The organism is Afipia sp. GW822-FHT03D08 (genome assembly GCF_058801645.1).
Genome location: NZ_JBXANK010000003.1, coordinates 226528 through 283860, shown reverse-complemented (window position 1 = coordinate 283860; position 57333 = coordinate 226528). Strand labels below are relative to the sequence as shown.

53 protein-coding genes (2 of these 53 cut by a window edge) are annotated in these 57333 nt (G+C 62.5%); 25 read left to right on the top strand and 28 right to left on the bottom strand.

All coding sequences use genetic code 11. From position 1 onward, the window contains the following. The 7 genes from glpK to AC1RM7_RS20475 all read right to left on the bottom strand — a co-directional run. On the bottom strand, positions 1 to 918 hold the 5' portion of the coding sequence (gene glpK, locus AC1RM7_RS20505; RefSeq protein WP_024919622.1) for a glycerol kinase GlpK. Its footprint begins 591 nt before the window's first position; the window shows 918 of its 1509 coding nt (coding positions 1-918); it begins with the start codon at positions 916 to 918; the stop codon falls past the left edge of the window. 239 nt (positions 919 to 1157) lie between these two features. Beyond that, a complete protein-coding gene (locus AC1RM7_RS20500; protein ID WP_024919623.1) occupies positions 1158 to 1931 on the bottom strand; it encodes an SDR family NAD(P)-dependent oxidoreductase in 774 nt (257 codons plus the stop codon). 182 nt (positions 1932 to 2113) lie between these two features. Further along, positions 2114 to 3256, bottom strand: a complete 1143-nt coding sequence (gene pimD, locus AC1RM7_RS20495) for a pimeloyl-CoA dehydrogenase small subunit (protein ID WP_006022761.1) — start codon at positions 3254 to 3256, stop codon at positions 2114 to 2116. A 145-nt stretch (positions 3257 to 3401) separates the two neighbouring features. After that, positions 3402 to 4589 carry a pimeloyl-CoA dehydrogenase large subunit gene (gene pimC, locus AC1RM7_RS20490; RefSeq protein ID WP_006022762.1) on the bottom strand — a complete coding sequence of 396 codons (1188 nt, stop codon included), beginning with the start codon at positions 4587 to 4589 and terminating at the stop codon, positions 3402 to 3404. 67 nt (positions 4590 to 4656) lie between these two features. Next, entirely contained in the window at positions 4657 to 5841 is a 1185-nt protein-coding gene (locus AC1RM7_RS20485) for an acetyl-CoA C-acyltransferase (RefSeq protein ID WP_006022763.1), read from the bottom strand. Further along, the gene (pimA, locus tag AC1RM7_RS20480; protein WP_492837426.1) at positions 5838 to 7520 is read right to left on the bottom strand and encodes a dicarboxylate--CoA ligase PimA; all 1683 of its coding nucleotides are present in this window, start codon (positions 7518 to 7520) and stop codon (positions 5838 to 5840) included. Before pimA ends, AC1RM7_RS20485 begins: the two co-directional genes overlap by 4 nt. A 178-nt stretch (positions 7521 to 7698) precedes the next feature. Beyond that, the gene (locus tag AC1RM7_RS20475; RefSeq protein WP_024919625.1) at positions 7699 to 9789 is read right to left on the bottom strand and encodes a 3-hydroxyacyl-CoA dehydrogenase NAD-binding domain-containing protein; all 2091 of its coding nucleotides are present in this window, start codon (positions 9787 to 9789) and stop codon (positions 7699 to 7701) included. A 126-nt stretch (positions 9790 to 9915) separates the two neighbouring features. On the opposite strand from AC1RM7_RS20475, the gene AC1RM7_RS20470 reads away from it, so the two are divergent. The 9 genes from AC1RM7_RS20470 (at position 9916) to AC1RM7_RS20430 (ending at position 20271) form a co-directional block, all read left to right on the top strand. Beyond that, positions 9916 to 10797, top strand: coding sequence for an IclR family transcriptional regulator (locus AC1RM7_RS20470; RefSeq protein ID WP_041712982.1), 882 nt, complete (start codon positions 9916 to 9918; stop codon positions 10795 to 10797). Between the two features lie 308 nt (positions 10798 to 11105). Continuing rightward, positions 11106 to 11903 carry an ABC transporter ATP-binding protein gene (locus tag AC1RM7_RS20465; protein ID WP_006022767.1) on the top strand — a complete coding sequence of 266 codons (798 nt, stop codon included), beginning with the start codon at positions 11106 to 11108 and terminating at the stop codon, positions 11901 to 11903. Continuing rightward, a complete protein-coding gene (locus tag AC1RM7_RS20460) occupies positions 11900 to 12613 on the top strand; it encodes an ABC transporter ATP-binding protein (RefSeq protein ID WP_024919628.1) in 714 nt (237 codons plus the stop codon). The genes AC1RM7_RS20465 and AC1RM7_RS20460 overlap by 4 nt, the downstream gene beginning before the upstream one ends. Positions 12614 to 12623: 10 nt before the next feature. Next, positions 12624 to 13502 (top strand): branched-chain amino acid ABC transporter permease, encoded by an 879-nt coding sequence (locus AC1RM7_RS20455; RefSeq protein WP_006022769.1) that lies wholly within the window; start codon positions 12624 to 12626, stop codon positions 13500 to 13502. Between the two features lie 2 nt (positions 13503 to 13504). After that, a complete protein-coding gene (locus AC1RM7_RS20450) occupies positions 13505 to 14521 on the top strand; it encodes a branched-chain amino acid ABC transporter permease (protein WP_006022770.1) in 1017 nt (338 codons plus the stop codon). Positions 14522 to 14737: 216 nt separating this feature from the next. Beyond that, positions 14738 to 15967: an ABC transporter substrate-binding protein gene (locus tag AC1RM7_RS20445; protein ID WP_006022771.1), complete on the top strand. Its 1230-nt coding sequence runs from the start codon at positions 14738 to 14740 to the stop codon at positions 15965 to 15967. 171 nt (positions 15968 to 16138) lie between these two features. Then, entirely contained in the window at positions 16139 to 17368 is a 1230-nt protein-coding gene (locus AC1RM7_RS20440; protein ID WP_006022772.1) for an ABC transporter substrate-binding protein, read from the top strand. A gap of 219 nt (positions 17369 to 17587) precedes the next feature. After that, on the top strand, positions 17588 to 18817 hold the full coding sequence (locus AC1RM7_RS20435) for an ABC transporter substrate-binding protein (RefSeq protein ID WP_024919630.1): 1230 nt from the start codon (positions 17588 to 17590) through the stop codon (positions 18815 to 18817). A 170-nt stretch (positions 18818 to 18987) separates the two neighbouring features. Further along, positions 18988 to 20271 (top strand): glycerate kinase type-2 family protein, encoded by a 1284-nt coding sequence (locus AC1RM7_RS20430; RefSeq protein WP_024919631.1) that lies wholly within the window; start codon positions 18988 to 18990, stop codon positions 20269 to 20271. A 123-nt stretch (positions 20272 to 20394) separates the two neighbouring features. Here the strand turns inward: AC1RM7_RS20430 and AC1RM7_RS20425 are convergent, their stop codons facing one another. Beyond that, the gene (locus tag AC1RM7_RS20425) at positions 20395 to 20916 is read right to left on the bottom strand and encodes a MarR family winged helix-turn-helix transcriptional regulator (protein WP_006022775.1); all 522 of its coding nucleotides are present in this window, start codon (positions 20914 to 20916) and stop codon (positions 20395 to 20397) included. Positions 20917 to 21102: 186 nt separating this feature from the next. Between AC1RM7_RS20425 and AC1RM7_RS20420 the strand changes: the two genes are divergently transcribed. From AC1RM7_RS20420 to AC1RM7_RS20405, 4 genes are all read left to right on the top strand, one after another. Further along, positions 21103 to 22143, top strand: a complete 1041-nt coding sequence (locus AC1RM7_RS20420; protein WP_006022776.1) for a branched-chain amino acid ABC transporter permease — start codon at positions 21103 to 21105, stop codon at positions 22141 to 22143. 3 nt (positions 22144 to 22146) lie between these two features. Continuing rightward, entirely contained in the window at positions 22147 to 23919 is a 1773-nt protein-coding gene (locus AC1RM7_RS20415; RefSeq protein WP_024919632.1) for a branched-chain amino acid ABC transporter ATP-binding protein/permease, read from the top strand. After that, complete coding sequence (locus tag AC1RM7_RS20410) at positions 23916 to 24647, top strand: ABC transporter ATP-binding protein (protein ID WP_024919633.1); 732 nt, start codon at positions 23916 to 23918, stop codon at positions 24645 to 24647. Before AC1RM7_RS20415 ends, AC1RM7_RS20410 begins: the two co-directional genes overlap by 4 nt. Before the next feature lie 276 nt (positions 24648 to 24923). Continuing rightward, entirely contained in the window at positions 24924 to 25931 is a 1008-nt protein-coding gene (locus AC1RM7_RS20405) for an adenylate/guanylate cyclase domain-containing protein (protein ID WP_024919634.1), read from the top strand. A 190-nt stretch (positions 25932 to 26121) separates the two neighbouring features. On the opposite strand, the gene AC1RM7_RS20400 is transcribed toward AC1RM7_RS20405, so the two are convergent. After that, positions 26122 to 27267, bottom strand: coding sequence for an ABC transporter substrate-binding protein (locus tag AC1RM7_RS20400; protein ID WP_024919635.1), 1146 nt, complete (start codon positions 27265 to 27267; stop codon positions 26122 to 26124). 253 nt (positions 27268 to 27520) lie between these two features. Between AC1RM7_RS20400 and pobA the strand changes: the two genes are divergently transcribed. Next, on the top strand, positions 27521 to 28690 hold the full coding sequence (pobA, locus tag AC1RM7_RS20395; RefSeq protein ID WP_024919636.1) for a 4-hydroxybenzoate 3-monooxygenase: 1170 nt from the start codon (positions 27521 to 27523) through the stop codon (positions 28688 to 28690). A gap of 270 nt (positions 28691 to 28960) precedes the next feature. Then, positions 28961 to 29392, top strand: coding sequence for a PaaI family thioesterase (locus AC1RM7_RS20390; protein ID WP_024919637.1), 432 nt, complete (start codon positions 28961 to 28963; stop codon positions 29390 to 29392). Between the two features lie 37 nt (positions 29393 to 29429). On the opposite strand, the gene AC1RM7_RS20385 is transcribed toward AC1RM7_RS20390, so the two are convergent. Next, positions 29430 to 30329 carry a LysR family transcriptional regulator gene (locus AC1RM7_RS20385; protein ID WP_024919638.1) on the bottom strand — a complete coding sequence of 300 codons (900 nt, stop codon included), beginning with the start codon at positions 30327 to 30329 and terminating at the stop codon, positions 29430 to 29432. A 125-nt stretch (positions 30330 to 30454) separates the two neighbouring features. Here AC1RM7_RS20385 and AC1RM7_RS20380 point away from each other — a divergent pair, with 125 nt between their 5' ends. Then, the gene (locus tag AC1RM7_RS20380; protein WP_024919639.1) at positions 30455 to 31006 is read left to right on the top strand and encodes a carboxymuconolactone decarboxylase family protein; all 552 of its coding nucleotides are present in this window, start codon (positions 30455 to 30457) and stop codon (positions 31004 to 31006) included. 78 nt (positions 31007 to 31084) lie between these two features. Further along, entirely contained in the window at positions 31085 to 31708 is a 624-nt protein-coding gene (locus tag AC1RM7_RS20375; RefSeq protein WP_024919640.1) for a pyridoxamine 5'-phosphate oxidase family protein, read from the top strand. 90 nt (positions 31709 to 31798) lie between these two features. On the opposite strand, the gene AC1RM7_RS20370 is transcribed toward AC1RM7_RS20375, so the two are convergent. After that, positions 31799 to 32527: a glutathione S-transferase family protein gene (locus AC1RM7_RS20370; RefSeq protein WP_024919641.1), complete on the bottom strand. Its 729-nt coding sequence runs from the start codon at positions 32525 to 32527 to the stop codon at positions 31799 to 31801. 104 nt (positions 32528 to 32631) lie between these two features. Here AC1RM7_RS20370 and AC1RM7_RS20365 point away from each other — a divergent pair, with 104 nt between their 5' ends. The 3 genes from AC1RM7_RS20365 to AC1RM7_RS20355 all read left to right on the top strand — a co-directional run bounded on the left by AC1RM7_RS20365 (position 32632) and on the right by AC1RM7_RS20355 (position 33912). Then, the gene (locus AC1RM7_RS20365; protein WP_024919642.1) at positions 32632 to 33333 is read left to right on the top strand and encodes a helix-turn-helix transcriptional regulator; all 702 of its coding nucleotides are present in this window, start codon (positions 32632 to 32634) and stop codon (positions 33331 to 33333) included. A 4-nt stretch (positions 33334 to 33337) separates the two neighbouring features. Next, the gene (locus AC1RM7_RS20360; protein ID WP_006022788.1) at positions 33338 to 33661 is read left to right on the top strand and encodes a YkgJ family cysteine cluster protein; all 324 of its coding nucleotides are present in this window, start codon (positions 33338 to 33340) and stop codon (positions 33659 to 33661) included. Positions 33662 to 33729: 68 nt separating this feature from the next. After that, entirely contained in the window at positions 33730 to 33912 is a 183-nt protein-coding gene (locus AC1RM7_RS20355) for a hypothetical protein (RefSeq protein ID WP_006022789.1), read from the top strand. Between the two features lie 77 nt (positions 33913 to 33989). On the opposite strand, the gene AC1RM7_RS20350 is transcribed toward AC1RM7_RS20355, so the two are convergent. The 10 genes from AC1RM7_RS20350 to AC1RM7_RS20305 form a co-directional block, all read right to left on the bottom strand. Next, a complete protein-coding gene (locus AC1RM7_RS20350) occupies positions 33990 to 34394 on the bottom strand; it encodes a hypothetical protein (protein ID WP_006022790.1) in 405 nt (134 codons plus the stop codon). A gap of 377 nt (positions 34395 to 34771) precedes the next feature. Next, a complete protein-coding gene (locus AC1RM7_RS20345) occupies positions 34772 to 35653 on the bottom strand; it encodes a haloalkane dehalogenase (protein WP_492837435.1) in 882 nt (293 codons plus the stop codon). Between the two features lie 10 nt (positions 35654 to 35663). After that, a complete protein-coding gene (locus AC1RM7_RS20340; RefSeq protein ID WP_244434422.1) occupies positions 35664 to 35804 on the bottom strand; it encodes a hypothetical protein in 141 nt (46 codons plus the stop codon). A 178-nt stretch (positions 35805 to 35982) separates the two neighbouring features. Further along, entirely contained in the window at positions 35983 to 36675 is a 693-nt protein-coding gene (locus AC1RM7_RS20335; RefSeq protein WP_024919644.1) for a nitroreductase, read from the bottom strand. A gap of 5 nt (positions 36676 to 36680) precedes the next feature. Next, on the bottom strand, positions 36681 to 37925 hold the full coding sequence (locus AC1RM7_RS20330; RefSeq protein WP_024919645.1) for an acyl-CoA dehydrogenase: 1245 nt from the start codon (positions 37923 to 37925) through the stop codon (positions 36681 to 36683). Positions 37926 to 37939: 14 nt separating this feature from the next. Beyond that, on the bottom strand, positions 37940 to 39067 hold the full coding sequence (locus AC1RM7_RS20325; protein ID WP_024919646.1) for an acyl-CoA dehydrogenase family protein: 1128 nt from the start codon (positions 39065 to 39067) through the stop codon (positions 37940 to 37942). A 124-nt stretch (positions 39068 to 39191) separates the two neighbouring features. Then, complete coding sequence (locus AC1RM7_RS20320) at positions 39192 to 41096, bottom strand: AMP-binding protein (RefSeq protein ID WP_051472486.1); 1905 nt, start codon at positions 41094 to 41096, stop codon at positions 39192 to 39194. A gap of 180 nt (positions 41097 to 41276) precedes the next feature. Continuing rightward, positions 41277 to 42035: an SDR family NAD(P)-dependent oxidoreductase gene (locus tag AC1RM7_RS20315; RefSeq protein ID WP_006022797.1), complete on the bottom strand. Its 759-nt coding sequence runs from the start codon at positions 42033 to 42035 to the stop codon at positions 41277 to 41279. A 43-nt stretch (positions 42036 to 42078) separates the two neighbouring features. Next, the gene (locus tag AC1RM7_RS20310) at positions 42079 to 43203 is read right to left on the bottom strand and encodes a CaiB/BaiF CoA transferase family protein (RefSeq protein ID WP_024919648.1); all 1125 of its coding nucleotides are present in this window, start codon (positions 43201 to 43203) and stop codon (positions 42079 to 42081) included. Between the two features lie 98 nt (positions 43204 to 43301). Further along, positions 43302 to 44024, bottom strand: coding sequence for a TetR family transcriptional regulator (locus AC1RM7_RS20305; RefSeq protein ID WP_024919649.1), 723 nt, complete (start codon positions 44022 to 44024; stop codon positions 43302 to 43304). Positions 44025 to 44163: 139 nt separating this feature from the next. On the opposite strand from AC1RM7_RS20305, the gene AC1RM7_RS20300 reads away from it, so the two are divergent. Next, a complete protein-coding gene (locus AC1RM7_RS20300) occupies positions 44164 to 45336 on the top strand; it encodes an acetyl-CoA C-acetyltransferase (RefSeq protein WP_006022800.1) in 1173 nt (390 codons plus the stop codon). Between the two features lie 193 nt (positions 45337 to 45529). Beyond that, positions 45530 to 47083: an acyl-CoA synthetase gene (locus AC1RM7_RS20295; RefSeq protein ID WP_024919650.1), complete on the top strand. Its 1554-nt coding sequence runs from the start codon at positions 45530 to 45532 to the stop codon at positions 47081 to 47083. Between the two features lie 134 nt (positions 47084 to 47217). Here the strand turns inward: AC1RM7_RS20295 and AC1RM7_RS20290 are convergent, their stop codons facing one another. Together AC1RM7_RS20290 and AC1RM7_RS20285 are read right to left on the bottom strand one after the other, a co-directional pair. Then, complete coding sequence (locus AC1RM7_RS20290) at positions 47218 to 47847, bottom strand: hypothetical protein (RefSeq protein ID WP_024919651.1); 630 nt, start codon at positions 47845 to 47847, stop codon at positions 47218 to 47220. Positions 47848 to 47954: 107 nt separating this feature from the next. Next, positions 47955 to 48416, bottom strand: coding sequence for an Lrp/AsnC ligand binding domain-containing protein (locus AC1RM7_RS20285; RefSeq protein ID WP_024919652.1), 462 nt, complete (start codon positions 48414 to 48416; stop codon positions 47955 to 47957). A 110-nt stretch (positions 48417 to 48526) separates the two neighbouring features. Between AC1RM7_RS20285 and putA the strand changes: the two genes are divergently transcribed. Next, positions 48527 to 51538: a bifunctional proline dehydrogenase/L-glutamate gamma-semialdehyde dehydrogenase PutA gene (gene putA, locus AC1RM7_RS20280; protein ID WP_024919653.1), complete on the top strand. Its 3012-nt coding sequence runs from the start codon at positions 48527 to 48529 to the stop codon at positions 51536 to 51538. A 103-nt stretch (positions 51539 to 51641) separates the two neighbouring features. Here putA and AC1RM7_RS20275 read toward each other — a convergent pair whose 3' ends face one another. From AC1RM7_RS20275 to AC1RM7_RS20265, 3 genes are read right to left on the bottom strand one after another with little or no spacing between them, the layout of a single operon-like run. Then, on the bottom strand, positions 51642 to 52139 hold the full coding sequence (locus AC1RM7_RS20275) for a TPM domain-containing protein (protein WP_024919654.1): 498 nt from the start codon (positions 52137 to 52139) through the stop codon (positions 51642 to 51644). A gap of 14 nt (positions 52140 to 52153) precedes the next feature. Further along, complete coding sequence (locus AC1RM7_RS20270) at positions 52154 to 53032, bottom strand: TPM domain-containing protein (RefSeq protein WP_006022806.1); 879 nt, start codon at positions 53030 to 53032, stop codon at positions 52154 to 52156. Between the two features lie 28 nt (positions 53033 to 53060). Beyond that, a complete protein-coding gene (locus AC1RM7_RS20265; protein WP_024919655.1) occupies positions 53061 to 53693 on the bottom strand; it encodes a LemA family protein in 633 nt (210 codons plus the stop codon). A gap of 306 nt (positions 53694 to 53999) precedes the next feature. Between AC1RM7_RS20265 and AC1RM7_RS20260 the strand changes: the two genes are divergently transcribed. Further along, positions 54000 to 54851, top strand: a complete 852-nt coding sequence (locus AC1RM7_RS20260) for an enoyl-CoA hydratase (RefSeq protein ID WP_034459844.1) — start codon at positions 54000 to 54002, stop codon at positions 54849 to 54851. A 13-nt stretch (positions 54852 to 54864) separates the two neighbouring features. Here the strand turns inward: AC1RM7_RS20260 and AC1RM7_RS20255 are convergent, their stop codons facing one another. After that, positions 54865 to 56745: an ABC transporter ATP-binding protein/permease gene (locus AC1RM7_RS20255; RefSeq protein WP_024919657.1), complete on the bottom strand. Its 1881-nt coding sequence runs from the start codon at positions 56743 to 56745 to the stop codon at positions 54865 to 54867. Positions 56746 to 56906: 161 nt separating this feature from the next. On the opposite strand from AC1RM7_RS20255, the gene rpmE reads away from it, so the two are divergent. Continuing rightward, positions 56907 to 57134 carry a 50S ribosomal protein L31 gene (rpmE, locus tag AC1RM7_RS20250; protein WP_002717151.1) on the top strand — a complete coding sequence of 76 codons (228 nt, stop codon included), beginning with the start codon at positions 56907 to 56909 and terminating at the stop codon, positions 57132 to 57134. Positions 57135 to 57211: 77 nt separating this feature from the next. Here the strand turns inward: rpmE and rcdA are convergent, their stop codons facing one another. Then, positions 57212 to 57333 carry the final stretch of a protease adaptor protein RcdA gene (gene rcdA / locus AC1RM7_RS20245; protein WP_006022811.1) on the bottom strand. It continues 388 nt past the right edge of the window, so the window shows 122 of its 510 coding nt (coding positions 389-510); its start codon lies beyond the right edge, outside the window; it ends in the stop codon at positions 57212 to 57214.

Below are 57333 nucleotides of genomic sequence, written 5' to 3'. Positions count from 1 at the left end.
CACGAAGATCGAACCTTCCAGCGCGTAAGTGCGCTGGCCGTTCAACTGATAGGCGATGGTGGTCAGCAGCTTGTTCTTCGACGCGACCGCCGTGGTGCCGGTGTTGAGCAGCGCGAAGCAGCCGGTGCCGTAAGTCGATTTCATCATGCCCGGCGTGAAGCACGCCTGCCCGATGGTGGCCGCCTGCTGGTCGCCGGCGATGCCGCGAATGGCGATCGATCCGCCGAGCAATTCCGGAACGGTGGTGCCGAAGCTCGCGGAGGAATCGCGCACATCCGGCAGCATCGAACGCGGCACGCGCAGCAGCTTCAGCAGATCGTCGTCCCACTCACCCGTGTGGATGTTGAACAGCAGCGTGCGCGAGGCGTTGGTGGCGTCGGTGGCGTGAACCTTGCCGCCGGTCAGCCGCCAGAGCAGATACGAGTCCACCGTGCCGAACATCAGTTCGCCGCGCTCGGCCCGCTCGCGCGCGCCGGGGACATGATCGAGAATCCAGGCGACCTTGGTGCCCGAGAAATACGGATCGATAATGAGGCCGGTCCGCGCGCTGATCAGCGGCTCATGGCCGTCGGCTTTCAGTTTGGCGCAGATCTCCGCGGTGCGCCGGTCCTGCCAGACGATGGCGCGATGCACGGCATGGCCGGTGGCGCGGTCCCACACCACCGTCGTCTCGCGCTGGTTGGTGATGCCGATGGCGGCGATGTCGGATGCCGTGACATTGGCCCTGCTCATCGCCTCGCGGCAGGTCGCGAGCGTCGAGGTCCAGATATCCTCCGGCTCGTGCTCGACCCAGCCGGACGCCGGGAAATGCTGCTGGAATTCCTGCTGGGCCTGGGCGGCGATGGAGATGTCGGAGCGGAAGACGATGGCGCGCGACGATGTCGTGCCTTGATCGATCGCGAGAATATGGGACGCCATGCCGTTTCCTCGAATGCTTTTCGTTTTGGTTTCGAAACGCCAAGAAAGCGATTGCGCGGGCGGGCGTCAATATGGAGCACGCTTCTTCCCCTATCCCCTTGTGGGAGAGGGTGGCGAGAATGAGTGAAGCGAATTCGAGCCGGGTGAGGGGTGACATTCCATCCGTAAGAAACCCCTCACCCGCTTCGCGGCTTTGCCGCTCAGCACCCTCTCCCACAAGGGGAGAGGGTAGGAAGACGTTACACCGCCGCGGTCGTGACGCCGCCGTCGATCACGATGGTCTGGCCGGTCATGAAGGTCGAGGCGTCGGAGGCGAGATAGACCACCGCGCCCGCGATCTCGTGCGGCTCGCCGATCCGGCGCAGCGGCGTGGTCGCGGTGCGGCGCTTGAGATTCTCCTGATCCTCCCACAGCGCGCGGGCGAAATCGGTTTTGACGAGTCCGGGCGCGATGCAGTTGACCCGCACATTCTTCGGACCCCACTCGCCGGCAAGGCTCCGCGCCAGCGAGAAGTCCGCCGCTTTGGAAATGCCGTAGGCGCCGATCACGGTCGAACCGCGCAGGCCGCCAATGCTGGAAATGATGACCACCGAACCGCCGCCGCGCTCGGCCATGTGCGGCATTGCCTGTTTGCAGAGCCAGATGTTGCTCTTGATGTTGGCGCCCATGATCTTGTCAAAGGCGTCATCCGTGATGTCGAGCAACGGGCCGTAATACGGATTCACCGCCGCGTTGCACACCAGACTATCGATCTGGCCATAGTGCTTCACGGTGCCGGCAATCAGCGCGTCGACGTCCTCGCGCCTCGAGATATTGCAGGGAATGACGTGGGCGTCACCGCCCTCCTTGCGGATGGCTTCTGCAACGCTCTCGCAGGCGTCGGCCTTGCGGCTGGAGATGACAACCTTCGCTCCCATCCGCGCCAGCAATTCCGCCGAAGCGCGGCCGATGCCGCGGCTCGAACCGGTGACGACGGCGACTTTTCCGGTGAGATCGAACGGTGAGGTTGTCATGGCCGCGTCTTCCCCTCTTGCTTGCTGACTAAAATAGTAACACGACCGCGATCTGCTCCCTCTCCCCGCCTGCGGGGAGAGGGTTGGGGTGAGGGGGAATAATTTCGATGAAGGAAAGGCCCCTCACTCGGATCGCAAAAGCGATTCGACCTCTCCCCGTAAACGGGGAGAGGTAAGGGGCGTCAGACCAGATTGCCCGCTTCGCTGACGCGGCGCAGGTGATAGTCGGTGTCGCCGAAGGTGCTCTCGATCATGGTCAGCCGCTTGAAGTAGTGGCCGATCTTGAGCTCCATGGTCATGCCGACGCCGCCGTGAAGCTGGATCGCCTGCTGCCCGACGAACTTCGACGACTTGCCGATCTGCACCTTCGCCGCAGCGACCGCCTTCTCGCGCTCCTTGGCATCCTCGAAACTGGAGGCCATGGAGGCGAAGATCGACATGCTGCGCGCCTGCTCCAGCGCCACGAACATATCCGCCGCGCGGTGCTGCAAGGTCTGGAACTGGCCGATCGCCACGCCGAACTGCTTGCGGGTCTTGAGATACTCGACGGTCGATTTCAGCGACTCGTCCATCGCACCGATCGCCTCGGCGCACAGGGCGACGCGCGCCTCGTCGACCACGCGCTCGACCAGCGGCAGACCGTTCTCCGGATCGCCGATCGCGGCGTCCGCGCCGACCTCGACGCCCTCGAACCGGATATCCGCAGCGCGCAAGCCGTCCTGGGTCGGATAACCCTTGACGGTGACGCCCTTGGCGTTCGCCGGCACCAGGAATACGCCGATGCCGCTGCGATCGCGCTGGCCGCCCTTGGTGCGCGCGGTCACGATCAGCGTGTCCGCCGTTTCACCCTGCAGCACGACGAACTTCTCGCCGTCGATGACCCAGCCTGCGCCCTTCTTCTTCGCAGTCGTAGTGACGTCCGCCAGATTGTAGCGCGAGTTCTTCTCGAGCTGCGCGAAAGCGAGCGTCTTGCTGCCGTCGATGATCGAGGGAATGTGCGCGGCCTTCTGTTCGGCGGAACCGCCGTGACGAAGGAAGCCGCCGCCGAGCACCACGGTGGCGAGATACGGCTCGAGCAACAAGGCCCGGCCCAGCGCTTCCATCACGATGGACGTTTCCACCGCGCCCGCGCCGAAGCCGCCATCTTCTTCCGAGAACGGCAGGCCGAGCAGACCCTGCTCCGCCAGCTTGTTCCAGACCGCCTTGCTCCAGCCGCCCTTTTCCTTGGCGTACTTCTTGCGCTGATCGAAATCGTAGGAATCGGCCAGCAGGCCCTCGACGCTATCTTTCAGGAGCCGCTGCTCCTCGGACAAATCAAAATCCATTTTACAATCCCTGTGCTCGACGCATTCGCTTGATGACTTTGCCGGTCATTCCGGGATGCGCGCAGCGCGCAGGCCCGGAATCCACACAGCAAGCCTTGATAGAGATTCCGGGGTCGCGCTTCCGCGCGCCCCGGGATGACAACCGTTACAGACCCAGCACGGCCTTGGTGATGATGTTGCGCTGAATCTCGTTCGAGCCTCCGTAGATGGAGACCTTGCGGTAGTTGAAGTAGCCCGGCGCAACTGTCGTCGCCCAGCTCGCCTCTTCATTGCTCTTGTCGTGCTCGTCCGCGTAAGGCAGCGCGAACGGTCCGGTAATTTCCAGCAGGAGTTCGGTGATGGTCTGCTGAATTTCCGAACCCTTGATCTTGAGGGTCGACGATGCCGGATCGGGCTTGCCCTTGCCGTTCTTGCTTTCGTTGGCGACCACGCGCATCTGCGTCAGTTCGAGCGCCTTCAGCTCGATTTCCACGGCCGCGAGCTTATCGCGGAAACGGGAATCCTGAATCAGCGGCTTCCCGTCCGACTCGACCTTGGAGGCGAGATCGCGGATGCGGCGGACACGCTCTTTCGACATGCCGACGCGCGCAATGTTGGTGCGCTCGTTGCCGAGCAGGAACTTGGCGTAGTCCCAGCCCTTGTTTTCCTGGCCGACGAGATTTTCGACCGGCACCTCGACGTCATCGAAGAACACTTCGTTGACCTCAAAGCCGCCATCGATGGTCTGGATCGGCCGCACGGTGACGCCGCGCGACTTCATGTCGAACAGGATGAACGAGATGCCTTCCTGCTTCTTCGCATCCGGGTTGGTGCGGCAGAGGCAGAAAATCCAGTCGGCGTGCTGGGCCAGCGTGGTCCAGGTCTTCTGTCCATTGATGACGTAAACATCACCCTTGCGCTTGGCGGTGGTCTTCAGCGAGGCAAGGTCTGAACCCGCGCCCGGCTCGGAGAAGCCCTGACACCACCAGTCGTCGAGATTGGCGATGCGCGGCAGGTAGTGCTTCTTCTGCTCTTCGTTGCCGAAGGTGTAGATCACCGGTCCGACCATGTTGACGCCGAACGGCAGCGGCGACGGCGCGGGCGCCGACTGCAACTCTTCGAGGAAGATATACTGCTGCACCGGCGACCAGCCCGTGCCGCCGTATTCCTTCGGCCAATGCGGCACCGCCCATCCCTTCTTGTTCAGGATGCGCTGCCAGGTGACCATGTCTTCCTTGCTGGTATGGCGGCCTTCCACCAGTTTCTGGCGGATGTCGGCGGGGAGACTCTCCTTGAAGAAGGCCCGCACTTCATCGCGAAACGCCAGTTCTTCCTTGCTGAAGCTGAGATCCATCGGACCCTCCTGTTCGGAATTTATCTTGGCTCACCTCCCTTTTCAGGGGAGGTGAAAGCTGTCGGATTTACTGCAGGATTTCGAACAGGCCGGCAGCGCCCTGACCGCCACCGATGCACATGGTGACGACGCCGTACTTCGCCTTGCGGCGGCGGCCTTCGATCAGGACGTGGCCGGCAAGACGTGCGCCGGTCATGCCGTACGGATGGCCGACCGCAACCGAACCGCCGCTGACATTGAGCTTCTCGGGGTCGATGCCGAGCTTGTCGCGGCAATAGATCACCTGCACGGCAAAGGCCTCGTTCAGTTCCCAGATGTCGATGTCATCAATCTTGAGGCCATGACGCTGGAGCAGACGCGGAATCGCGAACACCGGACCGATGCCCATTTCATCGGGCTCGCAGCCGGCGGCGACGAAGCCGCGGAAGATGCCGAGCGGCTTGAGGCCACGCTTGGCGGCTTCCTTGTCGCTCATGATCACGGTGGCGCTGGCGCCGTCCGACAGCTGGCTGGCGTTGCCCGCGGTGATGGAGCCGCCTTCGCGCACCGGCTTCAGGCTTGCGAGGCCTTCCGCGGTGGTGTCGGGACGCGGACCTTCATCCTGCGACAGGGTGATGTCCTTGTAGGAGACTTCCTTGGTGTTCTTGTCGACGACAGCCATCTTGGTGGTGATCGGCGCGATTTCGTCCTTGAAACGGCCGCCCTGCTGCGCGGCGGCGGTGCGGCGCTGGCTCTCCAGCGAGTATTCGTCCTGCTTCTCGCGCGAAATGCCGTAGCGCTTGGAGACGACTTCGGCGGTGTCGAGCATCGCCATGTAGACGTCGCCCTTGATCGCCTTCAGCGCGGGATCGACCGCATGGAACATGTTCATATGCTCGTTCTGCACGAGGCTGATCGACTCGCCGCCGCCGCCGACCGCGACCTGAACGCCGTCAAAGATCACCGAGCGCGCGGCGAGCGCGATGGCCTGCAGGCCCGAGGCGCACTGGCGGTCGATGGTGGTGCCGCCGACCGTCACCGGGAGACCCGCGCGCAGCGCGGCCTTGCGGGCAATGTTGCCAGCGGTGGCGCCCTGCTGCATGGCGGCGCCCATCACCACGTCCTCGATCTCCGCAGGATCGACACCGGCGCGCTTGACCGCCTGTTCGATGGCGTGGCCGAGCAGCGTCGCGCCTTCGGTGTTATTGAGCGCGCCGCGATAGGCCTTGCCGATCGGCGTGCGGGCGGTAGAAACGATAACGGCTTCGGTCATGAACGACCTCCTGTTGCAAGTTTTGGTTGTTGAGATTGGTTGCGTTGCTGGTTGCGTAATTCGTGGCGAGAGAGTTTTCCGACGCTGGTGCGCGGCAGTTCCTTCATGAACTCGACCGCGACCGGCAATTCGTGCTTGCCGAGCTTGCCGGCGAGGAACGCGCGCAGTTCCTCGATGGTGAACGGCTCGGCGCCCGCGCGCAGCGTCACGAACGCCTTGGACGCTTCGCCGCGATAATCGTCGGGAATGCCGATCACGATGACTTCCTGAACCGACGGGTGGGTGTAGATCGCCTGCTCGATCATCTGCGGATAGACGTTGAAGCCGCCGGAGATGATCATGTCCTTCTTGCGGTCGACCAGATAGAAATAGCCGTCGCTATCCATATAGCCAATGTCGCCCGTCAGGAAGCGGTCGCCGACTAAGGCCTCGGCGGTTTCCGCCTCGCGATTCCAGTAGCCCCTGGTGACATTCGGGCCGCGGATGCGGATTTCACCGGTTTCGCCGACCGGCATCACTTTTTTCGGATCGTCGAGCGAGACCACATCCATCTCGATGCCGGGCAGCATGAGGCCGATCGAACCGGGCTTCTCCGGGCCGTCCGGCGGATGGCCGGTGCCGGGTGAACAGGTCTCGGTCATGCCCCACCCGCTTTTCAGCGCGAGCTTGGTCTTGCGTTCAAACACCTTCGCCACTTCCACCGGCAACGGGGCGCCGCCCGAGCCGGCAAACGCCAGCGACGACAGGTCGCGCTTGTCGAGATCGGGCAGGCTGGCGATGGCGATCCACATGGTCGGCACGCCGGGGAACGCAGTGGCGCGTTTCACTTCGATGTCGCGCATCACGGCCTCAAGATCGAACCGCTGGTGCAGCGAGATCAGGTCGCCGTTCTTCAGCGTGCGCAGCAGGACGACGGTCAGCGCATAGATATGAAACAGCGGCAGCACGAGGATGACGCGCTCGGTGGTGTTGCGCTCGGCCTTCTGCTTCGCGCCCCACACGTCATAGATCGAGACCGCCGAGGTCAGATTGCCGTGGGTGAGCATCGCGCCCTTGGGCAAGCCGGTGGTGCCGCCGGTATATTGCAGCAGCGCGATGTCGTCGGCGCTGACCTCAGGCCACTTTGCGGGCGGCTGCGCGCCTTTGACGAAATCCTTGAACGTAACGATCGCCGGATTCGCCGGGATCGCAGCCCGCGGATTGCCGACATCGCCCCAGGTCTCGTCCTCGCAGACGATCAGCCTGTCGAGCAGTCCCTTCTCGAAGAATTTCAGCGCGGTGGGCAGCAGCGTCGCCAGGTTGCTGGTGACGAGGATGCGCGCGCCGGAATCCTTCAGCTTGTGGGTGAGCGCGATCTCGCCGTCGAGCGGTGAGAGATGCACCACGCGCGCACCGGCTTTCAGCGCGCCGAAGAAATTCACCGGATGATCCGGCGAGTTTCCCAGAAACAGTGCAATCGACGATCCCCTGCCATAACCGGCGCGGAGAAAGGCCGATGCGGCGACCTCCACCATTCCTTGCAGCTCAGTGAAGGAAATGGGCCGGTCGCGGAATTCGATCGCCGTGCGCGAACCGAAATCCGCGGCCGCCTTCGACAACAAATCCGGCAGCGTGCCGCGTGGGATCGGTGAATCCCAGCGCACGCCCTCCGGATAGTACTGTTCGCCGGGATGGGTCATGGACAGCGCATCCTGATTAACGAGACACTCTCAGCGCATCTGTTCCCTCCCCCCTTGCGGGGGAGGGTCAGGGAGGGGGGTGAGCTGCAGACATTGAAATCGCGATACCCCCACCCCCGACCCCTCCCCGCAAGGGGGAGGGGTGCAGAGGGAGGTTGCAGCTCGCTCGGTGATAACATCACGCGCCTTTGGCGAGGGACGCGAATGTCTTGCCTTCGTCTGCCAGACGCTTGAGCAGAGGTGTCGGCTCGAGCGACGGATCGTTGGTCTGCTTGGCGTAGAACGACAGGCGCTCCGCGATCGTCTTCAGACCGACCTGGTCGGCGTAGAACATCGGGCCGCCGCGATAGATCGGCCAGCCGTAGCCGTAGAGCCAGACCACATCGATGTCGCTCGGACGCGCCGCGATCTTCTCTTCAAGGATGCGCGCACCCTCGTTGATCATCGGATACATCAGGCGCTCGAGGATTTCCTGATCGTCGATCTGGCGGCGCTTGAGGCCGAGCTTGGCGGTGGTTTCCTCGATCAGCTTTTCGATTTCCGGATCCGGCAGCGGCGAGCGCGAGCCGGCTTCGTACTTGTAGTAGCCCTTGCCGGTCTTCTGACCGAAGCGTCCGGCTTCGCAGATCGCGTCGGCGATTTCCGACTTGATGCCGCGGTCCTGGCGCGAGCGCCAGCCGATATCGAGACCGGCGAGATCGCCCATCGCGAACGGGCCCATCGGCATGCCGAACTTGGTGAGCACGGCGTCGACCTGCTGCGGCAGCGCGCCTTCAAACAGGAACTTCTCGGCCTGCTTGCCGCGGGCGGCGAGCATGCGGTTACCGACGAAGCCGTCGCAGACGCCAACCACCACCGGCACCTTGGCGATGCGCTTGGCGACAGCCACCGCGGTCATCAGCGCGTCAGGCGCGGTCTTTTCGCCGCGCACGATCTCGCACAGCTTCATCACGTTCGCCGGCGAGAAGAAGTGCATGCCCAGCACGTCCTGCGGACGCTTGGTCATGGCGGCGATCTGGTTGATGTCGAGATACGAGGTGTTGGTGGCAAGAACAGCGCCTGGCTTGGCGAACTGGTCGAGCTTGCCGAACACGTCCTTCTTGATCGCCATGGTCTCGAACACGGCCTCGATGATGAGGTCAGCATCCTTGACGTTTTCGATGCCGACCACGCCCTTGATCAGGCCCATGCGCTTGGCCGGTGCGTCGGCAGGAATGCCGCCGCGTGCAGCGGTGGCTTCATAGTTTTTTTGCATGACACCGAGGCCGCGCTTGAGCTGCTCGTCGCCGGTCTCGATCAGGGTGACCGGAATGCCGGCATTGGCGAACGACATCGCGATACCGCCGCCCATGGTGCCGGCGCCGATGATGGCGACCTGCTTCACGTCACGCGGCTTGGTGCCTTCTGGCACACCAGATACCTTGGCCGCTTCACGCTCCGCGAAGAATGCATAGCGCTGCGCCTTCGACTGATCGCCGTTCATCAGCTTCATGAACAGGTCGCGCTCAGACTTGAGCGCCTGATCGAACGGCTGGTCGAGCGAGTGGCTGACAGCCTCGGCGGCGGCGAGCGGAGCTTCCAGACCGCGGTTGCGCTTATTTGCCGCAGCAGCCGCGTTGGTGAAGATCGACTTGTCCGCCTTGGCGGCAGCGAGCTTGGAATCGTCATCGCGCAGCTTGCGCAGCGGACGCTTCTCGGCGAGCACCTTGCGCGCGAAAGCTTCACCGCCGACTGCGGGCTCGCCCTCGACGACCTCGTCGATCAGGCCGTTCTTGAGCGCATCGGCCGCACCGATCGGATCGCCGCCGACAATCATCTTCACGGCAAGCTCGGGACCGACTGCGCGCGGCAGGCGCTGGGTGCCGCCGGCGCCCGGCAGCAGGCCGAGCTTCACTTCGGGAAGGCCGAGCTTTGCGTCCTTGGTGGCGACGCGGAAATGCGCGCCGAGCGCGAGTTCGAGGCCGCCACCAAGCGCGGTGCCGTGAATCGCGGCAACCACCGGCTTGGAGGAATTCTCGATCACCTCGATCACTTCATGAAGGCTGGGCGACTGCGGCGGCTTGCCGAACTCGGTGATGTCGGCGCCTGCGATAAAGGTGCGGCCGGCGCATGCAATGACAATCGCTTTGACCGATGCATCGGCTTCGGCGCTCTTCACGCCGTCGGCGATGCCCTTGCGCACCGCGGCGCTGAGCGCATTCACGGGAGGGCTGTTGACGATGACAATTGCAACCGCGTCGCGACGCTCAACCTTGACCACTTCGCTCACACAACTCTCCTTGCAGCGCTGTTTTTTGAATATTTCGCAGTGCGGAATTAAATTCCACATCTTGACACGGAGGGATATTTTGAAGCACGTCCTTTGTCAACGAAGACCACATATGCGGTTTGACGAATGAAACGCCCGCCGAAGAAATCTGCGACGGATCGCAGTTTTGTTATCGCGTTGTCGCGAGGGCTCGATGTGTTGCGCGCATTCCGTCCAAGCGATGGTCTTCTGGGAAACCAGGAAATCGCAGCGCGCACGAATTTGCCGAAGCCGACGATTTCGCGGCTCACCTACACGCTGACGAAACTCGGTTATCTCACGCCCGTTCCACGTTTCGAAAAGTACCAGCTTGCACCTGCCGCGATGGCGCTCGGATATTCCGCGCTCGCCAACATGGGCGTACGCCATGTGTCCGATCCGTATCGCGATCAGTTGATGCGCGAGACCGGAGGCGCGGTCGCCATCGGCGCGCGCGATCGTCTCAGCATGATCTACTTCGGACAGAGCCGCAGTGAGTTGACTGTCGGCGTGCTGCTCGATGTCGGCTCCAAGGTCCCGATTGCAACGACGGCGATGGGCCGCGCCTATCTGTGGGCGCTGCCGGAGGATGAGCGCGCCAACCTGATGCGCGAGATCAAGGAACACGCCGGCGCCAACTGGCCGAAGGTCCGCGAAGGCATCGAGCGCGCCGGCGAATGCGTTGCGAAGCACGGCTTCGCCATGTCCGCCGGTGAATGGCACAGCGACATCCATGCGGTCGGCGTTGCGCTGAAGCTGAACGATGGAACCGGTCCCTACGCCTTCAACTGCGGCGCGCCGGCCTTCAAATTCAGCGAAGTTCTATTAAAGAACGATATTGGCCCTCGCCTGGTTGCGATGGTAAGAAATATCGAGATCGCGATGACCGGCAGTGTCGGACGCGGTCCGCAAACCAAAGAAAATACGAGCATCAAAAAAATCAAAACAGCAGGGGGAAAAGTAACACGTGTTGCTGAGGGAATCCGCTAGCCGCCACCGTCGCGGTGGTATGCCAGATAACCTGGGCCTGGCGACACCGTACCGGCCCTGAAACTGGAATCCTTTCAAGTTCGAAAAAAGAACTTTGTTGGATTCTGTCCGGCGACAGTGCTAAGGGAAAACTCGAAATCGCGCCCGCCCACGGCGTTGCGCGCGGATCGCAAAACAAAGAAACTGCCGACACCAAGAAAATGAAACCGCCAGGAGGAAAAGTTGCACGTATTGAGGGGATCGGATAACCGCGCGCGTTGCGGTTACATGCAGGCGGGAACTTCCCGGCCTTGCGTGGACATCAACACATGATGCAGGCACAGGTTGCGCAGGGGAATGCCCCCTTGCTCGCGGTTCGCGACGTCTCTGTCGTGTTCGGCGGCATCATCGCGTTGAACGGTGTTTCGTTCGACATGAAGAAGGGCCAGATTCTCGGCCTGATCGGTCCGAACGGCGCCGGTAAAACGACGCTCTTCAATTGTCTCAGCAGGCTTTATCAGCCGAGCAAGGGCGAGATCCTGATGGAAGGCCAGAGCATTCTGGTCCACCAGCCGCAGAAGATCGCCGAGGTCGGCATCGGCCGCACGTTCCAGAACGTCGCGCTGTTTCCGCGCCTGACCGTGCGCGACAACATCCGCATCGGCGGACATTGCCGCACCAAGAGCGATTTCATCAGCGATGCGGTGAAACTGCCGTGGGTTCGCGAGGAAGAGCGCAAGCTCAACGCGAAGGTCCATGAAATCCTCGATTATCTCGACCTGCACGACGTCGCCGACCGCGAAGTCTCGGGTCTTCCGTTCGGCACGCAAAAGCGGGTCGAGCTTGGCCGCGCACTCGCCGCCGAGCCGAAGATCCTGCTGCTCGACGAGCCCGCGGGCGGCCTCAATCACGAGGAAGTCTACGTTCTCGGCGACCTGATCTGCCGTATCCGCGACCAGCGCAACATCACGGTTCTGCTCGTCGAACATCACATGGGATTGGTGATGAAGATCGCCGATCACGTCGTCGCACTGAATTTCGGCAAGAAGCTCGCTGAAGGCACCCCGTCTCAGGTGCAGTCCGACCCCGACGTCATCAAGGCCTATCTGGGGAGCAAGGACCAATGAGCACGATGCTGACAATCAGGGACCTGCGCGCCTATTACGGCCAGGTTCAGGCGCTGCACGGACTGGAATTCTCCCTCAACGAGGGCAGTGTCACCACACTCCTCGGCGCCAACGGCGCCGGCAAGACCACGACACTGCGGGCGATCTGCAACATGATCCGCTCCACCGGCAACATCGAGTTCGACGGCAAGTCGCTCGCCGGCGTGTCCACCGAGAACGTGGTGCGGCTCGGCATCGCCCATGTGCCGCAGGGCCGCGGCACCTTCACCAACATGACGGTCGAGGAAAACCTTCAGCTCGGCGCCATCTCGCGCAGCGGCAAGAAGGAGATCGAGAACGACATCGAGCAGATGTACGGATTCTTCCCCGTGCTCAAGCAGCGCCACACCCAGCAGGCGGGAACGCTGTCGGGCGGCGAACAGCAGATGCTCGCGGTCGCCCGCGCGCTGATGCTGCGTCCCCGGCTGATGCTGCTCGACGAGCCCTCGTTCGGTCTGGCGCCGCTCATCGTCCGCGACCTGTTCGGAATCCTCGGCCGCATCAACCGCGAGCACAAGGTGACGATCCTGGTGGTCGAACAGAACGCCCAGCTCGCGCTCGAACTGGCGGAACAGGCCTATGTGATCGAAACCGGACGCATCGTGATGTCGGGAAGCGCGAAGGAAATCGCGAACAACGAAGACATCCGCAAATCCTATCTCGGATACTGAGGACCAAGCCATGGAACTGTTTACCAACCAAGTCCTGGCTGGCATTGCCACAGGCGCGATCTACGCCTGCATGGCGCTGGCCGTGGTCATGATCTATCAGGCCATCGACCACCTGAACTTCGCCCAGGGCGAAATGGCGATGTTTTCCACCTTCATCGCCTGGCAGTTGATGCAGTGGGGCCTGTCGTTCTGGCCGGCCTTCCTGCTGACGCTGGTGATCTCGTTCATCGGCGGCATCGTCATCGAACGCGCGCTGTTCAAGCCGCTGACCAATGCGCCGGTGCTGGTGCATGTCGCCGGCTTCATCGCACTGTTCGCGATCCTCAACAGCGTCGCGGGCCTGACCTGGGACTTCACGATCAAGCAGTTCCCCTCGCCGTTCGGTTCGTCCGGCTTCCTGGGCAGCCAGCTGATCTCGACCCACCAGGCCGGCATGATCGGCGTCACGCTGGTCCTGCTTCTGCTGCTGTTCTTCTTCTTCCGCTTCACGCGCATCGGCCTTGCCATGCGGGCAGCAGCGTCGCTGCCTGAATCGGCACGTCTTGTCGGCATCAACACGAGCTGGATGATCGCGCTCGGCTGGGGCATGGCCTCCGCCATCGGCGCCATCGCCGGTCTGCTGATCGCGCCGGTGGTGTTCCTCGAACCCAACATGATGGGCGGCATCCTGCTGTACGGCTTCGCAGCCGCGGTGCTCGGCGGCCTCACCTCGCCGTTCGGCGCGGTGGTCGGCGGCTTCCTGGTCGGTGTCTTCGAGAATCTCGTCGGCACCTACATTCCGGGTGTCGGCAACGAACTGAAACTTCCGATCGCGCTGGCACTGATCATCGTCGTGCTTGTCATCAAACCGTCCGGTCTGTTCGGCCGCGCCATCGTTCAGCGAGTTTAATCATGAGCACCGTTCAGGACTCCGTTTCGCAAGCTCCAGCGGTCGCCGCGCCATCGAAGAAGTCGATGACGGTCGGCACCACCACGACCCTCGTGATGCTCGCGCTGCTGATCATCACGCCGCTGTTCGTGAAGAACTTCATCATCTTCCAGATGACGATGGTGCTGATCTACGCCATCGCCATCCTGGCCCTCAATCTGCTCACCGGCGGCAGCGGGCAGTTCTCGCTCGGCCAGAGCGCGTTCTACGCGGTCGGCGCCTATACCGCCGGCATTCTGATGGAGCATCTCGGCGTCAACTATGTGCTGACGATTCCCGCCGCGGGCCTCGTCTGCTTCATCTTCGGGTTCCTGTTCGGATTCCCGGCGTTGCGGCTCTCGGGCGTCTATCTCGCGCTCGCGACCTTCGCACTCGCTGTGGCCATGCCGCAGATCCTCAAGCTGAACGTATTCGAGCACTGGACCGGCGGCGTGCAGGGCCTCGTCATCACCAAGCCGGACGCCCCGTTCGGCCTCAAGATGTCGCAGGACATGTGGCTGTACTACTTCACGCTGTTCGTCTCGGGAATCATCTACCTCCTGGCCGTCAACCTGCTGCGAAGCCGGTCCGGACGCGCGCTGATGGCGATCCGCGACAATCCGATTGCCGCCTCGGCGATGGGCGTCGACCTGCCGCTGTACAAGACCCTGGCATTCGGCGTCTCCGCTGCGTTCACCGGCATCGCCGGAGCGCTCGGCGCCATCGTGGTGCAGTTCGTGGCTCCCGACAGCTTCACCATCCAGCTCGCAATCGCGATCTTCGTCGGCATGGTGGTCGGCGGCGTCGGCTGGCTGCCGGGATCGCTGGTCGGTTCCGCCTTCATCGTGTTCGTGCCCAACGTCGCGGAACACATCTCGAAGGGCCTGTCCGGCGCGGTGTTCGGCGTCTTCCTGTTCGCCGTCATCTTCCTGCTGCCCCACGGCGCCCGGCAGGTCGCCTACTACATCGAGGCTTTGTTCCGCAAAAAGAGCAAATCCTAAGGGTAGCCATAAGTTTGATTTAACGACGTTAAATCAGGCTTGTCGGCATCTGATTGTTTGCGCATGGTGCTTCCGGAAATCGGTTTCCGGACCAGGTGACAGGGGTCTGATTCAGTTCATCTGAATCAGACCCCTCATTTTAGCCTCTCGGGGTATAATGTCTTTCCGGAGCCGATTTCCGCTAGGCGGAATACCGCATCTCAGGGAGAGACTACGATGTTATCCAAACTCAAGCTCAACGTAGCGGCAGTGTCGGCCGTCGCCGCGCTCGCGATGACGAGCGGCCATGCGCTCGCGCAAAAAAAATACGACACCGGCGCGACCGATACTGAAATCAAGATCGGCAACATCATGCCCTACAGCGGCCCCGCGTCCGCGTATGGCGTCATCGGGAAGATGGAAGAAGCCTACTTCAAGATGATCAACGATCAGGGCGGCATCAATGGCCGCAAGATCACCTTCATCACCTATGACGACGGCTACAGCCCTCCGAAGGCGGTTGAGCAGGCGCGCAAGCTGGTCGAGAGCGACGAAGTCCTGCTCATCTTCGGACCGCTCGGCACGCCGTCGAATTCCGCGATCCAGAAGTACCTGAACGCCAAGAAGGTGCCGCAGCTGTTCGTGGCCACCGGCGCCACCAAGTTCGGCGAGCCGAAGGAATTCCCCTGGACCATGGGCTGGCAGCCGGCCTACCAGAGCGAAAGCCGCGTTTACGCCAAGCATCTGCTCGCGACCAAGCCGGACGCCAAGATCGCAATCCTCTACCAGAACGACGACTTCGGTAAGGACATGCTGAAGGGCCTGAAGGACGGTCTCGGCGCCAAGGCGTCGCAGATCATCGCCGAGGACAGCTATGAGGTGTCCGAGCCGACCATCGACTCGCACATCATCAAGCTGAAGGCCTCCGGCGCCGACGTGTTCGTCAGCTTCACCACGCCGAAGTTCGCCGCACAGGCGATCAAGAAGGTCGCCGAACTCGGCTGGAAGCCGATGTACATCCAGAGCAACGTCGGTGCATCGGTCGGCAGCGTGCTCAAGCCGGCCGGCTTCGAGAACGCGCAGGGCATCCTCTCGGCGGCCTACGCCAAGGACGGCGCGGACCCGCAGTGGGACAACGATGAAGGCATGAAGAAGTTTTACGCCTTCCTCGCCAAGTATGCCCCCGACATGAACAAGGCCGACGGCTCGGTCGTCTATGGCTACGGCCAGGCGCAGACGCTGGTTCAGGTGCTCAAGCAGGCCGGTGACAACCTGACCCGCGAGAACATCATGAAGCAGGCAGCAAACCTGAAGGACTTCGTCCCCGACACACTGCTGCCGGGCGTGAAGATCAACACCAGCCCCACCGACTTCTACCCGATCGACCAGCTGCAGATCATGCAGTTCAAGGGCGAGAAGTACGAGCTGCAGGGACCGATCATCACCGGCGGAATGGGCGGAAGTTAACCTTTCGCGCTGCGAAACAGACTGCCGCAAAAACGAGCCCTCCGCGACCCCGTCGCGGAGGGCTTTTCGTTGTGCGGGGCCTGCAAAGGGTATTGAATATTGCTGAGCCGCAAAGAGCTCAAAAATCAAAAACAGAACGAAGACACAAACACGATTCCAAGGAGGAACGTAATGTCAGCTATCTATTCGCGAATAGCGATCGCTTCGGCCGCCGTGGCCCTGCTCGCCGCGACAAGCACCGGCGCACTTGCCCAAAAGAAATACGATCCCGGCGCATCCGATACCGAAATCAAGATCGGCAATATCATGCCCTACAGCGGACCGGCCTCCGCCTACGGCGTCATCGGCAAGACCGAACAGGCCTACTTCAACAAGATCAATGCCGAGGGCGGCATCAACGGCCGCAAGATCAACTTCATCTCGTACGACGATGCCTACTCGCCGCCGAAGGCTGTCGAACAGGCGCGCAAGCTGGTCGAAAGCGATGAAGTCCTGCTGATCTTCAATTCGCTCGGCACGCCGTCGAATTCGGCGATCCAGAAATACATGAACTCAAAAAAGGTGCCGCAACTGTTCGTCGCCACCGGCGCGACCAAGTGGAACGACCCGAAGGAGTTTCCCTGGACCATGGGCTGGCAGCCCAGCTACCAGAGCGAAGGCCGCATCTACGCGAAGTACATGATGAAGGAAAAGCCAAACGGCAAGATCGGCATCCTCTATCAGAACGACGACTACGGGAAGGACTACCTCAAGGGCATCAAGGACGGTCTCGGCGCCAAGGCGGCTACGATGATCGTCGCCGAGGAACCCTATGAGACCAGCGTTCCGACCGTCGACTCGCAGATCGTCGCGCTCAAGTCGAAGGGTGTCGATATCTTCATCAGCATCACCACGCCGAAGTTCGCCGCCCAGTCGATCAAGAAGGTCGCCGAACTGCAGTGGAAGCCGATGTTCATCCTGAATAATGTCGGCGCCTCGACCGGCACCGTCATGAAACCCGCGGGCTTCGAGAACTCGCAGGGAATCATCTCAGCGGCTTACGCCAAGGATGCGACCGACCCGCAATGGAAGGACGATCCGGGGATCAAAAACTTCGATGCCTTCCTCGCCAAGTACTTCCCCGATGGCAACCGCGCCGACGGATCGGTGATGGTCGGTTACGATGTGGCGCAGACCCTGGTTCATGTTCTCAAGGCGTGCGGCGACAACCTCACCCGCGAAAACGTCATGAAGCAGGCGGCGAGCATCAAGAACCTGCAAATCGACGGCTTGTTGCCGGGCATCAAGATCAATACCAGCGCGACCAACTTCGCACCGATCAGCCAACTGCAACTGCAGAAGTTCGAGGGCGATCGATGGGTGCTGTTCGGCGATGTGATGAGCGGTGAGGTCGGCGGCTAGGACCTTCGCACTGCAAAAGGCAGATCTTAGTTGTTAATGCTCTGCCTCATATTCCGCCTGATGAAACATTGAGCCCTCTGCGACGCTATCGCAGGGGGCTTTTCGTTGAACGAACCGGCGAAACGGTATTGAATGACAGCGAGCCGCCAAGAGCTCTCGAAAGCCAAAAGAGCTTTCAAAAAAACGACCGAGGACACGAACAAAATCAGGGAGCAAATAATGTCCATGACGACGTCTCGACTTGCCACTGCTGCTGCGACCTTCGCTTTTGTCGCAGCGATGAGCAGCGGCGCACTGGCCCAAAAAAAATACGACCCCGGCGCAACCGACACCGAGATCAAGATCGGCAGCATCATGCCCTACAGCGGACCGGCTTCCGCCTACGGCATCATCGGCAAGACCCAGGCCGCCTACTTCAACAAGATCAACGCCGAAGGCGGCATCAACGGCCGCAAGATCAATTTCATCTCCTATGACGACGGCTATAGCCCGCCCAAGGCGGTGGAGCAGGCCCGCAAGCTGGTCGAGAGCGATGAAGTCCTGCTGATCTTCAACTCGCTCGGCACGCCGTCGAATTCGGCGATCCAGAAATACATGAACTCAAAAAAGGTGCCGCAACTGTTCGTCGCCACCGGCGCGACCAAGTGGAACGATCCGAAGAACTTTCCCTGGACCATGGGCTGGCAGCCCAACTACCAGAGCGAAGGCGTGATCTATGCGAAGTACCTGATGAAGGAGAAACCGGACGGCAAGATCGGCATTCTCTACCAGAACGACGACTTCGGAAAAGACGTGCTGAAGGGCCTGAAGGATGGTCTCGGCGCCAAGGGCGCGTCGATGATCGTGGCCGAAGAGCCTTACGAGACATCGGTGCCTACGGTGGACTCGCAGATCGTCGCGCTGAAATCGAAGGGCGCCGATGTGTTCGTCAGCATCACCACGCCGAAGTTCGGCGCGCAGTCGATCAAGAAAGTCGCCGAACTCGGATGGAAGCCGCTGTTCATCCTGAACAACGTCGCCTCCTCCACAGGATCGGTGATCAAGCCTGCCGGTTTTGAAAATGCGCAGGGCGTGATCTCGGCCACCTACGGCAAGGACCCGACCGATCCGCAGTGGAAAGACGATCCGGGCGTGAAGAACTTCGATGCGTTCCTTGCGAAGTATTTCCCCGAAGCCAACCGCGCCGACTCGTCGGTCGCGTACGGTTACAGCTCGGCGCAGACCATGGTGCATGTATTGAAGATGTGCGGCGACAATCTCACCCGCGAGAACGTCATGAAGCAGGCCGCCAGCATCAAGGACCTGCAACAGGAAATGGGCCTGCCGGGCATCAAGATCAACACCAGCCCGACTGACTTTGCTCCGATCGAGCAGTTGCAGATGATGAAGTTCAAGGGCGAGCGCTGGGAACTGTTCGGCCCGATCATCAGCGGCGAGATCGGCGGCTGACAATCAGCAGGAAAGGAGCCGGATTTCCAGCCCGGAAATCCGACTTCCCCGCTCCAGACAGGCACTTCTGAAAACATTTCCGCCCTCCGCAATAACCTTGCGGAGGGCCTTTTAACGTCCGGCCGATCATGTCATGTCTTTGAGTCCGTGTAGCGCCAAGCGATGACCTGATGACCGACAAACGCCCTTTGCTGCGTGCCATTTTCGACGCCGCTGTCGCCGCAGCCCATCCCGACCGGATACTTGCCGAGCACCTGCCGCCGCCGCCGCGCGGGCGGATTCTCTGTCTGGCCGCGGGCAAGGCCGCCGGTGCGTTGGCGCATGCTGCGGAACGGCACTATCTCGACGGCGGTCATATTGATCCGGCGCGGCTGTCGGGGCTTGCCACCACGCGCCATGGATACGGCATGCCCACCAAACGCATCGAGGTTGTCGAGGCGGGACATCCGGTTCCCGATGAAGCAGGCATGAAGGCCGCGGCGCGAACGCTCGAACTGGCCGAAGCGGCGGGCGAAGACGATCTCGTTCTGGTGCTGTTGTCCGGCGGCGGTTCGGCGAACTGGGTCGCACCGGCGGACGGAATTTCGTTCGCGCAGAAACAGGCGATGAACAAGAGCCTGCTCCGATCCGGCGCGCCGATCGGCGAGATGAACACTGTCCGGAAACATCTGTCGCGCATCAAGGGCGGCCGGCTCGCCCGCGCCGCCGCGCCCGCGCAGGTTCTGACCCTGGCGATCTCGGACGTGCCGTTCGACGATCCCGCAACCATTGCCTCGGGACCGACGGTGCCGGACACCACCACGCTGGCCGACGCGCGCGAGATCGTCGCCCGTTATCAAATCAAGGCGGACGACGCCGTGGCCGCGGCGCTGAACGATCCACACAACGAAAGCTGCAAGCCCGGCGACGCCGCGTTCGCGCGCGCGGACTTCAAAATCATCGCGCGGCCGCAGGAATCGCTGGATGCCGCGGTGGCTGTTGCGCGAAACGCCGGCTATGAGGTCGTTGCACTCGGCGCCGATCTTGAAGGCGAAGCGCGCGATGTCGCCGCCGCCCATGCGCAAATCGCGCTGAAGGCGCACGCAGAGGGCAGGAAGCTCGCGGTGCTGTCCGGCGGGGAACTCACGGTCACCGTGCGCGGCAACGGACGCGGCGGGCCCAACCAGGAATACGTGCTCGCACTTGCAAGCCTGTTCGCCGATAGGGCGGGCATTTGCGTGCTGGCCGGCGACACCGACGGCGCGGACGGCGGCGCCGGACATCCGACCGATCCGGCCGGTGCGATCCTCGATCAGCGCACCTTTGCAAAGATGCGCGAGCTCAAGCTCGATCCGAAGGCCTATCTCGCCAATAACGATGCGACAGCGTTCTTTGAGGCCACCGGCGATCTTCTCATGACCGGGCCCACGCTGACCAACGTCAACGACATCCGCATCATTCTGGTGGATCCGTAAGCCACCGGCGTCATTCCGGACAGACCGCGCAGTGGGCTGATCCGGAATCCAGATAGGTTCGTCGAACGGTCGTCGGTGGATTCCGGGCTCGCTCGCAAAAAGCTCGCGCCCCGGAATGACGACTTAAAACTCCTGTGCGATCTTGCCGAGCATCGCCAGCAGCAGATCGCGGTTCTCGTTGCCGAGCAGTTCACGAAGCCGCGCCTCGTGCCGGGTCTCGATCAGTTTGCGCGCCCGCGACAGAACCGCGCGGCCTTTGTCCGTCAGTTTTAGAATGTGCGAGCGGCGATCGCTGCTGGAGCGGACGCGGACACAGAGATCCCGGCTTTCCAGTTCATCCAGCAGGGCAACGAAATTCGGCCGCAGAATGCCGAGGGTCGAGGCGATCTCGGTCTGGTTTCGTCCGGGATTCGTGTCCACCAGCATCAGGACGGAAAATTGTGCCGGTGTCAGTTGCAGCGCCGCGACGCAGCCGATGAAGTCGTCGAAAATCCGAAGTTGTGCGCGCTTGAGCGAATAGCCGAGGAAATCCGACAGATCCCCTATCCGGATCGGGGCGACAGGAGATACCGTCCGCGTGCGCGCCGCGGCCGGGCGCTTTTTGGCTTTGGCGGCAGCGGTGCTCGCGGTCCTGGAAACAGCCATCGTGCGCTTCCTGTCGTCGGTCTGCTCTTGCTATAAGGGCGCCTCGATGTTCAAAGGCGGCCAAGTCTTGTGATTATACTCAATAATCGTTATGAAACATATCAAACAGCGACGGCGGAATTCAACCGCCGCTTTCGGTGCGCCGGGCGCTTCAACCCGTCTGCACACGACGCTTGAGGGGACGCCTTGGATAGCACGATCCTTCTGTTCCTGTTGCAGGACGGAATAACCAGCGGCGCGATCTACGCGCTGCTCGGGCTCGCGCTCGTTCTGGTGTTCGCCGTCACCCGCGTCATCCTGATCCCGCAGGGCGAATTCGTCACCTTCGGCGCGCTGACCTTTGCCGTGCTGGCCACGGGCAAGGTGCCCGGCACGACCCTGCTCGCACTCGGCATGGGCGTGGTTGCGTTCGCATTCGACATGATCGCCGGGCGCAGCACGATGAACGGACGCAGGTTCGTTCACTCACTGGCGCTGAACATCCTGCTGCCGCTCGCAATCTGGGGACTGGCCACGCTGCTCGCGGGCCGGCAGAACAATGTGATCGTCAACTTCCTGCTGTCGATCGTGATCGTCGCGCCGATCGGGCTTTATCTCTATCGCATCGCCTATCAGCCTATCGCCCATGCGTCCGTTCTGGTGCTGCTGATCGCATCGGTCGGCGTGCATCTCGCCTTGCAGGGGCTGGGTCTGGTGTTCTTCGGCCCTGAAGGCCTCCGCGCGCCGGCGATTGCCACCGCCGCCTTTACCATCGGCCCGCTGCGGTTCACCGGCCAGAGCATCGCCATCTACGCCATCACTATCCTCCTGATCGTCGGGCTGTGGCTGCTGTTCGGCTACACGCTTTACGGCAAGGCGCTGCGTGCCACCGCGGTCAATCGCCTCGGCGCCCGCATCGTCGGCATCCGCACCACGCTGTCGGGACAGGTCGCGTTCCTGCTCGCCGCCGTGATCGGCACGATCTCCGGCATCCTGATCGTGCCCATTACGACGATCTATTACGACACCGGATTCCTGATCGGCCTGAAAGGCTTCGTCGCCGCCATTATCGGCGGACTTGTCAGCTATCCCCTCACCGCCACCGCCGCGCTGGTGGTCGGCATCGTCGAGGCGTTCTCGTCGTTCTATGCCAGCAACTTCAAGGAGGTCATCGTCTTCACGTTGCTGCTTCCGGTCCTGATCCTTCGCTCGCTGGCGACGCCAGAGGTCGAAGAGGAAGGGGATTAGGCGATGACACAGCGTTGGGGCATGATCGTGTTCGCGCTGGTGATGGCGGTCATCCCGTTCATTCCCGGCATGCCGCCGTTCTGGATCGTGCTGCTCGACAATATCGGGCTGGCTGCACTGGTGGCGATGGGCCTTGTGCTGCTGACCGGCGTCGGCGGCCTCACCTCGTTCGGCCAGGCCGCGTTCTGCGGCTTTGGCGCTTACACCACCGCGATCCTCACCACATCTTACGGACTGTCGCCGTGGCTGACATTGCCGCTGTCGCTGATGGTCAGCGGCGTCGCGGCCGTCATTCTCGGCCTCATTACCGTGCGCCTGTCCGGCCACTACCTGCCGCTCGGCACCATCGCCTGGGGCATCAGCCTGTTCTACCTGTTCAGCAAGCTTGAGCTCGTCGGACGCAACGACGGCATTTCGGGCATTCCGCCGCTGGCCATCGGCGGATTGCAACTGACCGATCCCGGCAAGATCTATTTCGCGATCTGGTTCGCGGTGATCGTCTGCGCGCTGCTGACGGTGAACCTGCTCGACTCGCGAACCGGCCGCGCGATCCGCGCGCTGCGCCGCGGCCATATCGCCGCGGAAGCCTTCGGGGTGCAGACCGCGCGTGCCAAACTGCTGGTCTTCATCTATGCCGCCGTGCTCGCCGGTCTGTCCGGCTGGCTCTATGCGCATTTCCAGCGTGCGGTGAATCCGACGCCGTTCGGCCTGAACGCCGGCATCGAGTATCTGTTCATCGCGGTGGTCGGCGGCGCTGGTTACGTCTGGGGCGCAGTGCTTGGCGCAGGCATTGTCGTCGTGCTCAAGGAATTCCTGCAGAGCTTCCTGCCGGTGGTGTTTCACGGCTCGGCGCAACTCGAAACCGTGATTTTCGGCATTCTTCTCGTGGCACTGTTGCAGGTCGCGCCCGGCGGCATGTGGCCGCGCCTCGCCGCCCTGCTGAAACTCGACACCGCAAAACTTCCGGTACCAAAGGATGCAGCCACGCTGCCGCCGCGCAGCAAGGCGGTTCCGGCGTCGGAAACGCTGCTGGACATTCAGGCCGCGCGCAAACAGTTCGGCGGCGTGATCGCCGTCAACGACGTATCGTTCGACGTTCAGGCCCGCGAGATCGTGGCGCTGATCGGCCCCAACGGCGCAGGCAAGAGCACCACCTTCAATCTCATCACCGGCGTGCTGCGCTCGTCGGGCGGAACGATCTCCGTTCTCGGCCACAACGTCGACAACGCGCCGCCGCAGGACATCGCCAGGCTTGGCGTCGCCCGCACCTTCCAGCACGTCAAGCTGGTCCCGGACATGACCGTGCTGGAAAACGTCGCCATCGGCACTCATCTGCGCGGCCATGCCGGTGCGATCGCCAGCATGCTGCGGCTCGACCGCAGGGATGAAGCCGCGCTGCTCGCCGAAGCGGCAAAGCAGATCGCGCGGGTCGGCCTCGCCGACCAGATGCATCAGCTTGCGGGCAGCCTTTCGCTCGGCCAGCAACGCATCGTGGAAATCGCCCGCGCGCTGTGCGTCGATCCGATCCTGCTGCTGCTGGACGAGCCGGCCGCCGGTTTGCGCCACATGGAGAAACAGAAGCTGTCGGCGCTGCTGCGCCAGTTGCGCGCCGAGGGCATGTCGGTCCTCCTGGTCGAGCACGACATGGGCTTCGTGATGGATATCGCGGACCGCATCGTCGTGCTGGAATTCGGCACCAAGATCGCCGAGGGCACGCCAATGGCCATTCGCGCCAACCCCGATGTGATCAAGGCCTATCTGGGGACGGCATCATGACCAGGCTGCTGTCCGTCGAGAATGCGCACATCGCCTACGGCAAGGTCGAAGCCGTGCGGGGCGTCTCGCTCGACGTCAACGCCGACGAGATCGTGACCATTGTCGGCGCCAACGGCGCGGGCAAGACCACGCTGCTCAACGCCATCATGGGAATTCTGCCGCTCTCCGGTAGCGTGGTTTTCTCCGGCCAGCAGATCTCGCGCCTCGATATCGAGGACCGGGTCGCGGCAGGACTTTGCATCGTCCCCGAGCACCGCGAGCTGTTCGGCACCATGACGGTCGAGGAGAACCTGCAACTCGGCGGCTTCCGTGTGCCGCGCGCGAAGGCCGCCAGCGAAAAGGAGCGCGTCTTTGCGCTGTTCCCGCGCCTGAAGGAGCGCCGCACCCAGCTTGCGGGCACGCTCTCCGGCGGCGAGCAGCAGATGCTGGCGATGGGCCGCGCCCTGATGAGCCAGCCGCGACTGCTGATGCTGGACGAGCCCTCGCTCGGCCTCGCGCCGCTGATCGTTGCGGATATTTTCCGCACCATCGGCGAACTGCGGCAGGCTGGCGTCTCGGTGCTGCTGGTCGAACAGAACGCCCGCGCCGCGCTCGAGATCGCCGACCGCGCCTATGTGATGGAGCTTGGCGAATTCATCATGAGCGGCTCGGCGAAAGAGATCAGCGGCGACCAGCGCGTGGTGGCGAGCTATCTCGGCTTCCAGCACGGCGAAGAGAGCAGGCTGTAGCGCGGGAACGAGCTGTTCTCACCTCTCCCCACGGGGGAGAGGTCGCGAGCAAAGCGAGCGGGTGAGGGGGTTCGAATTTTCGATTGAGGATTTGGTACCCCCTCACCCCAACCCTCTCCCCGACGGGGAGAGGGAGTCCATTATCGCTTGATGCCGATGCCGGACCTTCGCGAAGACGACACCGTGTCTGTGGTGAAAGCCAAAACCATCTAACAATCTTCTCCGTTCTGGCTGATACTACCGTCCGCAACATCCTGGTGCGGGGGCACTTCGGTCATGGACGCGCGCTCACAGCGAAAGCTGCGTTTTTTAACGGCAATTCTCTCAACCGGCGCGCTTGGCGGAATCATCTTTGTTGTCGCCCGCGTCGGCTTTTCGCCGTCGCAACTTGCCATCGGCATCATTTACGGTGTTCTGATCAGCGGCGCGATCGGCACATTCGAGCTTCTCGCCTCGTCGGGGCCGCTGCGCGACTGGTTGGGAAGCCTGCCGCTCACTGCAAACCTTGCAATCCGCAGCGCGTTCTATGCCGCCGTGATCATTCCGGTGCAGTATTTCGATCTCGGCGTTCTGATCGCCGGCCTGACGCCGGATCCCAATCAGAATGTCTGGACGCCCATTATCTTCTCGGCCGTGTTTGCAATCGCGCTGAACCTGCTGTTCGCGATCAGCAACATCATCGGGCCGCGCGCCTTCCTCCATCTGGTCACCGGACGATACCACACACCGGTCGAGGAAAGCCGGTTCGTCCTGTTCGTCGACATTGCAGGCTCGACGGCTCTCGCCGAACGTCTCGGCGGCCTCGCAATCCATAGTTTTCTGGACAAGACGTTCCGGAGCCTGACCGGACCGATCATCGATAGCCGGGGCGAGGTGCTGAACTATGTCGGCGACGAGATCATCGTGACCTGGTCAGAAGCCTCGGGCGCGATCGATTGCCGGCCGCTGCGCTGCTTTCTGGCCATGCGCAACACCTTGCAAAAACTTCAAAGCCGTTTTGAGAAAGAATTCGGCGTCGCGCCGAGAATCCGCGGCAGCCTGCATTTCGGTCCGGTCATTGTCGGCGAAATCGGAGATATCAAGCGCGCCATTGTGTTCAACGGCGACGTGATGAACACCGCCGCCCGGCTGGAAGAGCTCAGCCGCAATGTGGACGGCGGCTTTGTCGCCTCGCGCGCAGCGATCGAGCAGTTTAAATCCCCTCTCCCGGCTCCGCTGCACGATCTCGGAGTCCGTGACATTCGCGGCAGGTCCGATGGACTGGCCGTGATGGGTCTTGGCTGAACAGGCATCAAATAACATGCCGGCATGGCAGACGTTTACACAGTCGACGACTTGGATGGCCGGGCCAACTCCCTCTTCCCGTTTACGGGGAGAAGGTCGGGGTGAGGGGCAAGTCCCGGATGATGATTAGCCCCTTACCCCGCTCGCTTTGCTTGCGACCTCTCCCCGTCAGAACGGGGAGAGGTGAAAACTACTTCACGACTTCATACTTGCCGTTCTTCACGGTGAGAATGAGACGCGAACGGTCGTCGGTGCCGAAGCGGTTGGTCTCGGTGAAGTTATAGACGCCCTGGCTGGCGGCGATTTCCTTCTCGGAGAGCAACGCCTTGCGGATCGCTTCGCGGAATTCCGGCGTGCCGGGCTTCGCCGTCTTCAACGCCACCGGCACGACACGCTTCAGAACCTCGAAAGCATCGTACATATGGCCCGCGAACTGGCTGCGGGTGTCGGCGCCGTACTTCTTTTCGTAGGCGGTGTTCAGCGCCATGCCGGGCTTTTTGGTCAGCGCGCTGTCCGGCTGGCCTTCCGGAGCCATCACCGGACCGGCGGCCATGATGACGCCTTCCGCCGAAGGACCAGCAATGCGGATGAAGTCCATCGCCGCCGCGCCGTGGGTCTGATAGATCAGGCCCTTATAGCCGCGCTCGCGCAGCGCTGACTGCGGCAGCGCCGCGCCGGTGCCCGATGCGCCGATCAGGATCGCGTCGGGATTGGCCGCAACCAGCTTCAGCACCTGGCCCGCCACCGACGTATCGGGGCGCGCATAGCGCTCTTCGGCAACAATAGTGATGCCGCCCATGGCGCCGGTCTGGGTCTTGAGATCGTTCAGCCAGAGATCGCCGTAGGAATCCGAGAAGCCGATATAGCCGACGGTCTTGATGTTGTTCTTCTTCATGTGCTCGTAGAGCACCTTGCCCATGATAGGAACCGGCTGCGGCATCACGGCGGTCCACTTCTCGCGGGCCGGCGTGATCGGAAGCGGCGCGAGGCTGAGCTGCGGTACGCCGACTTCGTTGGCGACCGTCGAAATCGCGATCGACGGCGGCGTGGTCGACGAACCGATCATGATGTCGGCGTTGGATTCGGTCACAAACCGGCGCGCGTTGGTGGTTGCCGCGGTCGGATCGCCGGCGTCGTCCAGCAGGATGGTCTTGATCTTGGCGCCGCCGATTTCGGTCGGGACGAATTCGAGCGCGTTCTTTTCAGGAATGCCGAGCGCAGCCGCAGGACCGGTGGTGCTGATGCTGATGCCGATGGTGATGTCCTGCGCGAGCACGGCGCCCGGCAAAGCCATCGCGGCGGCAAGAACCGCGGCGGTCCATGTGAAAGTCTTCATGTGATCCTCCCTTGAAAGTCTCTTTTGACGTTTCTGACAGTCGTTAATGATTGACCGGACGAACTATTTGCGGTGCACCATCCGGTTTCGATTGCCGCCATTCAGATAGAAGTTAGCGGCCATTTGCAATGCTTTCCGCATGTACATTGGTATGATGCGCCAGCCTTCGAACGGCCTTTTCGGATATTGTTATCTGGTATAATCAATTTTAGCGATGCGCAAACCATATTCGCGCGGCCAGGAGAGACACAGATTGCGGACACAGGTGGCCATCATCGGCGGAGGCCCGGCGGGTTTGCTGCTCGGACAGTTGCTGCACCGCTACGGCATCGACAACGTTATCTTCGAGCGCAAGGATCGCGACTACATCCTCGCGCGAATCCGGGCGGGCGTGCTCGAACAGGGCACCGTCGGCCTGCTGGAACAGGTCGGTGTCGCAGAGCGGCTGCACCATGATGGCCTGATCCATCACGGCATCGAACTGGCGTTCAACGGTGCGCGTCACCGCATCGATATGACGCAGGCCACCGGCAAGACGGTAACTGTCTACGGGCAAACCGAAGTCACCCGCGATCTGATGGATGCGCGGATCAAGGCCGGGCTCACCACTGTCTATGACGCCGGCGATGTGAGCCTGCATGACTTTGCGAGCGGCCAGCCGCGGGTGCGTTACGTCAAGGACGGCACCACCCACGAGATCGCGTGCGATTTCATCGCAGGCTGCGATGGTTTCCACGGCGTCAGCCGCCAGAGCGTCAGGCCGGACGCGCTGAAGCTGTTCGAACGGGTGTATCCGTTCGGCTGGCTCGGACTGCTGTCGGAAACGCCGCCGGTCTCGCCCGAACTGATCTACAACAACCATGAGCGCGGCTTTGCGCTGTGCTCGATGCGCTCGGCGCATCGCAGCCGCTACTATCTCCAATGCAAGCTCGACGACCATGTCGACAACTGGCCGGACGACAAGTTCTGGGAGGAGCTGAAGCGGCGGCTGGATCAGGAAGCGGTCGATCACCTGGTCACCGGACCGTCGATCGAAAAGAGCATCGCTCCCCTGAGGAGCTTCGTCGCCGAGCCGATGCGGTTCGGCCGGCTGTTCCTGGCCGGCGACGCCGCGCATATCGTGCCGCCGACCGGCGCCAAGGGACTGAACCTCGCCGCCAGCGACGTGCACTATCTCTCCATCGCCTTGCGCGAGTTCTACGCCGACAAATCCCCGGCGGGTATCGACGATTATTCGCGGCGCGCGCTGAGCCGGGTATGGAAGGCCGAGCGCTTCTCCTGGTGGATGACATCGATGCTGCATCGATTCCCCGGCACCGATGAATTCAGCTCGCGCATCCAGATCGCGGAGCTGAACTACCTGATCGAATCCGACGCCGCGAAGATGTCGCTTTCGGAAAACTATGTCGGCTTGCCGTACTAAACCTCGAGGCAAACACGATCAGCCCCCTCGCCCCGCTCTTGCGGGGAGAGGGTTGGGGTGAGGGGCACGCCTCAATGAAAGGAAGCCGCCCCTCACCCGGATCGCAAGAGCGATCCGACCTCTCCCCGTAAACGGGGAGAGGTGAAGTAACGCCGCCGTTGTTTCAAACATGCAGCGATACCGTGTTTCAAACTTGATTTCGAATGATCGCGCGCGACGCCGGCTTTATGATGCGAGCGAACCACATAGCACTCATTCGAAAGAGCTGAGATGACAACGCCAGAAACATCAGATGCCGCCGTCCCTGAAGGCTTCGCGCGCCATCCACGGCGCAGTCCGCTCACCGAGCCCTGGGAGCCGATCTATTTCAAGGCGACGCCGGAAGCCTACATTCTCGGGCTTCGCCTCGCCGAGGCACACACCAATTCACGCGGGCTGATCCATGGCGGGCTGATCGCGGCGCTTGCCGACAATGCGATGGGACTGAGTTGCAGCCTCAAGGCCGGCAATCTTCTCGGGCTGGTCACCATCAACCTCTCGGTCGATTATCTCGGGTCGGCGAATATCGGGCAGTGGCTTGAGATCGACACCAACTTCATGAAGATCGGCGGTTCGATCTGCTTCGCGCAATGCCTGGTCACGGCCGACGGGGAACCTTGCGCGCGCGCCAACGCAACCTTCAAGATTGCGCGGAAGAAATAGCGACCGTGATTGCGAGCCATGACACGGCTCTTCGCCGCTACTTCGTCCCGAACCGCCAGTCGGTCTGCGCGACCACGAGATCGATGAACGCGCGGACCTTCGCGGACAGCAGCCGCGAGGTCGGATACACCAGATGGATCGGCATCGGCGGAAGTTCGTATTTCGCCAGCACGATCTTGAGCCGTCCTGCCTTGAGCGATTCCGCCACCTGATAGGCCAGGACACTGATGAGGCCTCCGCCCTGCTCGGCATGGAGCACGGCAGCATCGGTGCTGTTGGTTGCAAAGCGCGACGTATTCGGCACGCGGATTTCGCGCCCGTCTTCGACAAAGCGCCACTCCACCAGCGCGCTGCTGCCCGAGAACTGGATCACCTCATGATCGGCGAGGTCAGACAGTTTCTGCGGCGTACCGCGCGCCTTGAGATAGCGCGGCGATGCCACCACAACCCGCCGCATGTCACCCACCGCACGCGCGATCACACTGGAATCCGCCAGATGGCCGATGCGCACGGCAAGGTCGATCCCTTCATCCACGAGACTGACCGTCCGGTCCGACAGCCGCAGTTCGGCGCTGACATCAGGATACTGTTTCAGATAGGCCGACATCACCGGGCCGACATGCAACCGTCCGAACATCAGCGGCGCTGAGACGATCAGCCGGCCCGATGGCTTGCTGCGTTCGGCCTGGACTGAACTTTCGGCCTCCTCAAGATCGCCGAGGATCCGCCGTGCCCGCTCCAGATAACGCGCACCGACATCGGTGAGCGTCACCGAGCGCGTGGTGCGCTGGAGCAGCCGCGCACCGAGATGATTTTCCAGACTCGCGATCAGGCGCGTCACCGCAGACGCCGACAGGCCAAGCTTGCGCGCAGCGGGAGCAAACCCCTCAAGGTCTGCCACAGAAACAAAGGCGCGCATGGCGTCGATCCTGTCCATGGCATTATTTCATATCGTGCAATTATGTACTGTCAATTCCATTAATTGTCCCGGAACAAGAAACAACACATCTTTCGCACGACGAACGGCAACGGGCCGGTTCGCCACGAAAAAGGATGATGTTGATGTCCCTGATCCCAACCCCCACCTCGATCGAAGCTGCCCCGGCGGAATCGCGCCCCCTGCTGGAGGCGGTGAACAAGCAGATCGGCAGAGTGCCGAACCTGTTTCGCCTTGTCGGCGTCAGTCCCGCCAGCCTGGAAGCCTACCTTGGCATGAACGGCGCGCTCGGCAAGGGCACACTCGATGTCAGAACGCGCGAGCGGATCGCCCTCGCTGTCGCAGAGATCAATGGCTGCGGCTACTGCCTGTCGGCGCATTCCTATTTCGGCAAGAATCTCGCCAAGCTGAGTGACGATGAGATTCTCGCCAACCGGGACGGCGGCTCGACCGACGTCAAGGCCGATGCCGCAGTGCGCTTTGCGGCGCAGTTGGCGAACGCGCGTGGTCAGGTCGGCGACGACGCCGTGCAGGCAGTCCGGCAAGCGGGTTACACCGATGCGCAGATCATCGAGATCATTGCCCATGTCGCGATCAACACATTCACGAACTACGTCAACGAGTCGCTGAAGACCGAGATCGACTTTCCTGTCGTGTCGCGCCGCGCCGCGGCCTAGTCTGCATAGAGGCCGCCGGGTGGGACTACGGCTCATCCGGCGGGCAATCGAACGCCGGCCCAATCAACGAGGTGTGAGATGACAACCACCCAGTCCTATTCGAGCGACGTTGCCTTTACGCCGGCCGTGAAAGCCATTCAGGCCCGCAAGGGATCGCGCGGCGGCTACGCGCATATGGAAGACGGCGGCGGCTTTCGCACCGAGATCGATGAAGCGCTGGCCGCCTTCATCGGCGAGCAGACGAGCTTTTTCCTGGCGACCGCGAATGCCGAGGGACAGCCGTATATCCAGCATCGCGGCGGCCCGGCGGGCTTCATCAGGATTCTCGACAAGACCACGCTGGCCTTCGCAGATTTTCGCGGCAACCGGCAGTACATCACGCAGGGGAATCTCAGCGAGAATCCGAAAGCCTATATTTTCCTGATCGATTACGTCAATCGCCGCCGGATCAAGATCTGGGGCGAGGCGCGGGTGGTCGAGGACGATCCAGCGCTGATCGCTACACTGATGCCGAAGGATTACAAGGCGAAGCCCGAGCAGGCGATCCTGTTCAATATCACCGCATGGGACAGCAACTGCCCGCAGCACATTCCGATGAAGTTCGACGCCGCCGACGTCGCGGCAGCGATTGCCGAGCGCGACGCGCGGATTTCGGAGCTTGAGGCGGAAGTAGCGCGGTTGAAGCAGAAATCGGCGAGTTAAAGCTCGTCATTGCGAGCGAAGCGAAGCAATCCACTCTTCAAAAAAGTATGGATTGCTTCGTCGCTTCACTCCTCGCAATGACGATTGGAGTTACGCCGCCATCAGCAACCGCTGCCAGGGATGCTCGGGATAGTAGCGCGCCATCATCCGGTCCACGTAGGCGACGAGATTGGAGAACTCCAGCGCGCGCTGGCGCAGCGGTGAATCGAAGAACGGCGTCATCAGGCCGGCCAGTGATGCAAAGGCCGTGGCGTCCGTACCGCATGGCTTGTCGCCCATCAGATAAGGCTTCCATCCGAGCAGCATCGACAGCGCGGAAAGCGTGCGGGCGCCGAGTTCGGTAATCTCGTCGGGCGTATGGCGTGCGAGACCCGCGATCCGCATGTTCTCCGCAACCCGGCCGAGCACATCCTCGCGGATCGCGTCGCGGAGGTGCTCAGGCGCGCCGTCGAAGAAATGCGCCGGTCCCTTGGCGAAATTGTCGGGGATCAGCCAGCGCGTATAGCCCGAAGCCCAGTTGAAATGATTCTCGATCATCCGCTCGATCGCCCAGGCTTCGGCGCGCTGGCGCTCGTCGAGCACCTCGTCGAAATCAAAACCGTGTTTCGCTTCCAGATGCAGACGGATGAAGGTGGAATCGGCGATCCGCTCCTCGGCGTCATCGATATAGGGCAGTTGCCCCTTCGGCGAGGTGTCCGGCATCGCCTGTTGCTTGACGTATTTCAGGCCGGCCATCTTGAGCTGGACCTCGGTCTTGGTGACGTAGGGGCTGATTTCCGGGAGGCCGAAACCGGGCCCGATGCCATAGAGGGTGATCATGGGGAGCATCCTTGCGCGTTGAAAAGATGCCCGTTTGTAGATACCCCCTGCTGCCACCATACTGTCAGCAGCAAGCGACCCAAGAGACCCATAAGAGACCCTAAATGAGGCGCGCCGACCGGCTGTTCCAGATCATCCAGGTGCTGCGGCGCACCCGCAAGCCGCTGACCGCCGAGGCGATTGCGAAGGAGCTGGAAACCTCGAAACGCACGATCTACCGCGATATCGCCACGCTCATTGGCCAGCGCGTACCGATCCGCGGCGAGGCCGGCACCGGCTATGTGCTGGAAAAAGGCTTCGACATGCCGCCGCTGATGCTGACGCCCGACGAGATCGAGGCCGCAGTCCTGGGCGCGCAATGGGTGGCCAGGCGGGCCGACCCGGTGCTGGCAAAGGCGGCGCAGGACCTGATCGCCAAGATCGTCGAGACGATACCCGAGCGGCTGCAACCGCTGGCGCTTGAGCCCGCCAGCCGGACGCCGCCGAAATGGGACGCGACGCCCGACAGCATCGATATGACGCAATTACGGGCGCATATCTACGCCAGCAAGAAAGTCCTGCTGCATTACCGCGACGAGCAGGGCCGGGAGAGCAAACGCACGGTCTGGCCGATTGCGGTCGGCTATCTGGAAACCGTGCGAATGCTGGCGGCGTGGTGCGAATTGCGAAGGGACTTTCGCAGCTTCCGGATCGACCGCATGACCGATGCCGTGTTTCTCGACGAAAAATATCCGGAGCGCCGCGCCGCCTTGCGGACGAAATGGATGAAGACCTTTGCGCTCCACAACAACATGCACGAACGCTGACATCATGACTGCAACCGACAATCCCTGCCAGAGCTGCGGAGCCTGTTGCTCGTATTCGAGCAACTGGCCACGCTTCACAGTGGAAGACGACGCCGCGCTCGATCTCATTCCCGAGAAGTTCGTCAACGACCGGCTGTCGGGCATGCGCTGCGACGGCGACCGGTGTTCGGCGCTGACCGGCAAGGTCGGAACCGCGACCGCCTGCGGGATCTATGATGTACGGCCCGAAGTCTGCCGCACCTGCATGCCGGGCGATCCCGAATGCGGCATGGCGCGCCGGCGGTTCGGACTGCCGGAAATCGCCGGTTCCATACCCGGCGATCAGTGATCCGGGAACCAAGTCGCATCGTCAGGCGTCAATACTGTCAGCACCTCTCAGAACGGGAGCAGGACGCCATGCGCGAAATGGAAATTCATGACTATGCGCGGCAACTGATGGAAGCGCACGGTCCTCGGGCCATTGCGGAGGCCGCACAACGGGCGACCGAGTGCGAGGCCGAAGGCAAGCTGGAGCAGGCCAGGGACTGGCGGCATGTCGAGGACGCGCTGAAGCTTATGCGCGGGCCGCATCAAAGCTGAAATGATTCAGACCGCAACCGGTTTGCGGACGACCATCGCTATCGTGGCTGCGCGGAAACGCAGCCGGCGAAAGTCGCTTACGCCGGCATCGCCGCAAGATCGCTTTCGTCGTCGATTTCGTCGGCGATCGGGGCGAACGTGCTGAGCGGCTTCGTCGAGAGCGTGATATTGCGGCGGTTGCCATAGGACGATGGCGACGGACCCGACGACGGCGCTTCCCGCGACATCGCGAACAGGGTCGAACCGACGATCCCGCCTTGCTCGACCAGATCGCGTTCCGAGCATGTCGCCGCGATCGCAAGGCTCATGCCGTGCAGATGGGCGCGCCGGTAGCAGAACAGAGCGAGCATCGCCCTGACATCCGCCGACACCGATTCCACAAGTTGAGGAAGACCGTGTTCACTGGCTCGGTAAAGGCTTCCGAGCATCTCGTCGCCGACCGGGCAGACGTCGTTCTCAAAGGCTTCGCGGCTGGACCACATTGAAAATCTCCCCAGCTACATGACCCGCCAGTATGGGCGGCTTGGCGGAAAAATCATGCGCCACTTCATTCCGGGAAGATGCAATGCAATTTCCTAACGCAAGGTTAACCACGCCCTCGTGTTCGTGCGCGCGTTCATTGAATGTTAGAGAGATGGAACCGGACCGCGCGCGCCGCGAATCAACCGGTGATTCGGCGGGGCACAGGAGACAGATCTGATGGACACCACAAGCAGACGCAGGCTTGCCGGACAATGCTTCTGCTGAGAGACGATCCTGCTATCGGTCCCACCGCATACATCTTCGTCGGCTCGAAGGCCTTGGTTCACCATCACCGACGACCTGCCGCAATACGACCAGCATCGGTGACAACGAAGGTCTAGACGCGCTTGTCCTTGATCCAGCTAGCGATGGCGCGGCCGATGGCCGGGCCGGAATCTTCCTGGATGAAATGGCTGCCGGGAACGGTGACCTCGGTCTGGTTCTTCCAGCCGCGGCAGAACTCCCGCACCTTGCCGATCAGGATCGCGCCCGGTTCGGCGTTGACGAACAGCTTCGGCAGATCGTTCTCCGCCATCCACTTGGCGTAGGCATCGACGATGGCGACCACATCGGCAGGTTCGCCGCCGATCGGAATCTGGCGCGGCCAGGTCAGCGTCGGCCAGCGGTCCTCGCGATTGAGAAACGGCTTGCGGTATACCGCCATCTCGGCGTCCGACAACTTGCGCAGCACCGAGCCGGGCAACACCCGCTCGATGAAAAGGTTGCGGTCGAGGATCATCTGCTCGCCCTTGTCGGAGCGGAAACCCTGAAACACCGGCGTCGCCGCCTCGCTCCACTCGTCCCAGCCGGCGACGGGCCGCACAATGCCTTCCATGTAGGCGATCCCGCGCACACGATCGCGATGGTGGTTGGCCCAGTCGAAGCCGAGCGCCGAGCCCCAGTCGTGAATCACCAGCAGAATTTTTTCGCTTCCGCCGATCACCGCGTCGATGAAAGCCCAAAGATGATCGCGGTGCGTGGTGAAGCGATAGGTATCCGGCTTCACATCGGGCAGCTTGTCGGAATCGCCCATGCCGATCAGATCCGGTGCAATCAGGCGGCCCTGCCCTTCGAGCTCGGGAATGACATCGCGCCAGAGATAGGACGAGGTCGGATTGCCATGCAGGAACAGGATCGGCTGGCCCTCGCCGCGCTCGTGATAGGCCATGCGGCGGGCAAGCACCTCAACGGTCTTCTTCGCAAGCGGCTGTTCGGTCATCGCGTTGTCCTCAGGCCAGGAGCTGATCGATCAAGGCCTGATCCTGATCGTAGACCCAGCATTCATGGAGTCGGTCGTCGAGAATCGAATACACCAGGAGCCGCTGCACGTCCGTGGTTTTCTCGTCATGGCTGAACTGCTCGCGCGCCAAAACCGGGCCGCGCTCCGGCGGACCTGCTCAGTGGCCGCCGCGTCATCGATTGCCCTCATGCCCGCCATAAACTCTCCGCTCTCCGCGCGTCCCCGCGAAAGCGGGGACCACCCTACATTTTTTTGGAGTGCTGGATTCCCGCTTGCGCGGGAATGAGCGGGTTAACATCCAGATCGATCTAGCCGATAAACGTCACTGCCTCCGGAATCGTCGCGCGGTTGGTGCGATAGCTGTTGGCGGGATGCGTTGTATCGGCATAGCCGAACGAAATGCCGCACACCACGCGGCGATCTTCCCCGACGCCGAGATGCTTGCGCACCACGTCGGCATGTCCGGCCAGCGCCGCCTGCGGAATCGTCGCGAGACCCGCAGCCTGTGCGGCGAGCATGAAATTGCCGACATAGCCGCCGCAGTCGATCGCGCCGTAGGTCCCGAGCGCTTCGTCGCTGGTGATGATGGCCACGTGCGGCGCGCCGAAGAAGCGGAAGTTTTCCAGCATCTGCTTGTTGTAGGCGGCCTTGTCGCCACGCGCGATACCGAGTGCATTATAAAGCTGGAAGCCGCTTTCGCGGCGGCGATCCAGATAGACGCCCCTGTATTCGCGCGGGAAGTCGAAATCCGTGACAGGCGGCGCGCGTTCGCTCGCCGCCTTGTACATCGCCTCGCCGAACGCCTTCACGGCATCGCCGGAGAAGATCGTCACCTGCCACGGCTGGCTGTTGCACCATGACGCGGTTTTCTGCGCGGCCGCCAGCACGCGCTCGATCGTCGCGCGCGGCACAGGGTCCGGCTTGAACGCGCGGCAGGAATACCGCGCAGCAAGGAGCTTCTCCACGACCTCGATGTCGCGGCTGTCCGGTTGTGCAAGCATGGCGCTCAGCGTCCCTTGGTCGGAATGGCGTTGAAAGGAACATCCTTGTCGACGCGGATGTCGCCCGGCAAGCCTAGCACCCGTTCGGCGATGATGTTGCGCAGGATTTCGTCGGTACCACCTGCTATGCGATCCGACGGCGAACGCAGCAGGATCGACTGGAACTGGCCGCCGACGGACGGGCTGTCCGCATCGGTCAGTGCGCCGGACGCGCCCTGAAGGTCCATCGCGAACATCGCAATGTCCTGCAGCATGGTGCCGGCCACGAGCTTGCCGATGGAATTTTCCGGGCCCGGACGCTCGCCGCGCGACAGCGCCGAGATCGAACGATAGCTGGTGTACTTGAGGCCGCTGGCCTTCACCGCCCAGTTCGCAAGCTTCGAGCGGACATTCTTGTCCTCGATCGCGGGACCGTCCTCCAGCATCAGATCGTTGCAGAACGCGAACAGCTCGGGGAAGCCGGTCGACTGCCGCGCACCGATCGACATGCGCTCGTTCATCAGCGTGGTCAGCGACACGTTCCAGCCGTCGCCGACCTTGCCGAGCCGCTGCGAGTCCGGGATCTTCACGTCGGTGAAGTAAACCTCGTTAAACTCCGACTGGCCGTTGGCCTGCTTGATCGGCTTGACCACGACGCCCGGCGATTTCATATCGAGCCAGAACATGGTCAGGCCCTTGTGCTTGGGCTGGGTCGGATCGGTGCGCGTGATGACGATGCCGTAGTCGGAGAAATGCGCGCCGGTGGTCCAGACCTTCTGGCCGTTGATGATCCAGTCGTCGCCCTTCTTTTCAGCGCGGGTGCGCAGACCGGCGACGTCGGAGCCGGCGGACGGTTCGGAGAACAACTGGCACCAGACATGTTCACCCGAGGCGAGCGGCGGCAGATACTTCTGCTTGTCGGCATCGCTGCCGAACGCCATCAACGTCGGGCCGCACATGCCCTGCCCGATCAGGAACACGCCCTCCAGCTTGCCGTAAAAGCCCTCTTCCTGCTGCCAGATCACGCGCTCGATCGGGGACGCGCCGCGTCCGCCGTATTCCTTTGGCCAGTGCAGGCAGGCCCAACCGGCTGCGGCCTTCTTTTTCTGCCACTTCTTGGATTCCTCCAGGATGTCGCGGTTCTTCAGCTTGATGCGGCCGACGGTCGGCTGCGACAGTTCGGCTTCCAGTTCCTTCGGTGCGTTGGCCTGTATCCAGGCGCGGGCTTCGGCACGGAACGCGGCTTCCTGCGGAGTGTCATCGAAATTCATGGAAATGATCCTTCTTAAGAAGCGTTGCGGAAGCGCAGGCGGTCGATCAACTGGTTCTCCCAGTACGACAGGCTTCCGAGCGACAGCGCGAGCACGTTGGCGCGCCGGTAATACAGGTGGCAGTCGAACTCCCAGGTGAAGCCCATGCCGCCGTGCACCTGGATGTTGTTCTTCGAGCAATGCTGGAACGCCTGCGTGGCGCTGATGCGGGCGGTTGCCGCGGCTTCCGGCAATTCCGCTGCGTCGGTCGAAAGCGCCCATGCGCCGTAGTAGCAATTGGAGCGCGCCAGCGTCGCCGAGACATACATGTCGGCAAGGATGTGCTTCACCGCCTGGAACGATCCGATCTGGCGGCCGAAGGCGATCCGGTCGAGCGCATAGTCGCGGCCCATTTCCAGCGCGCGGTCGGCGCCGCCGACCTGCTCGAACGCCATCAGCACGGCAGCGCGATCCAGCACGCGGGTCAGGATGCTCCAGCCCTCACTGGCCGCGCCGAGCGGCTCCGCCTTGGCGCGGTCGAACGTGATCGCGGCCTGGCCATGCGCCTGATCGAGATTGGCGAGCGCCTTGCGCGTCACGCCCTCGCCGTTCAGATCGACAATGAACAGTCCGATGTCAGTCTCGCGGCCGGTCGATCCGGTGCGCGCGGCGACGATCGCAAAATCCGCGATCGCGCCGTCCGCCACCGGCGTCTTGGTGCCCGAGACCGCACCCTGCGCGGCCGAGACCTTGATCGCCTTGTGCGACGGATTGCCGACGCCCTCGAACAGCGCCAGCGTGCCGATGGCTTCGCCCGAGGCGATCTTCGGCAACCACTTTGCCTTCTGTTCGGCGCTGCCCGCGAGCATGATGGCTTCGGCGGCAAGATAGATCGTGGACGAGAACGGCACCGGCGCCAGCGCGCGGCCCATTTCCTCGGCGATCACGCACAACTCAAGATGTCCCGCGCCTGCGCCGCCGAATTCCTCCGGAATCGCGACACCGAGAAAACCCATCTCCGCAAGGCCCTTCCACAGTTCCTTGTCGTAGGGCGCCTTGCCTTCCAGCACGGCACGCACCGCCTTCGGCGGCGAATGTTCCGCGAGATAGCGCCGCGCCTGATCGCGCAATTGCTTCTGGTCGTCCGAGAATTCAAAGTTCATGAGTTTCGCCTTTTCTCATTCATGTTCAGTCAACACATTCGTCATTGCGAGGAGCGAAGCGACGAAGCAATCCATCTTGTTATCTCCAAAAAAATGGATTGCTTCGCTTCGTTCGCAATGACGATTATCGATCCAGCATGATCACGTCCGGCCCCGGCTGGTCTGCATAAAGCTGTTCGACCAGCGCGGCGCGGCGTTCCAGGCCCGCGCGCTGGTTGATGTACCCCTTGTCCGTGAGTTCGTTGCCATCGATGGACGGCGGCTCGGCCATCATCATCGCGCGCACAATGCGGCGGCTGCTCGTGTTGTTGCACGCCTGGTTATGCGCCAGCAATCCGTCACGCAGATGTGCACGCACCTTGGGATGATTCACCACGGTATCCATCGACGCATTCATGTCCTCGATCAGCCTGCGGCAGGAATCGAGATTGGGCCATGCCAGCAGTCCAATGAAAGGACGATCCTGCCCCGCGACCAGCGCATCCTGAACAACCGGCGACGCAGCGGCGATCGCATCGGTGCGCAGCGCGCCGACAAGAACGAATGTTCCCGTGGTGAGCTTGAAGTCCTCGACCACGCGGCCCGAAAAAATCAGGCCCTGCGCCGGGTCCTGCGGATCGACGAACACGCCGGCATCGCCGATACAGTAAAAGCCTTCCTCGTCGAACGCCTTCTGCGTCAGTTCGGGCTGGCCGTAATATCCCGGCGTCACGTTGACGCCGCGCAGCCGCAATTCGTACTGCGCGCCACACGGCACCATCTTCAATTCGACACCAGGAAACGGCAGACCGATCAGGCCGACGCGCTCGGTGTCCCAATAGGTGCCGGTGGAGGTTGGCGCGGTCTCGGTCGAGCCCCAGCCGGTGTAGAACACAAAACGCTCGCCGGTGGTACGCACCGCGAGTGTCTGGAAGCGATCGTAGAGATCATCCGGGAGCCGCGCGCCGCCGTAGGCGAGCAATCCGAGATTCCTGAAGAACGAGCGGCACAGCGCATCGTCCTTTTCCATCACCGCCGCCAGCGCCGCGTAGCCGGCTGGCACGTTGGCATAATAGGTCGGCGAAATCTCACGCAGGTTGCGCAGGGTTTCCTCGAACTGGCCGGGCACCGGACGGCCATCGTCGATATACAGTGTGCCGCCTTCGGTCAGCGCCACATTGAACAGCGCATTCCCGCCCATGGTGTGGTTCCACGGCATCCAGTCGAGATAGACACCGTCCGGCGCATCGTCCGGACGCGGCCGCACCTGCATCATCATGCGGGCGTTGGCGCACATCATCTTCTGCGTGTTGATGACGGCCTTGGGCATGCCGGTGGAGCCCGACGTGAACAGCAGCTTGCCGACAGTGTCTGGCGTGATCTGCGCGATGGATTCGTCAACTGCCGATGTGACAGGTGTTGCAGCAAGATCCGCGTAGGCCACGCTTTTGATGTTCGCGGGCGCGCGATCGACGTGGATCACCGTGATGCCATCGAGATCGAGCGCGGCCAGCGCCTTCTCGAACATCGCGCCATCCTGCACCATCACCACCGCAGGCTTCACAAGGCCGAACAGGTATTTCAGCTTGGCGTGATCCTGGCTCATCAGCGAATAGGCAGGAGACACCGGCGCCGCCGGAATCCGCGCCTGCATCGCCGCCTGCGTCATCAGTGCGTGCTCGATGGAATTGCCGCTGAGGATCGCGACCGGACGCCCGGCAGGCAACTTCATGTCGAGCAGCGCCTGTGTCAGCGCATCGATGGTCCGCTTGGCGTCACCGTAGGAGACCTTGTGCCATTGCCGCTCGGGGCCCCGGCGCTGCGCCAGCCAGATGTGATCGGGCCGCGCAGCCGCCCACTTCGCCACCGAGGCCGGAATGTGCGGCTCATAGGGATCGAGCGGAAACCGGGACTTCAGGACGATCACGCCGTCGTCCCGACGCTCCACCGCGATGTCGCGCGGCAACCAGTCGATCTTCCGGAATGCGGGCTTCGACGGCACGGTGTCCGCGCCTGTCCCGGCCAGACTTGAAGTCACACTCGCGCTCATCGCAGCCTCTCCCTCAGAGAAACGGCGGGGGCATTCTTGTGATGCGCCCCTCGCCGGCCGATTACGCCTTGAACCATCAACCGTCATTGCGAGCGAAGCGAAGCAATCCAGAGAATGCTTCAACCAAAAAAGGAATGGATTGCTTCGTCGCTTACGCTCCTCGCAATGACGATGTGGCCCCTACCGCGGCGCCATGCGGATCGCGCCGTCGAGGCGGATCGTTTCGCCGTTCAGCATCGGGTTCTCGACAATCGCGACCGCGAGCTGCGCGTATTCGCTCGGATCGCCGAGACGCGCCGGATGCGGCACCTGCGCGCCGAGGCTCTTCTGTGCTTCTTCCGACAGGCCCATCAGCAGCGGCGTCAGGAACAGTCCCGGCGCGATGGTCATGACGCGGATGTTGAGCGAAGCAAGATCGCGCGCCACCGGCAGGGTCAGGCCGACGATGCCGCCCTTCGATGCTGAATAGGCCGCCTGGCCGATCTGGCCGTCAAAGGCGGCGACGCTGGCGGTGTTGATGCACACGCCGCGCTCCTCACCGATCGGCGGCGCGGTCTGCATGCGCTCGGCTACGAGACGAATGCAGTTGAAAGAGCCGATCAGGTTGACCTTGATGATGCGCGAGAAGTGATCGAGCGGATAGGCGCCGTTCTTGCCGACGGTCTTTACCGCGCCGCCGATGCCGGCGCAGTTCACCAGCACGCGGATGACGCCATGGGCGGCTTCGGCCTTCGCGATGGCTTCCTTGACCGGCGCTTCTTCGGAAACGTCACCGACCAGCGCGAGACCCTTGATCTCCTTGGCGACGGCTTCTGCGCCGTCCTTGTTCATGTCGATGACGGCGACCTTCGCGCCCTTCGCGGCCATCGCGCGCGCAGTTGCCGCGCCCAGACCCGAACCGCCGCCGGTGATGAGAACTGAAACATCCTTGAGCTGCATAAGTCGTTTTCCTCGTGTGACGGATTGTTAAGTCGTGATGACTTCAGGATGCTTTCGCCGCGGTCTTTTGCGACCACTGCGAAAGAATTTCGGCGGCATCGACCGGCGGCACCGCCGGCGATCCCTGAATGTTTGACGGTGTGCGCGAGAACCGCGGCGCGGGCGCGGGCTGCAAATGGCCATCGACGTTAACGAAGGTTTTGCGCGCGGCGAGATGCGGATGGGACGGCGCATCGAACAGTCCGCGCACAGCGGCCGCGCAGGCGTCCGAGCCTTCGAGAATCGCGGCCCACTCGTCGCGCGTTTTGGTCTTGAACAAAGCCGTCATCTTCTCGTGCAGATGCGGCCAGCCCTTGCGGTCCATCTGCGCGTCGTAACAATCCTCGCTGAGCCCCGCGAGCTTGCGCAGCTCCGCATAGAACTGCGGCTCCAGCGCGCCGATCGCCATGAAGCCGCCGTCCTTGCATTCATAAGTGCGATAGAACGGTGCGCCGCCATCGAGCAGATTGGTGCGCGGCTGATCGGTCCAGCGCCCGGTCGCCTTCATGCTGTGGAACATGGTCAGCATGCTGGAGACGCCGTCGCACATCGCAGCATCGACGACCTGACCCTTGCCCGACGCACGGGCTTCGATCACCCCTGCGAGCACACCGACCACGAGATACATCGCGCCGCCGCCGTAATCGCCGACGAGATTCAGCGGCGAGACGGTTTCACCGTTGGCGGCGCGGAAGGAATCGAGTGCACCGGTGATGGCGATGTAATTGATGTCATGACCCGCCGCCTGCGCCAGCGGGCCTTCCTGGCCCCAGCCCGTCATGCGGCCATAGACCAGTTTCGGATTGCGCTTCAGTACGACATCCGGCCCTAGACCGAGCCGCTCCATCACCTGCGGCCGAAAGCCTTCGATCAGCACATCCGCTGCGCCGATCAGATCCAGCGCCTTGGCAATGTCAGCCGGGTTCTTCAGATCCAGTTCGATGACACGGCGGCCGCGATTGACGAAATCGCGCACATCGCGCTTGCCCTGTCCGGGCCGCGCGATCGATACAACGTCCGCGCCCATGTCGGACAACAGCATCGATGCGAACGGACCCGGCCCGATGCCTGCGAATTCGATGACGCGCACACCGCGCAATGGTCCTGTTGCAGCCGAACGCTCCGTCATACGCTTCTCCCAAACTCAACGTCTTCTTGTTTATCGGCGCGCCCATTTTTGTTTCGAGGCCGGACGCGTCGCTCATTATTTTAATTGCTACCGTTCTATCACGCCTTGGTGACGGACGACTTCTCCGTGTCAAACGACATGGCAGCCCTGTCGGTCAGCAATCCACCGAGGAACAGCGTCGTCATATGCTTGATGTACTGTCGCCGCACTTCGTCGGAGATGCCAGTCGGCCCGAGAAACCGGGCATTCATCTGGCGGCCGTAGAACAGGTTGTCGCAGGCGCCGTTGAGGCTGATGTAGAACAGTGCCGGATCGACCTTGCGGAATTCGCCTGCCGCCACGCCATCGTCGAGCAGCTTGCGCACAAAGCCGAACAGCGGATCGATAAAGAAGCGATGAACTTCCTTTGAAGTCGCCTCGCTGCCCTGATGCAACAACAGATGAATCAGCCGGCTCAGATACGGCACGCGATAATAAGCGTTGATGATGCCGGCAATGTGCCGCCGCATCTTCTCCGTCGGAGAGATCGGCTGATCGAGCACGAAAGCGAGATTGGTCATTTCAGCGGCGGCATCGCGCGCCAGCAGCGCCAGCAGCAGACCGTCCTTGTTGCCGAAATGATATTTCACCAGCGCCGCGTTCACGCCGGACTTCTGCGCGATCTCGCTCAGCGACACCTCGGTCGAGTTCCGCTCGATCATCAGATCGCCGGCGGCCACCAGCAATTTCGCAGCGGTTGCATTCATCGGCGCGGTTTCCTTTTCGGGAACCTGCTTCGATGGCAGCCGGCGCGGCTTTTTGGCGGTCAGGGTCGGTGACATGCGCGGTCTCGGGACATGATGGACCACCAGCTAACCCGATGATCGGGCCGCGCTCAAGAGTTAATTGACCGATTGACTAAATCCCGCGCCGCGCCTTTAATCCCGCCCAACCGAAAACAATCCATCAGGGAGCACCACCATGGCTGAAGCCTATATCGTCGCCACCGCCCGCACCGCAGGGGGACGCAAGGGAGGCCGCCTTGCCGGCTGGCATCCGGTCGATCTCGCAGCTTCGGTGCTGGATTCACTGGTGGACCGCACCGGCGTCGATCCGGCCCAGATCGAAGACGTTATTATGGGCTGCGTGATGCAGGCCGGCGAACAGTCGAACAACGTCGCCCGCAACGCGGTGATGGCGTCCAAGCTCCCGGAAAGCGTGCCCGGCACCTCGGTGGATCGCCAGTGCGGTTCGTCGCAGCAGGCGCTCCACTTCGCGGCGCAGGCGGTGATGGCCGGCTCGATGGACATCGTGATCGCCGCGGGCGTCGAGGGCATGACCCGCGTGCCGATGGGACTTCCGGCAACGCTGGCCGCCAAGAACGGCTTCGGCAATTATTACAGCCCGAACATCCAGCAGAAATATCCGAACATCCAGTTCAGCCAGTTCACCGGCGCTGAAATGATGGCGGAGAAGTATGGTCTGGCGAAGGAAGAGCTCGACCAGTATTCCTACCAGAGTCACCAGAAGGCAATTGCCGCCACGCAGGCCGGGGCGTTCAAGGACGAGATCGTTCCGCTCAAGTTCACGCGCGAAGACGGCTCCAGCGACATCCACAACATCGACGAAGGCATCCGCTTCGATGCGACCATCGAAGGCATCCGCGGCGTCAAGACCATTGCGGAGGGCGGCAAGCTCACCGCCGCCAGCGCCAGCCAGATCTGCGACGGTGCGTCGGGCGTCATGGTGGTGAACGAGCGCGGCCTCAAGGCGCTCGGTATCGCGCCGCTGGCGCGCATTCATCACATGACCATGATCGGCGGCGATCCCGTCATCATGCTGGAAGCGCCCCTGCCTGCGACGCACCGCGCGCTCAAAAAGGCCGGCATGAAGATCGACGATATCGATCTGTTCGAGGTCAACGAAGCCTTCGCTTCGGTGCCGACCGCATGGCTCAAGGACACCGGCGCCGATCCGGCCAAGCTCAACGTCAACGGCGGCGCGATCGCGCTCGGCCATCCGCTCGGCGGCTCCGGCACCAAGCTGATGACCACGCTGGTCAATGCGCTCAGGCAGCGCAACAAGCGCTACGGCCTTCAGACCATGTGCGAAGGCGGCGGCATGGCCAACGTGACCATCGTCGAGCGTCTGTAAAAAAGATGAACCGGTCGTCCCCGCGAAGGCGGGGACCCACCTGCCGATCAATTGTTTCGGCCCGAAGCTACATCGGGCGATTTCATTCCCTTCAGGAGTTATGAATCCCCGCTTTCGCGGGGATGACCGGAAATTCTATCGCCAAGAGCGGACCAATCCGCCGGTGTCTTTGAGGAAACGCCCAGGGAGCGCCATGTCTCATCCATCGATTCACGCCCAGTCGACGCCAGACAAGATCGCCTACCAGATGGCGAGGAGCGGCGAAGCCGTCACCTATCGCGAACTCGACCGCCGCTCCAATCAGGGCGCGCAACTGTTCCGCTCTCTCGGCCTGAAGAAGGGCGATCACATCGCGCTTCTGATGGAAAACAACATCGCATTCATGGAAATCTGCTGGGCGGCGCAGCGCAGCGGGCTCTATTACACCGCGATCAGCCGTTACCTTACCGCCGACGAGATCGCCTATATCGTCAAGGATTGCGGCGCCAGGGTCGTCATCACCACGCCGAAGTGCGTCGAGTCCGTCGCGCCGCTGGTGACCAAAGCGGCTGACGCGCCGGTGTTCTTTATTGTGGGCGGCTCGCATCCCGGATTTCGCTCGTGGGAGGATGCACTGGCGACACAGCCGGCCACGCCGATCGCCGATGAGGCCGCCGGTTACGACATGCTGTATTCGTCCGGCACCACCGGACGGCCAAAGGGCATCAAGCGCCCGCTGACCGAACCATCCATCCTCGTGCCCAATCCGCTGCTCAAGCTGCTGTGTTCGACCATGTGCGGCATGAACGAGACCAGCGTGTATCTGTCGCCTGCGCCGCTCTATCATGCGGCTCCGCTGCGCTTCAACATGATGTGCGGCGCGCTTGGCGGCACCTCGATCATCATGGAGTCGTTCGACGCCGAGGAATTTCTGCGGCTGGTCGAGAAGCACAAGGTGACGCAGTCGCAACTGGTGCCGACCATGTTCGTGCGCATGCTCAAGCTGCCGGACGATGTCCGCGCCAAATACGATATATCGACATTGAAAGGCGCGGTGCACGCCGCCGCCCCGTGCCCCGCCGATGTCAAGGCGAAGATGATCGACTGGTGGGGCCCGATCCTGATCGAGTATTACGCCGGCTCCGAAGGCAACGGCGTCACGGTGTCCACGTCGAAAGACTGGCTGACGCATCGCGGCACCGTCGGCCGCGCCGTGGTTGGCGAGGTGAAAATTCTCGACGATGATGGCGCTGAACTGCCGGTCGGCGAAACCGGCACGGTGTATTTCGCCGGCGGACCCCAGTTCGCCTACCACAACGACACCGACAAGACGCAGCGCGCCTACAACGACCGCGGCTGGTCCACGCTCGGCGATGTCGGCTATCTGGACAACGACGGCTTTCTCTACCTCACCGACCGCAAGGCCTACATGATCATTTCCGGCGGCGTGAATATCTACCCGCAGGAAACCGAGGACGCGCTGATCTCACATCCGGCGGTTGCGGATGTCGCGGTGTTTGGCGTCCCGAACGAGGAAATGGGCGAAGAGGTCAAGGCCGTGGTGCAGCCGCACGACATGTCGCGCGCGGGCAAGGAGCTTGAAGCTGAGCTGATTTCGTTTTGCCGCCAGCATCTGTCACCGATCAAGTGTCCGAAGAGCGTGGATTTCGAAGCCGAACTGCCGCGCACGCCCACCGGCAAGCTGGTGAAGCGGCATCTGCGCGACAAGTACTGGGCGAAGGTGAAAAAGACGCCGGCTCAGGCGTGAGAAGCATTCGCCACCTGCCGCCACCGTCATTGCCGGGCCTGACCCGGCAATCCATCTTAACGAGGTTCCTTGAAGAGAATGGATGCGCGGGTCAAGCCCGCGCATGACGTTCAACGCATGGAAACAACTTCGGCTCAGTCTTCCTTCAGCCACTGCTCGACGAGCATGACGTCCGGCGGCTGAAGATACTTGGTCGTCCACATGTCGACGGACCACTCGATCCGGCTTTCCTTCTCGACAATCACCGCGGTGTTGTGGGGCAACTGCATCGTGAAAAGGTTGCCGCGATAGCGCGGATTGCCGACCGTGTGATGCTTGAACAGACCCCATTCCTGCAGAACCAGCAGCAAACTCGAGACATTACGGGTGGAGTCCCAGCAATCGTAATTGTTCGCATCGGCACGGTTGCGGATATCCGCGCGCGCCACGCGGGTCGACGTGCCGATCTCAGGTCCCATCCGCTTGTCGAACCAGACCACCGCCTTCTGAATCGCGGCACGTTCGGCTGCGGCATTCGCCTTGCCGGACGCCAGGATCTGCGCAAGCGCTTTCCTGTCGGCAGCCGAGAAATCGAGGATCGCGCGGCGGCGGCAGACGAAGCCGTAACACACCGTCATTTCCGACGCCGACGGCGGATTGATCGACACCGAAGTATAGAGTTCGTTTTGCTGCGGACTGAGCTGCATGGCAGACGCAGGCGACATCGCGGACATGAATCCAAGTGCTGCTGCGATTGCGATGGCCGGGAAAATCGGTTTGAACAACGCGGAAACCCTGACAGTTAGGCCAGCAGAACTATGGCGGATTTCGCGCGCAATCAACAGCCGTCTCGCCGCCGCGCCCGCAATCGCAACAACGTGAGGCGGTTCCGTCACACCGGCAGCGGAGCATCGCGCTTCACTTCTTCCATCACGGCGTAAGTTCGCGTTTCACGCACGCCGGGCAGCGCGAGCAGCGTCTCACCGAGGAACCGCCGGTAAGCCGTCATGTCGGCAAGACGCGCCTTCACGAGATAGTCGAACCCCCCCGCCACCATGTGACACTCGAGCACTTCCGGTGCGAGTTTTACGGCTTCTGCGAACCGCTCGAACACATCAGGCGTGGTTTTGTCGAGCAGCACCTCAACGAACACCAATAGCCCGAGCCCGAGCCGATGCGGATTGAGCCGCGCACCGTAACCCTCAATGAAGCCGTCGCGTTGCAGCCGCTTCAACCGCTCGCCAATGGAGGTCGGCGACAGGCCGATGCGCTCCGCCAGTTCGACATTAGCAATGCGCCCGTCAGACTGCAGGATTTCGAGGATTTTCCGGTCGATCTTATCTGTTTCGCTCATTTATTCGGAATTTTCTGCTATTTTCCGTATTTTATAAGCTAAAACTCTGAATTTGTCTATCGAACCACGGCAGGTGTTGGATGTAGGATTTGGCAGCCCAAGAGGATGCCATGCTCGACACTCCTGGCCCCGGCCAACTCTTTTCAGCACCCTATGCGCCCGACGACAGCGAGATCGCTGCGCGCCTGCTCGCGATGCCGCCATTGTCCGCCGAAGAGAACGCCCGCATCGACCGCACCGCCACGCGTCTGATCGAGGCCGTGCGTGCCGAAGATGGCGGCTTTGGCGGCGTCGAAGACATGCTGCGCGAATTCGCGTTGTCGACCAAGGAAGGCCTTGCGCTGATGGTGATGGCGGAGGCGCTGCTGCGCGTCCCCGACGCCGCCACCGCGGACCGCTTCATCGAGGACAAACTTGGTCAGGGCGACTTCGCGCATCACCGCACAAAGTCCAGCGCACTGCTGGTCAATGCATCGGCGTGGGCGCTCGGCCTGTCCGCGCGGGTGATCCAGCCCGGCGAGACGCCGCTTGGCACCGTCGGGCTGATCGCCAAGCGGATCGGCCTTCCCGCGGTGCGCACCGCGACCCGGCAGGCGATGCGGCTGATGGGCAATCATTTCGTGCTGGGTGAAACCATCGATGCCGCGCTCGCACGCGCGGCGGATGACGATGGTCCCACCCATCATCATCGCTATTCCTTCGACATGCTCGGCGAAGGCGCGCGAACCGCAGCCGACGCCGCGCGCTATTTCGAATCCTATGCCGCAGCCATCGAGGCCATCGGCCGCACGGCGGGAAACAACCCTCACCCGGACCGTCCCGGAATCTCCGTGAAGCTATCGGCGCTGCATCCGCGCTACGAGGCGCTCAGCCGCACGCGGGTGATGGCCGAACTGGTGCCGCTTGCGCTCGATCTCGCGCGCCGCGCCATGGCGCACCACATGAACTTCACCATCGACGCTGAGGAAGCCGACCGGCTCGAACTGTCGCTGGATGTGATCGGCGCGGTGTTTGCGGATCCTTCGCTCACAGGCTGGGAGGGATTCGGGCTCGCCGTGCAGGCCTATCAGAAACGCGCCGAGGCGGTCATCGATCACGTCCATTCGCTCGCCGAGCGCCACGACCGCCGCATGATGCTGCGCCTTGTCAAAGGCGCCTATTGGGACACCGAGGTGAAGCGCGCGCAGGAACGCGGGCTGGACGGCTATCCGGTCTTCACCCGCAAGGCGATGACCGACCTGAACTACATCGCCTGCGCGCGAAAGCTGCTCGGCTTGCGCCCCCGCATCTTTCCGCAGTTCGCCACCCACAACGCGCTCTCGGTCGCAACCATTTCCGAACTCGCAGGCGATGATACCAGCTTCGAGTTTCAGCGGCTGCACGGCATGGGTGACGCTCTCTATGCACAGCTTCATGCCGACAAGCCGGACCTCGCATGCCGCATCTATGCGCCGGTCGGCAGCCATCGCGACCTGCTGGCCTATCTGGTGCGGCGGCTCCTGGAGAACGGCGCCAATTCATCCTTCGTCGCACAGGCGGCGAACGACAGCATTCCCGTCGCGGCGCTGCTGGAACGGCCCGAACAGATTATCGCAGCGCCCGATCAGGCCCGCAACGCACGCCTGCCGTTGCCGCCTGAACTGTATCTGCCGCGGATCAACTCGAAAGGCATCGAGTTCGGAGAGCGCGCTGCACTGGACGCATTGCTGACATCGGTTGACGATGCAGTGAGACCTTCAAACAGCGTCAAGGAGGCGAGCGAGGACGACGCCGCGATCGCTGTTGCACTGGCGCGCACCGGCTTCGCCTTCTGGAGCCGTACGACCGCCGACACCCGGGCCATAGCACTGGAGCGCGCCGCGAATCTTCTCGAGCAGCGGATGCCGCACTTCATCGCATTGCTGCAAACCGAAGGCGGCAAGACCATCGACGATGCCGTCTCGGAGGTGCGCGAGGCGATCGACTTCTGCCGCTACTATGCCATCGAGGGCCGCAGGCTGTTCGGCGACGGCCTGCCGCTTCCCGGCCCCACCGGCGAGAGCAATACGCTGCGACTGCGCGGACGCGGCGTCATGGTCGCGATCTCGCCGTGGAATTTTCCGCTGGCGATTTTTCTGGGCCAGATCGCCGCCTGCCTGATGGCGGGCAACGCAGTCGTCGCCAAGCCCGCTGAACAGACGCCGCGCATTGCCGCGGAAGCCGTGGCGCTGCTGCATGAAGCAGGAATTCCGGATTCGGCGCTCCATCTCGTGCAGGGCGACGGCAAGATCGGCGCGGCGCTGGTCGCGCATGACAACATCGCCGGCGTCGTCTTCACCGGGTCCACCGATGTGGCGCGCTCGATCAACCGCACCCTCGCCGCGAAAGACGGCCCGATCGTGCCGCTGATCGCCGAGACCGGCGGTATCAACGCCATGATCGTCGACGCGACCGCGCTGCCCGAACAGGTCGCCGACGACGTGGTGAGATCGGCCTTCAGGTCGGCCGGCCAGCGCTGTTCGGCCTTGCGGCTGTTGTTCGTGCAGGACGATGTCGCGGACCGCATGATCGAAATCATCGCCGGCGCCGCAGCGGAACTGAAAGTCGGCGATCCACGTGATCCGGCAATCCAGGTCGGGCCGGTGATCGACGCCGAGGCGAGGGAACGTCTCGATGCGCATATCGCGCGGATGAAAGCCACCGCGCGGGTTCATTTCGCGGGCGAAGCGCCGGCATCGGGCAACTTCGTCGCCCCGCATATCTTCGAACTGGAGAACGCGGAGCAACTCACGGAGGAAGTGTTCGGTCCGATCCTGCATGTGGTGCGCTACAAGGCGGCGGATTTCGAGCATGTGCTGCAATCGATCGCCACCAGCGGCTATGGCCTGACGCTCGGCATCCATTCGCGCATCGACGACACCGTCGACACCACGATCGAGCGGCTCGCGGTGGGCAACGTCTACGTCAACCGCAACATGATCGGCGCGGTGGTCGGCGTGCAGCCGTTCGGCGGACACGGATTGTCAGGAACGGGACCAAAGGCCGGCGGGCCGCATTATCTTCCACGCCTCGCCACCGAGCAGACGGTGACGATCAACACCGCGGCCGCAGGCGGCAATGTCGGGCTGATGACGGAGGAGTGAGCCGCAGACGCCCCTATTCGTCATTGCGAGCGAAGCGAAGCAATCCATCCTTGAATCATGGATTGCTTCGTCGCTTCGCTCCTCGCAATGACGCCATGCGATACTACAGCACCACCGGCTTGTCGGGCAGTTCGTTGCGATGTGCGTCGCTGGCCGGAAAATGCTTCGCCAAAACCTTCGTCACGGCTGCAATGCCTTTCAGCACGCCGCCCTCGAAATTCTTGGCGCGGAATTCGGTTTCCATCAGGCGGCAGATCTTCTCCCATTCCGCCTGGGTAACTTTGTCATTGAAGCCGCGATCGGCGACGATCTCGACATCGCGGTCTGCGAGCAGCAGATAAATCAGCACGCCGTTGCTTTGCGCGGTGTCCCAGACCCGCAAATGCCCGAAAACATCGATGGCGCGGGCGCGGGCGGGCTGGTTCCTGAACAGCGGCACGCCATCGAGCGCGCCTTCCACCACAAAGCGGATTTGTCCGGCATGGGCCGCTTCGCTGGCCTTGATCGCCTTTTCGATGTTCGCGAGCGCCTGCCGCGGGAACGCGCGGCGCACCCGCCAGCGGTTGAGAAGAAGATGCTTGCCGATGCGTTTGATGCCCATTGCTGTGCTCTCGGCTACCAACTGCCCGACGCGCCGCCGCCGCCGAAGCTGCCGCCGCCTCCGCTGAAACCGCCGCTGGAACTGCTCGATCCGCCGGAACTGAATCCGCCGCCGTAGCCGCCGCGGCCTCCGCCGCCTCCGGACGACACGAGCGTGTCGCCGATCAGCGTCACGACAAACGCGATCATTCCCCCGATGGCGGCGATCGGCAACACGCCGAGGAAGAACCAGATGAAGGCCGCGACACCGCCGCCGGCAATAAGGGAGCCCAGCAGACGGCCGAAGATGGCCCGGAAGATTCCGCCGCCGACCAGCACGACAATGAAGAGGAACGGGAAATACTCGCCGATCGCGCTCAGGTCCGGCATCTCGCCTTCAGGCTTCGGCGGCGGCAGCGGCTCGCCGTCGATCACTTTCAGGATGCGGTCCGCGCCATCCGAAATGCCGCCGGCGAAGTCGCCGCTTCTGAATTTCGGCGTGATAATCTCGTCGATGATGCGCTTGGAGGTCGCGTCGTTCAACGCGCCTTCAAGGCCGTAGCCGACCTCGATGCGCAGCTTGCGGTCGTTCTTGGCGATGATCAGAAGCGCGCCGTCATCGACCTTCTTGCGGCCAAGCTTCCATTGTTCGGCCACGCGCAGCGAATACTGCTCGATGGTTTCCGGCTGGGTGGTCGGCACGATCAGCACCGCAAGCTGGCTGCCCTTGCGATCCTCGAACGCTTTCAGTTTCTGTTCGAGACTTGCCGCCTGATCGGCCGACAGCGTTCCCGTCAGATCGACCACGCGCCCGGTCAGCGGCGGTACCGCGACGTCGGCCCGCGCAACAAATGCCGCGCCGGCAAACGCCCAGCACAGCATGAACGCGAGAATGACCGCCTTTACCGCTTTCATTGCGGATGTCCGCTATTCCCCTGTTCCCTTACTTGGCGGGCGTGGGTGCCGGGGCAGGCGCTGCCGGAGACGGCGCGTTGAAATCGACCTTCGGCGCGGTGGAAATCGACTTCTCGTTCTCCACGGTGAAGTTGGCCTTTTCCTTGTAGCCGAACGCCATCGCCGTCAGGTTGTTCGGGAAGGTGCGGATGCCGACGTTATAGTCCTGCACCGCCTTGATATATCGGTTGCGCGCCACCGCGATGCGGTTCTCGGTGCCTTCAAGCTGCGCAACCAGATCGCGGAACAACTGGTCGGACTTCAACTGCGGATAGTTTTCCGTCACCACCAGAAGGCGCGACAGCGCACCGGTGAGTTCGCCCTGCGCCGCCTGGAATTTCTGCAAGGCCGCCGGATCGTTCAGCACTTCAGGAGTCACCTGCACGCCGCCAACCTTGGCGCGCGCGTTGGTCACGCCGAGCAGCACATCCTTTTCCTGCTGCGCAAAGCCCTTAACGGAATTGACGAGGTTCGGCACCAGATCGGCGCGGCGCTGATACTGGTTCACGACTTCTGACCATGCCGACTTCACCGATTCATCGTTCTGCTGGATCGCATTGTATCCGCAATTGGTGAGGCTCAGCGACGCGAGCGCTGCAAGGACGGTCAAAATCTTGCGCATAAATATCTCCAGTAAAACGCCGAACGGCGGCAGAATGAGAGAACAAGCGACCATACGTTGGCCGTGTGACGGCGAGCATACACGCCCTGTCTGCCCCGGTCATCTTGCCTCGCCTGTTCGTTTTTTAGCGACTTTGCTCTTGAACCGTCGATGAACGAAACCGCTGTGTACGGATGAGGGATATTCGTATGATGGCCACAAAAATCTCATGCAACATGACTGCGTTGCGCGAGGTTTCCCTGGAAATTGCCTGCGGCAGGGTACACAGTTCCAATTCGAAACCAACTCGACATCGGAACAGCGACCATGACCGCCACCGCGATGACCTCCTCCGAAACCGTGATCGAAACCGGCACGGACGAACTTCTCTGCGAGATCCGCGACCGCGTCGCCGTCATCACGCTCAATCGCCCGCAGGCGCGCAATTCGCTTTCCGACAATCTGACACCGGCGCTTCGCCGCATGATCAAGCAGTGCGGCGAAGACCCGAATGTCGGCGCTCTTCTCATCACCGGCGCAGGCGACGCGTTCTGTGCCGGCGGCGACGTCAAGGGCATGGGCGGCAAGCCGGGCAGCAGCAATGCACCGGAGCTGACACTCGATCAGAAAATCGCACGCTTGCAGGAACGCCAGCGCACCCTGACCGGCGCGCTGGTCAATGTCCGCAAGCCGACCATCGCGGCGCTGCCCGGCCCCGCCGCAGGCGCTGGACTGTCGCTGGCGCTGGCATGCGACCTGCGCATTGCCGCGGAGTCAGCCTTCGTCACCACGGCCTATGTGAAGATCGGGCTCAGCGGCGACTATGGCATGTCATGGCTGCTCACGCGCCTCGTGGGCACGTCGCGCGCGCGCGAACTGATGTTCTTCGGTGAGAAGATCGATGCGAAGCGTTGCGAAGCGCTCGGCATCGTCAACCGCGTGGTGCCGGACGACAAGCTGCGTGAAGACGCGTTCGCCTGGGCGAAGAAACTGGCCGAGGGACCAACCACGGCACTGCGTTTCCTGAAGGACAATCTCGACGAAGCGCTGATGAACGATTTCCTGACCTCGCTCGATCACGAAGCCGAGCGCATGGTGCGATCCGCAGGGACCGCCGATCATAAGGAAGCGGTGAAGGCCTTCGTCGAAAAGCGGAAGCCGGTGTTCAAGCGCAGCTAACACACCGCGTGAATCAGACGCCCTCGAACTGCAACCGTGCAAGGCGCGCATAGAGGCCGTTGGCCGCGACGAGCGAGGCGTGGGTGCCCTGCTCGACAATGCGGCCATTCTCCATCACCAGAATGCGGTCGCAGGACAGCACGGTGGCGAGACGATGCGCGATCACCAGCGTGGTGCGATGCTTCATCAGCTCTTCCAAAGCGGTCTGCACCAGCGTCTCGCTCTCGGCGTCGAGCGACGACGTCGCCTCATCGAGCAGCAGCAGCGGCGCATCGCGCAGGATCGCGCGTGCAATCGCAATCCGCTGGCGCTGGCCGCCGGAGAGTGTCACACCACGCTCGCCGAGTTGCGTGTCGAAGCCGAGCGGCAGACGGGTAATGAACTCGGTGGCATGAGCCAGATCGGCGGCGCGCGCGACTTCCGCATCGCTGGCGTCGGGACGGCCGAACCGGATGTTCTCGCGGGCGCTGGTGGCGAACACAGCGGAATCCTGCGGCACCAGCGCAATGCGCGACCGCACAGCGGACGGCTCGGCTTCGCGGACCGGCACGCCATCGACCGAGATCACGCCAGAGGCAGGATCGTAGAACCGCAACAGCAGATGAAACAGCGTGCTCTTGCCGGCGCCTGACGGTCCGACCACCGCAACCTTCTCGCCGGCCTTCACCGCGAACGACACGCCATCGACTGCGAGATGATCCGGCCGTGTCGGATAGGAAAACCGCACATTGTCGAACATTACGTCGCCGCGCGGCGGCATCGGCAATGCGCGCGGATTGGCAGGCGCGGCGATGTCCGGCTTGATGCGCAGGATTTCGAACAGCCGCTCGGACGCGCCGGAGGCCTGCGAGATTTCGCCCCACACTTGGCTGAGTTCGCCGAGCGCGCCGGCTGCGAACGCCGCATAGAGAATGAACTGGCCGAGACGCCCGGCGCTGATCTGGTTGGTCAGCACGTCATGCGAGCCGATCCACAGGATCGCCACGACGCTGGCGAAGATCAGGAAGATCACGGTGGCCGTGAGAAATGCGCGGGCGCGCGTCGAGTTGCGCGCCGCGACGTAGGCCCGTTCGACTTCGCCGCCGAACCGCGCTTCCGCGAGGCGCTCATTGGTGAAGGCCTGCAGCGTGCGGATCGCGCCGATCAGTTCAGAAGCATAGGACGAGGCGTCCGCCAGCGTGTCCTGCGCGCCGCGCGACAGTTTCTGCACGCGGCGTCCGAAGGCGACCAGCGGCAGCACGATCAGCGGGATCACCGCAAGCACAATGCCGGACAGCTTGGGGCTCGTGACCACCATCATCGCGGATGCGCCGACGAACAGCACGAGATTGCGCAGCGCGATCGAGACCGACGCGCCGACCGCCGACTTGATCTGCGTGGTGTCGGCGGTCAGGCGCGAGACCAGTTCGCCGCTATGCGCAGTGTCGAAGAACGACGGCGACAGCGACGTGAGATGTTTGAACACATCGCGGCGCAGATCGGCGACGATGCGCTCGCCCAGCGTGATGACGAGATAGTAGCGCGCGGCACTTGCGCAGGCGAGCACCGCCACCACCGCGATCATCACTGCGAAGTAGCTGTTGATCAGCGCGATGCCTTCGGGGCTGAAGCCGAAATCGATCATGCGGCGCACGGCGAGCGGCACCACCAGCGTCGCGGCGGAAGCGATGATCAGCGCCACCAGCGCCGCGAGAGCCTGCCCGCGATAACGCGCCACGTAAGGCGCAAGCGCCAGCAGCGGACGCAGTTTCACGCCGCGGGATTTCTTCGGCGCCGTTTCGGGCGCGTCCGGCGAAGGCCCGGTGGCATTGGCAGAGACCCCTTTGACGGCGGCCACCTCACGCGCCAGCGCGGATGGCAACCTCGGGTCTTCAACGCGTTCCACTGCACTCATTCTTCGGCCGCCGTGTTGCTTTCAGGCCCTCCAATAGGCCCCCAATAAGGGGCTGGCAAATGACGTCGCTGCTTGTTTCCGGGCCGTTCCTGCGATATAGAGCGCCCAAATTCGTCCCGAACATCATTGATCTGTGGGCGCGCGGCGCCAGAGGATTTGCCATGAAAGCCGAAATTCACCCGGATTATCATACAATTAAGGTCGTCATGACCGACGGGACCGAGTACCTGACCCGCTCGACCTACGGCAAGGAAGGCGACACGCTGAACCTCGACATTGACTCAAAGTCGCACCCGGCCTGGACCGGCGGCACCCAGCAGATCCTCGATCGCGGCGGCCGCGTTTCGCGCTTCCAGAAGAAGTTTTCGGGCTTCCTCAAGAAGGACTGATCCTTCTCAGGTTTCCGGCAGTCCATACAAAAACGCCCCCGCTTTCGCAGGGGCGTTTTTTGTTTCTGGCTGAACGCTTACCGCCGCTCGAATGCAGCCTTCAGCATGTTCATTTGCGGCACCAGCGGATTGCCGATCGCCAGATGCTCGGAGGCCGGCGTGTGGATTGTCGCATCCAGCCGGCGCACCTTCGATTGCA

Coding starts and splice junctions, on each gene's coding strand:
- AC1RM7_RS20370 (WP_024919641.1), bottom strand. CDS start 32,527: ATGATCACCCTCTATGGCATCGGGCCCGGTTTCGGCCTCCCGGAAATC.
- AC1RM7_RS20335 (WP_024919644.1), bottom strand. CDS start 36,675: ATGCTTGCACAACCGGACAGCCGCGACATCGAGGTCGTGGAGAAGCTC.
- AC1RM7_RS20265 (WP_024919655.1), bottom strand. CDS start 53,693: ATGCGCAAGATTTTGACCGTCCTTGCAGCGCTCGCGTCGCTGAGCCTC.
- AC1RM7_RS20440 (WP_006022772.1), top strand. CDS start 16,139: ATGTCAGCTATCTATTCGCGAATAGCGATCGCTTCGGCCGCCGTGGCC.
- AC1RM7_RS20330 (WP_024919645.1), bottom strand. CDS start 37,925: ATGAATTTCGATGACACTCCGCAGGAAGCCGCGTTCCGTGCCGAAGCC.
- AC1RM7_RS20455 (WP_006022769.1), top strand. CDS start 12,624: ATGGAACTGTTTACCAACCAAGTCCTGGCTGGCATTGCCACAGGCGCG.
- AC1RM7_RS20485 (WP_006022763.1), bottom strand. CDS start 5,841: ATGACCGAAGCCGTTATCGTTTCTACCGCCCGCACGCCGATCGGCAAG.
- AC1RM7_RS20305 (WP_024919649.1), bottom strand. CDS start 44,024: ATGTCACCGACCCTGACCGCCAAAAAGCCGCGCCGGCTGCCATCGAAG.
- AC1RM7_RS20365 (WP_024919642.1), top strand. CDS start 32,632: ATGAGGCGCGCCGACCGGCTGTTCCAGATCATCCAGGTGCTGCGGCGC.
- AC1RM7_RS20325 (WP_024919646.1), bottom strand. CDS start 39,067: ATGAACTTTGAATTCTCGGACGACCAGAAGCAATTGCGCGATCAGGCG.
- AC1RM7_RS20275 (WP_024919654.1), bottom strand. CDS start 52,139: ATGGGCATCAAACGCATCGGCAAGCATCTTCTTCTCAACCGCTGGCGG.
- AC1RM7_RS20345 (WP_492837435.1), bottom strand. CDS start 35,653: ATGACCGAACAGCCGCTTGCGAAGAAGACCGTTGAGGTGCTTGCCCGC.
- rpmE (WP_002717151.1), top strand. CDS start 56,907: ATGAAAGCCGAAATTCACCCGGATTATCATACAATTAAGGTCGTCATG.
- AC1RM7_RS20270 (WP_006022806.1), bottom strand. CDS start 53,032: ATGAAAGCGGTAAAGGCGGTCATTCTCGCGTTCATGCTGTGCTGGGCG.
- AC1RM7_RS20425 (WP_006022775.1), bottom strand. CDS start 20,916: ATGGCTGTTTCCAGGACCGCGAGCACCGCTGCCGCCAAAGCCAAAAAG.
- AC1RM7_RS20355 (WP_006022789.1), top strand. CDS start 33,730: ATGCGCGAAATGGAAATTCATGACTATGCGCGGCAACTGATGGAAGCG.
- AC1RM7_RS20465 (WP_006022767.1), top strand. CDS start 11,106: ATGATGCAGGCACAGGTTGCGCAGGGGAATGCCCCCTTGCTCGCGGTT.
- pimC (WP_006022762.1), bottom strand. CDS start 4,589: ATGGATCTCAGCTTCAGCAAGGAAGAACTGGCGTTTCGCGATGAAGTG.
- putA (WP_024919653.1), top strand. CDS start 48,527: ATGCTCGACACTCCTGGCCCCGGCCAACTCTTTTCAGCACCCTATGCG.
- AC1RM7_RS20320 (WP_051472486.1), bottom strand. CDS start 41,096: ATGAGCGCGAGTGTGACTTCAAGTCTGGCCGGGACAGGCGCGGACACC.
- AC1RM7_RS20315 (WP_006022797.1), bottom strand. CDS start 42,035: ATGCAGCTCAAGGATGTTTCAGTTCTCATCACCGGCGGCGGTTCGGGT.
- AC1RM7_RS20435 (WP_024919630.1), top strand. CDS start 17,588: ATGTCCATGACGACGTCTCGACTTGCCACTGCTGCTGCGACCTTCGCT.
- AC1RM7_RS20460 (WP_024919628.1), top strand. CDS start 11,900: ATGAGCACGATGCTGACAATCAGGGACCTGCGCGCCTATTACGGCCAG.
- AC1RM7_RS20375 (WP_024919640.1), top strand. CDS start 31,085: ATGACAACCACCCAGTCCTATTCGAGCGACGTTGCCTTTACGCCGGCC.
- AC1RM7_RS20295 (WP_024919650.1), top strand. CDS start 45,530: ATGTCTCATCCATCGATTCACGCCCAGTCGACGCCAGACAAGATCGCC.
- AC1RM7_RS20500 (WP_024919623.1), bottom strand. CDS start 1,931: ATGACAACCTCACCGTTCGATCTCACCGGAAAAGTCGCCGTCGTCACC.
- AC1RM7_RS20390 (WP_024919637.1), top strand. CDS start 28,961: ATGACAACGCCAGAAACATCAGATGCCGCCGTCCCTGAAGGCTTCGCG.
- AC1RM7_RS20255 (WP_024919657.1), bottom strand. CDS start 56,745: ATGAGTGCAGTGGAACGCGTTGAAGACCCGAGGTTGCCATCCGCGCTG.
- AC1RM7_RS20385 (WP_024919638.1), bottom strand. CDS start 30,329: ATGGACAGGATCGACGCCATGCGCGCCTTTGTTTCTGTGGCAGACCTT.
- AC1RM7_RS20300 (WP_006022800.1), top strand. CDS start 44,164: ATGGCTGAAGCCTATATCGTCGCCACCGCCCGCACCGCAGGGGGACGC.
- AC1RM7_RS20260 (WP_034459844.1), top strand. CDS start 54,000: ATGACCGCCACCGCGATGACCTCCTCCGAAACCGTGATCGAAACCGGC.
- AC1RM7_RS20405 (WP_024919634.1), top strand. CDS start 24,924: ATGGACGCGCGCTCACAGCGAAAGCTGCGTTTTTTAACGGCAATTCTC.
- pimD (WP_006022761.1), bottom strand. CDS start 3,256: ATGGATTTTGATTTGTCCGAGGAGCAGCGGCTCCTGAAAGATAGCGTC.
- AC1RM7_RS20350 (WP_006022790.1), bottom strand. CDS start 34,394: ATGTGGTCCAGCCGCGAAGCCTTTGAGAACGACGTCTGCCCGGTCGGC.
- pimA (WP_492837426.1), bottom strand. CDS start 7,520: ATGACCCATCCCGGCGAACAGTACTATCCGGAGGGCGTGCGCTGGGAT.
- AC1RM7_RS20360 (WP_006022788.1), top strand. CDS start 33,338: ATGACTGCAACCGACAATCCCTGCCAGAGCTGCGGAGCCTGTTGCTCG.
- AC1RM7_RS20285 (WP_024919652.1), bottom strand. CDS start 48,416: ATGAGCGAAACAGATAAGATCGACCGGAAAATCCTCGAAATCCTGCAG.
- AC1RM7_RS20445 (WP_006022771.1), top strand. CDS start 14,738: ATGTTATCCAAACTCAAGCTCAACGTAGCGGCAGTGTCGGCCGTCGCC.
- AC1RM7_RS20380 (WP_024919639.1), top strand. CDS start 30,455: ATGTCCCTGATCCCAACCCCCACCTCGATCGAAGCTGCCCCGGCGGAA.
- AC1RM7_RS20430 (WP_024919631.1), top strand. CDS start 18,988: ATGACCGACAAACGCCCTTTGCTGCGTGCCATTTTCGACGCCGCTGTC.
- AC1RM7_RS20400 (WP_024919635.1), bottom strand. CDS start 27,267: ATGAAGACTTTCACATGGACCGCCGCGGTTCTTGCCGCCGCGATGGCT.
- AC1RM7_RS20450 (WP_006022770.1), top strand. CDS start 13,505: ATGAGCACCGTTCAGGACTCCGTTTCGCAAGCTCCAGCGGTCGCCGCG.
- AC1RM7_RS20470 (WP_041712982.1), top strand. CDS start 9,916: ATGAAACGCCCGCCGAAGAAATCTGCGACGGATCGCAGTTTTGTTATC.
- AC1RM7_RS20415 (WP_024919632.1), top strand. CDS start 22,147: ATGACACAGCGTTGGGGCATGATCGTGTTCGCGCTGGTGATGGCGGTC.
- AC1RM7_RS20310 (WP_024919648.1), bottom strand. CDS start 43,203: ATGACGGAGCGTTCGGCTGCAACAGGACCATTGCGCGGTGTGCGCGTC.
- AC1RM7_RS20410 (WP_024919633.1), top strand. CDS start 23,916: ATGACCAGGCTGCTGTCCGTCGAGAATGCGCACATCGCCTACGGCAAG.